General features: G+C 40.6%; 41 protein-coding genes and 1 pseudogene (2 of these 42 cut by a window edge). 11 read left to right on the plus strand and 31 right to left on the minus strand.

Annotation, left to right across the window (positions count from 1 at the left end; genetic code table 11):
• The 5 genes and pseudogenes from DW036_RS09580 to glmM all read left to right on the plus strand — a co-directional run.
• Window positions 1-660: pseudogene (locus tag DW036_RS09580) on the plus strand (peptidase domain-containing ABC transporter); it begins 1548 nt to the left of the window's first position.
• Between the two features lie 19 nt (window positions 661-679).
• Entirely contained in the window at window positions 680-1990 is a 1311-nt protein-coding gene (locus tag DW036_RS09585; RefSeq protein ID WP_118463593.1) for an HlyD family secretion protein, read from the plus strand.
• A 124-nt stretch (window positions 1991-2114) separates the two neighbouring features.
• Window positions 2115-3152 (plus strand): bifunctional oligoribonuclease/PAP phosphatase NrnA, encoded by a 1038-nt coding sequence (locus DW036_RS09590; RefSeq protein ID WP_022394171.1) that lies wholly within the window; start codon window positions 2115-2117, stop codon window positions 3150-3152.
• Between the two features lie 103 nt (window positions 3153-3255).
• Window positions 3256-3861 (plus strand): DUF4827 domain-containing protein, encoded by a 606-nt coding sequence (locus DW036_RS09595; protein ID WP_118463596.1) that lies wholly within the window; start codon window positions 3256-3258, stop codon window positions 3859-3861.
• Between the two features lie 39 nt (window positions 3862-3900).
• The gene (glmM, locus tag DW036_RS09600; RefSeq protein WP_118463599.1) at window positions 3901-5289 is read left to right on the plus strand and encodes a phosphoglucosamine mutase; all 1389 of its coding nucleotides are present in this window, start codon (window positions 3901-3903) and stop codon (window positions 5287-5289) included.
• Between the two features lie 412 nt (window positions 5290-5701).
• Here glmM and DW036_RS09605 read toward each other — a convergent pair whose 3' ends face one another.
• The 3 genes from DW036_RS09605 to DW036_RS09615 are packed head-to-tail and all read right to left on the minus strand — an operon-like array spanning window position 5702 to window position 8053.
• Window positions 5702-6208, minus strand: a complete 507-nt coding sequence (locus tag DW036_RS09605; protein ID WP_118463602.1) for an NUDIX domain-containing protein — start codon at window positions 6206-6208, stop codon at window positions 5702-5704.
• A complete protein-coding gene (locus DW036_RS09610) occupies window positions 6205-6786 on the minus strand; it encodes an ORF6N domain-containing protein (RefSeq protein WP_022394165.1) in 582 nt (193 codons plus the stop codon). Before DW036_RS09610 ends, DW036_RS09605 begins: the two co-directional genes overlap by 4 nt.
• A 37-nt stretch (window positions 6787-6823) precedes the next feature.
• A complete protein-coding gene (locus DW036_RS09615; RefSeq protein WP_118464276.1) occupies window positions 6824-8053 on the minus strand; it encodes an S-adenosylmethionine:tRNA ribosyltransferase-isomerase in 1230 nt (409 codons plus the stop codon).
• Window positions 8054-8201: 148 nt separating this feature from the next.
• Between DW036_RS09615 and DW036_RS09620 the strand changes: the two genes are divergently transcribed.
• Window positions 8202-9302: a DUF2027 domain-containing protein gene (locus DW036_RS09620; RefSeq protein ID WP_118464278.1), complete on the plus strand. Its 1101-nt coding sequence runs from the start codon at window positions 8202-8204 to the stop codon at window positions 9300-9302.
• A gap of 79 nt (window positions 9303-9381) precedes the next feature.
• Here DW036_RS09620 and DW036_RS09625 read toward each other — a convergent pair whose 3' ends face one another.
• From DW036_RS09625 to DW036_RS09695, 16 genes are all read right to left on the minus strand, one after another.
• The gene (locus tag DW036_RS09625; RefSeq protein WP_118463605.1) at window positions 9382-10689 is read right to left on the minus strand and encodes a DUF5723 family protein; all 1308 of its coding nucleotides are present in this window, start codon (window positions 10687-10689) and stop codon (window positions 9382-9384) included.
• 174 nt (window positions 10690-10863) lie between these two features.
• Complete coding sequence (locus DW036_RS09630; RefSeq protein ID WP_118463608.1) at window positions 10864-12738, minus strand: bifunctional (p)ppGpp synthetase/guanosine-3',5'-bis(diphosphate) 3'-pyrophosphohydrolase; 1875 nt, start codon at window positions 12736-12738, stop codon at window positions 10864-10866.
• 23 nt (window positions 12739-12761) lie between these two features.
• Entirely contained in the window at window positions 12762-13949 is a 1188-nt protein-coding gene (locus tag DW036_RS09635) for a WG repeat-containing protein (RefSeq protein WP_118463610.1), read from the minus strand.
• A 2-nt stretch (window positions 13950-13951) separates the two neighbouring features.
• Window positions 13952-14239, minus strand: a complete 288-nt coding sequence (locus DW036_RS09640) for a hypothetical protein (protein ID WP_147401458.1) — start codon at window positions 14237-14239, stop codon at window positions 13952-13954.
• Between the two features lie 47 nt (window positions 14240-14286).
• Window positions 14287-15363, minus strand: coding sequence for an ADP-ribosylglycohydrolase family protein (locus DW036_RS09645; protein WP_118463616.1), 1077 nt, complete (start codon window positions 15361-15363; stop codon window positions 14287-14289).
• Between the two features lie 41 nt (window positions 15364-15404).
• Entirely contained in the window at window positions 15405-15569 is a 165-nt protein-coding gene (locus tag DW036_RS25515) for a hypothetical protein (RefSeq protein ID WP_158585955.1), read from the minus strand.
• 15 nt (window positions 15570-15584) lie between these two features.
• On the minus strand, window positions 15585-15941 hold the full coding sequence (locus tag DW036_RS09650; protein ID WP_118463619.1) for a YkvA family protein: 357 nt from the start codon (window positions 15939-15941) through the stop codon (window positions 15585-15587).
• A gap of 175 nt (window positions 15942-16116) precedes the next feature.
• Window positions 16117-16770 carry a hypothetical protein gene (locus DW036_RS09655; RefSeq protein ID WP_118463621.1) on the minus strand — a complete coding sequence of 218 codons (654 nt, stop codon included), beginning with the start codon at window positions 16768-16770 and terminating at the stop codon, window positions 16117-16119.
• Window positions 16771-16774: 4 nt separating this feature from the next.
• Window positions 16775-18391, minus strand: a complete 1617-nt coding sequence (locus DW036_RS09660; protein ID WP_118463624.1) for a dynamin family protein — start codon at window positions 18389-18391, stop codon at window positions 16775-16777.
• Between the two features lie 138 nt (window positions 18392-18529).
• Entirely contained in the window at window positions 18530-19444 is a 915-nt protein-coding gene (locus tag DW036_RS09665) for a hypothetical protein (protein ID WP_147401460.1), read from the minus strand.
• Window positions 19441-20457 (minus strand): hypothetical protein, encoded by a 1017-nt coding sequence (locus DW036_RS09670; RefSeq protein ID WP_147401461.1) that lies wholly within the window; start codon window positions 20455-20457, stop codon window positions 19441-19443. The genes DW036_RS09665 and DW036_RS09670 overlap by 4 nt, the downstream gene beginning before the upstream one ends.
• Window positions 20458-20470: 13 nt before the next feature.
• Entirely contained in the window at window positions 20471-21415 is a 945-nt protein-coding gene (locus DW036_RS09675) for a hypothetical protein (RefSeq protein ID WP_118463634.1), read from the minus strand.
• 5 nt (window positions 21416-21420) lie between these two features.
• Window positions 21421-22701: an Hsp70 family protein gene (locus tag DW036_RS09680; RefSeq protein ID WP_118463637.1), complete on the minus strand. Its 1281-nt coding sequence runs from the start codon at window positions 22699-22701 to the stop codon at window positions 21421-21423.
• Between the two features lie 2 nt (window positions 22702-22703).
• Window positions 22704-24647: a dynamin family protein gene (locus DW036_RS09685; protein WP_118463640.1), complete on the minus strand. Its 1944-nt coding sequence runs from the start codon at window positions 24645-24647 to the stop codon at window positions 22704-22706.
• Between the two features lie 20 nt (window positions 24648-24667).
• Window positions 24668-25783, minus strand: a complete 1116-nt coding sequence (locus DW036_RS09690) for a hypothetical protein (RefSeq protein ID WP_147401462.1) — start codon at window positions 25781-25783, stop codon at window positions 24668-24670.
• 257 nt (window positions 25784-26040) lie between these two features.
• Window positions 26041-26631, minus strand: coding sequence for a sigma-70 family RNA polymerase sigma factor (locus tag DW036_RS09695; protein WP_118463646.1), 591 nt, complete (start codon window positions 26629-26631; stop codon window positions 26041-26043).
• A 685-nt stretch (window positions 26632-27316) separates the two neighbouring features.
• On the opposite strand from DW036_RS09695, the gene DW036_RS09700 reads away from it, so the two are divergent.
• A complete protein-coding gene (locus tag DW036_RS09700) occupies window positions 27317-29305 on the plus strand; it encodes a tetratricopeptide repeat protein (protein WP_369906253.1) in 1989 nt (662 codons plus the stop codon).
• A gap of 127 nt (window positions 29306-29432) precedes the next feature.
• The gene (locus tag DW036_RS09705) at window positions 29433-30185 is read left to right on the plus strand and encodes a LytTR family DNA-binding domain-containing protein (protein ID WP_118463652.1); all 753 of its coding nucleotides are present in this window, start codon (window positions 29433-29435) and stop codon (window positions 30183-30185) included.
• A 138-nt stretch (window positions 30186-30323) separates the two neighbouring features.
• Here the strand turns inward: DW036_RS09705 and DW036_RS09710 are convergent, their stop codons facing one another.
• The 7 genes from DW036_RS09710 to DW036_RS09740 form a co-directional block, all read right to left on the minus strand.
• Entirely contained in the window at window positions 30324-30677 is a 354-nt protein-coding gene (locus DW036_RS09710) for a hypothetical protein (protein ID WP_118463655.1), read from the minus strand.
• Window positions 30678-31002: 325 nt separating this feature from the next.
• The gene (locus DW036_RS09715; RefSeq protein WP_118463658.1) at window positions 31003-31482 is read right to left on the minus strand and encodes a hypothetical protein; all 480 of its coding nucleotides are present in this window, start codon (window positions 31480-31482) and stop codon (window positions 31003-31005) included.
• A gap of 9 nt (window positions 31483-31491) precedes the next feature.
• Window positions 31492-32586, minus strand: coding sequence for a DUF4249 domain-containing protein (locus tag DW036_RS09720; protein WP_187374589.1), 1095 nt, complete (start codon window positions 32584-32586; stop codon window positions 31492-31494).
• 39 nt (window positions 32587-32625) lie between these two features.
• A complete protein-coding gene (locus DW036_RS09725; protein WP_118463664.1) occupies window positions 32626-35355 on the minus strand; it encodes a TonB-dependent receptor in 2730 nt (909 codons plus the stop codon).
• A 1-nt stretch (window position 35356) separates the two neighbouring features.
• Window positions 35357-36238: a FecR family protein gene (locus tag DW036_RS09730; protein ID WP_187374591.1), complete on the minus strand. Its 882-nt coding sequence runs from the start codon at window positions 36236-36238 to the stop codon at window positions 35357-35359.
• Between the two features lie 124 nt (window positions 36239-36362).
• Window positions 36363-36782, minus strand: a complete 420-nt coding sequence (locus DW036_RS09735) for a hypothetical protein (RefSeq protein ID WP_118463669.1) — start codon at window positions 36780-36782, stop codon at window positions 36363-36365.
• Between the two features lie 276 nt (window positions 36783-37058).
• Window positions 37059-38552: a glycoside hydrolase family 28 protein gene (locus DW036_RS09740; RefSeq protein WP_118463672.1), complete on the minus strand. Its 1494-nt coding sequence runs from the start codon at window positions 38550-38552 to the stop codon at window positions 37059-37061.
• A 283-nt stretch (window positions 38553-38835) separates the two neighbouring features.
• On the opposite strand from DW036_RS09740, the gene DW036_RS09745 reads away from it, so the two are divergent.
• Entirely contained in the window at window positions 38836-43107 is a 4272-nt protein-coding gene (locus DW036_RS09745; RefSeq protein WP_118463675.1) for a two-component regulator propeller domain-containing protein, read from the plus strand.
• Between the two features lie 60 nt (window positions 43108-43167).
• On the opposite strand, the gene DW036_RS09750 is transcribed toward DW036_RS09745, so the two are convergent.
• Genes DW036_RS09750 through DW036_RS09765 form a run of 4 tightly spaced genes read right to left on the minus strand, consistent with a single transcriptional unit; the run spans window position 43168 to window position 52963 of the window.
• Window positions 43168-44880, minus strand: a complete 1713-nt coding sequence (locus DW036_RS09750; RefSeq protein ID WP_118464280.1) for a RagB/SusD family nutrient uptake outer membrane protein — start codon at window positions 44878-44880, stop codon at window positions 43168-43170.
• A gap of 29 nt (window positions 44881-44909) precedes the next feature.
• Window positions 44910-47759 carry a SusC/RagA family TonB-linked outer membrane protein gene (locus DW036_RS09755; protein ID WP_118463678.1) on the minus strand — a complete coding sequence of 950 codons (2850 nt, stop codon included), beginning with the start codon at window positions 47757-47759 and terminating at the stop codon, window positions 44910-44912.
• A gap of 38 nt (window positions 47760-47797) precedes the next feature.
• On the minus strand, window positions 47798-49762 hold the full coding sequence (locus DW036_RS09760; RefSeq protein WP_118463681.1) for a RagB/SusD family nutrient uptake outer membrane protein: 1965 nt from the start codon (window positions 49760-49762) through the stop codon (window positions 47798-47800).
• 18 nt (window positions 49763-49780) lie between these two features.
• Complete coding sequence (locus DW036_RS09765) at window positions 49781-52963, minus strand: TonB-dependent receptor (RefSeq protein WP_118463684.1); 3183 nt, start codon at window positions 52961-52963, stop codon at window positions 49781-49783.
• A 564-nt stretch (window positions 52964-53527) separates the two neighbouring features.
• On the opposite strand from DW036_RS09765, the gene DW036_RS09770 reads away from it, so the two are divergent.
• Complete coding sequence (locus DW036_RS09770) at window positions 53528-56410, plus strand: sugar-binding domain-containing protein (protein WP_118463687.1); 2883 nt, start codon at window positions 53528-53530, stop codon at window positions 56408-56410.
• An 85-nt stretch (window positions 56411-56495) separates the two neighbouring features.
• On the opposite strand, the gene DW036_RS09775 is transcribed toward DW036_RS09770, so the two are convergent.
• The gene (locus DW036_RS09775; protein ID WP_118463690.1) at window positions 56496-57038 is read right to left on the minus strand and encodes an RNA polymerase sigma-70 factor; all 543 of its coding nucleotides are present in this window, start codon (window positions 57036-57038) and stop codon (window positions 56496-56498) included.
• A 163-nt stretch (window positions 57039-57201) separates the two neighbouring features.
• Between DW036_RS09775 and DW036_RS09780 the strand changes: the two genes are divergently transcribed.
• Window positions 57202-57671 carry the 5' end (the start) of a TonB-dependent receptor gene (locus DW036_RS09780; RefSeq protein WP_118463693.1) on the plus strand. The gene runs 2794 nt beyond the window's last position, so 470 of the gene's 3264 nt are visible here — the first part of the coding sequence; it begins with the start codon at window positions 57202-57204; its stop codon lies off the right edge, out of view.

Consider the following 57671-nt stretch of genomic DNA (forward strand, 5'->3'; position numbering starts at 1 on the left):
AATATCCCTCAGCATAAAGTGACGGCGATTGTAGGGGCAAGTGGTAGTGGTAAAACAACTTTGATAAAATTGATGCTTGGCTTTTATACTCCTAATAAAGGAGCGATAAAGATACAGGATACTCCGTTAGAGAATATTAATCCACATTTATGGCGTGCCCGAACCGGGTCTGTGATGCAGGATGGTTTTATATTCTCCGAGACAATTGCACAGAATATTGCGGTAGGTGAGGAGCAGATTGATATTGAACGTTTGAGACATGCGGTGACCATTGCCAATATTCGTGATTTTATAGATTCCTGACCGTTGGGATACAATACTAAAATCGGTATGGAAGGAAATGGCATCAGCCAAGGGCAGAGACAGCGTATTTTGATAGCCCGTGCGGTGTATAAGAATCCGGATTACCTGTTTTTTGATGAAGCTACCAATGCACTTGATGCGAATAATGAACGCGAGATAATGGAGCATTTGCATGAATTTTATAAAGGGAAAACAGTTGTTATAGTGGCTCACCGACTTAGTACGGTGAGAGATGCAGATAATATCATAGTACTGGATAAAGGTAAAATAGCCGAAGAGGGAACCCACAAGGAATTGGCGGAACGGAAGGGTTTATATTACCAGTTGGTAAAGAATCAATTGGAACTGGGTAATTAGAAATTGGTAATTTGAGATAGTGGAAGAGGAGAAGAAATATAAAGAGATAGAGCTGCGCAGCGAGGAAGTGCAGGAAGTGATGAATCACATTTCACCCTGGGTGGTGAGATGGGGGATAACTGTGATGTTCATTATTCTGTTAGCTTTACTGGCAGGGTGCTGGATTTTTAAATATCCGGATGTTTTGCAGGCGGAAGTAACACTGACCACTGAGGAACCTCCAGCTTTTATATTGGCGCGTTCTATGGGTAAAATAGATACTTTATATGTACACAATGGCGATACGGTGAAGGCAGGCGAACATTTGGGAGTCATTCAGAATGCTTCTGTTACGGAAGATGTACTATGGCTGACAGACCGTATGAAAGACTGGGGAATAGCAGGTTATGAACCGGCGAAAGGGGCTGAATATTTTATAGGTAAGCGTTTGCAGTTAGGAGAATTGCAATCTGCATATGCCTCATTTATGATTGCTCTTTCAGATTACGTTCGCTTTATCGAGCAAGATTATTATGCAAAGAAGATGGATGCAGGAAAGAAACAATTGGCTGGGCAACGCTCTTATCTTAACTTGGTGGAGCGTGAACATACACTGACCGAAAAAGAAATGGAACTGGCGCAGAGTATGTACGACCGGGATTCCATTTTGTATGCGAGAAATGCAATGATTGTGGCAGAATTTGAAGAGTCGGGCAGCCGCTATTTGCAGAGTTTACGTACCAGAGAAACTTCCGGCATGAGTTTGCTGCAGGCTGAAATGCAGCTAAAACAACAGGAGGAGAACTTGCTGGACTTGGGTAAACAGGCTTATGATGAGGAACAGAACCGCAGGCTTGAATTGAAAAATGCAATTGAGCAGCTTCAGGCACAACTGAGTTCGTGGGCGCAGAACTATCTGTTTAGTAGTCCTATTTGCGGTAAGATAACTTTTATGACAGTTTGGAGCCGCAATCAGAATGTACAGTCGGGTGAGACTGTTTTTGTGGTTCAGCCTTCCGAAGAGTCGAAAGTGGTTGGTAAAGCCAAACTCCCTTTACAAGGTTCGGGAAAGGTGCAGGTAGGACAGAAAGTGCATATCCGTATGGATAATTACCCCGATCAAGAGTTTGGCTATGTGAGAGGAAAGGTGGAAAGTATCTCTCCGGCTCCGACGGAAGATGGACTTTATGTAGTGGAAATAGTATTGCTGGAAGGTTTGCATACGAATTATGGTAAAACCCTTCCGACTTTACGTGAATTGAAAGGCACGGCAGACATTATATTGGCAGACAGAAATGTATTGGAACGTTTATTAGCCCCGTTAAGGAAGATAGTAGAATACGAAGACTAAATAAAACCTTTGCTACTTTCCGCCAACTCCCGAACTTTTTCGTACTTTTGCCCATTCAATTAGTATGAACGATGGAAGTAACTTTAATCGTTCAATCGTAAATCGTCTAATCGTAAATAATCAAATGTTAACAAAAGTAATAGAACAAGCCAAAATAGATCGTTTTGCCAGATGGATGGGGCATGCGGAGAGAATTGTTATTGTAGCTCATGTAGCGCCGGATGGCGATGCCATAGGCTCTTCATTGGGATTGTGGCACTTCCTGAATTCACAAGATAAAACGGTAAATGTCATTGTGCCGAATGCTTTCCCCGACTTTCTGCGATGGATGCCGGGTAGCAAAGATGTATTACTCTATGACCGCTACAAAGAATTTGCCGATAAACTGATTGCTGAGGCTGAAATAATCTGTTGTCTGGATTTCAATGCTTTGAGTCGTATTGATGCAATGGCGGATGCAATAAAGGCAGCAAAAGGGAAGAAGATTCTGGTAGACCATCATCTGTATCCCGAAGATTTTTGTGATATCACAATCTCACATCCCAATATTTCTTCTACTTCGGAGCTTGTATTCCGCTTGATATGCCGCATGGGGTATTTTAATGAAATAACCAAAGAAGGAGCAGAGTGCATCTATACCGGTATGATGACCGATACAGGTGGATTTACTTATAACTCCAATAACCGGGAGATTTATTTTATCATCAGTGAATTACTTTCCAAGGGTATCGATAAGGATGATATTTACCGGAAAGTTTATAATACTTACTCTGAAAGTCGCTTGCGACTGATGGGTTATGTGCTTTCAAATATGCAGGTTTATCCCGATTATCATTCTGCCTTGATCTCATTGACAAAAAATGAGCAGGGACGTTTCAATTATATTCGGGGAGACAGCGAGGGGTTTGTAAATATTCCTTTGAGTATAAAAGACGTGGTTTTCTCTTGCTTCCTACGTGAAGACACGGAGAAGCCGATGATTAAGGTTTCATTGCGTTCTGTGGGTACATTTCCTTGCAATCAGTTAGCAGCTGAATTCTTCAATGGAGGAGGACATCTGAATGCTTCCGGTGGTGAATTTTATGGTACGCTGGAGGAAGCAAAGAAAGTCCTGGAACGTGCTTTAGAGAAATTCAAGCCTTTATTGAATGCGAAAGGATAAAAAAAGAGGGGCACAAAGGTTAAAAGATACGAACTTTCCTCGTAGAGCTTTCAACTTTCAACGAAATCGAATACTTTTGTACGGAATTACTAAATAACAGATAATGAAGAAACTTACATTATTCTTTTTGTCTTTGCTGGTATGTGGGCTGGCTTTTCAGGCTTGCGATAACACCAAGACTTATGCAGAAATGCTGGAAGAGGAAAAAGATGCCATCAAAGCATTTATAAAGGACAATAATATTAAGGTTATATCCCAAACAGAGTTTTATAGAAACGACTCGACTACGGATACGCTTAAGAATGAATATGTGCAACTTGCCAGTGGCGTATATATGCAAATACGGGATAAAGGCTCTAAAAATCCTGCCGATACAGTGAAGGCGAACGACCAAATATTGGTGCGTTTCATGGAATATGGCCTTATTCAAGGAGATACGACAATGTCTAACTTAGGATTTGCGGAAGTAGTAGATGAATTTAATTACCGGGTAACGAGTTCTTCCATTGCCGGTCAGTTTACGCAAGGATTGATGCTTACTTATTACCAAACGACTGCCGTTCCTGCTGGTTGGTTAGTACCACTGGCCTATGTACGTGACATGGCACACGTCAGACTGATCGTTCCTTCAAAGATGGGACACAGCACAGCTATGCAGTCCGTATACCCTTATTACTATGATATCCGTAAATACCAAATCTATAGGTAATTATAGTATATAACCAACAATCTTTAAATCATTAACCTAATGACTCTAATCAAATCTATCTCTGGAATCCGCGGAACTATTGGCGGAGGAGCCGGTGTGGGCTTGAATCCGCTTGACATCGTGAAATTCACATCAGCGTATGCCACACTTATTCGCAAAACGTGCACGGTAAAAAGCAACAAAATTGTAGTAGGACGCGACGCCCGTATTTCGGGTGAAATGGTAAAGAATGTAGTAGTAGGTACCCTGATGGGTATGGGATGGGATGTAGTGGACATCGATCTGGCTTCTACACCGACCACTGAATTGGCCGTAACTATGGAAGGCGCCAGTGGTGGTATTATCCTGACTGCTTCGCACAATCCGAAACAATGGAATGCCCTGAAATTGCTGAATGAACGCGGCGAATTTCTGAATGCTGCCGAAGGTAACGAAGTACTTCGCATTGCCGAGGCTGAAGAATTTGACTTTGCTGATGTAGATCATCTGGGATCATATCGCAAGGATCTGACTTACAATCAAAAACATATAGACAGTGTGTTGGCGCTTAGTCTGGTAGATGTAGAAGCTATCAGAAAGGCGAACTTCCGCGTGGCTATTGACTGTGTGAACTCTGTGGGTGGTATTATTCTGCCTGAGTTACTGGAGCAACTGGGTGTACAGCATGTAGAGAAGCTCTATTGCGAACCGACCGGTGATTTCCAACATAATCCCGAACCACTTGAAAAGAATCTGGGTGACATAATGAACCTGATGAAAGGTGGCAAGGCTGATGTGGCTTTCGTAGTTGACCCTGACGTAGACCGCTTGGCAATGATTTGCGAAGATGGAAAAATGTATGGCGAAGAATACACGCTGGTGAGTGTGGCCGATTATGTGTTGAAGCATACTCCGGGTAATACAGTTTCTAACCTGAGTTCTACACGTGCTTTGCGTGATGTAACCCGCAAGTATGACAAGGAATATTTTGCTTCTGCCGTAGGCGAAGTAAACGTTACTACCAAGATGAAAGAAGTGGGTGCCGTAATTGGTGGCGAAGGTAATGGCGGAGTCATTTATCCGGAAAGTCACTACGGACGTGATGCGCTGGTTGGTATTGCCTTGTTCCTGAGCCATCTGGCACATGAAGGCAAGAAGGTGAGCGAGCTTCGTGCAACTTATCCTGCTTATTTCATGGCAAAGAATCGCGTAGATCTGACTCCTGAAACAGATGTGGATGCTATTCTGGCTAAGGTGAAAGAAATTTATAAGGATGAAGAAATCAATGACATCGATGGTGTGAAAATAGACTTTGCCGATAAGTGGGTACACTTGCGTAAAAGTAACACCGAGCCGATTATCCGCGTGTATAGTGAAGCGTCTACAGCAGAAGCGGCAGAAGAAATCGGTCAGAAGATAATGAAGGTGATTGAAGATCTGGCTAAGTAAAAGTTGTCAAGAGCAGATTTATAAATATTTAGTAAATGGGAGGCCTCGGCTTCCCATTTCTGTTTTCGGAACAGACGGTCTGTTTACTTCAAACGCATGGTTTGTTTGCCCTGAACAGAGGGTCTGTTTGCCTCAGGTGGATCATCTGTTTCGCTGGGGTGAGTAACTGAAATGCCACATGTCTCCGAGGCAAATGCCAGCCATTTTACTTGTTGAAGTGTGGCGTCGAGGTTGCTGACCTGTGGCATTAGGGGAGTTGACCTGTGGCATTGGGGACGGAATGATGGGCAGGCAAATAAAAAAACGGAGAAACAATGCTTCTCCGTTTATGCTAATTTAAAATTGAAGTAGATTTAAAAACACAATACAAATATACAACATGCAGAAAGCGATGTCAAGTGTTTCGGTACTTTTATTTTAGCGAAAGTACTTTTTCAATCTCTCCTTCAAAGTTGGGGGTGAATATGCCTTTCCCCAGATTTTCTTTAATTTCTTCTATGGCCCAGAATCGTCCGCCGTCCAGTTCGTCACTGGGAGTGATCTCACCGTCGTATACGGTTTTGTGTACAAAGACGAGTTCCTTCTCACGTGCGGATTCAAAAACATAATGAGTGACGGTTTCAGGAGTAAAGTCAGTAATACCCAGTTCTTCGCGTACTTCGCGCTTCAGAGCCATTTCTACACTTTCACCCAGGTCTACATGTCCTCCTACGGAAGTATCCCACTTTCCCGGCTGGATATCTTTCCATTCGGGACGTTTCTGCATATACAGTTCGCCTTTGGAATTAAAAACGTGCAGGTGAATGACCGGATGCAAGAGTTTGCTGCCACTGTGGCATTCGCCACGTGTAGCGGCACCTGTGATATTTCCCTGTTCGTCGACGATAGGAAACATTTCTTGGCTATTATCGCTGTTCATTGTTGTGAATCATTTTTAAATCCTTTCACGGCAATGCGTCCGGGATTGGATTGGTTAAGTTGTAGTTTGAGAGATATTTCTGCTATGGCGTTGAAGAGACTTTCGTGATCTCTTTCATTACTTTCTAAATCTTCGGCTATTTCGGCAAGTTGTTGTTTTATTTGTTCCAATTCATCTTTTACGGAAAGATTATTTTCTTTGTATGCAAAAATAAGTTGATGCATTCGCGTAAATGCTCGCATTATGTTGATGTTGATTTGAATGGCAAGCGGGCTGCGCAGGACAGATGAAAGCATAGATACACCATTTTCTGTAAAGGCAAATACACTTGTAGCACCAATATTATATTCGGGGGGTATCACATTTTGTGATACCCCTATGTGTATCAGATTATTAGCTTCTTCTTTAGTCAGCGTAAACATAAAGTCTTCAGGAAATCGCTCAATATTTCGTCTTACAGCTTGCTTTAATGTTCTTGTTTCTATTCCATAAAGTTCCGCCAAGTCAAAATCCAGCATGACTTTAGTTCCACGTACTTCGTAAATCTTATTTTCAATTAATGTTAGTTCGTCGTTCATAATAGATATTTTTGGGCCTTATATGTACCAGCTATGATTACGGTATTAATAGTGAAGAATCTCCATAACTCAGAAAACGGAAGTCATGATCTAATGCGAAGTCATATATCTTTCGCCAGTTACCTTTTACAAAAGCCGAGACAAGCAATAGCAATGTACTTTGCGGTTGATGGAAATTAGTGACCATGGCACATACAATCTTGTAGTCGTATCCTGGTGCGATAATGATCTGCGTGCTGGTGTGCAGGGCTTCCACATCGTGATGGTTCAGATAGTCGAGTACGGCTTGCAGAGCTTTTACAGATGTGATATCCGCAGCTTCTTCAGCTGTTTCATAAGGTTGCCATTGGCGGACGTGAAGTTTTTCTTCTGTGGCATCCGGATTTTTCAGCAGAGTAACGCCTATATGGTAGAGGCTTTCCAGTGTTCTTACTGAAGTAGTACCTACTGCAATTGCTTTTCCATCGTGTGCTATCAGCTTTTCAATGGTTCCGCGTGACACGGAAATATATTCCGTATGCATTTCGTGCCCTTCAATCTCTTCACTTTTAACGGGTTTGAAAGTACCTGCACCTACGTGCAATGTCAGTTCTTCGAGATCAATACCTTTTTCTTTCAGAGCATCCAGCACACGGGGGGTAAAGTGTAGTCCGGCAGTAGGAGCAGCTACGGAGCCTTTTATTTTAGAATAAACAGTCTGATAGGTTTCCTTGTCACTTTCCTGAGTATCCCGGTTCAAGTATGGCGGAATGGGGAGTTCTCCGAAAACTTCAAGAATATCAGCAAAAGTAATCTCCGGATTATCCCAACGGAAATCAACCCAATGGCTGGTGCCATGACATTCACCACGAGTGGCAGTCAGAGTTATCGGTTGCCCTTTTACGGTCATCTCCCGTTTTAGCGTGCCTTCTTTCCATTTCTTCAGATTACCGATCATGCAGAGCCAGGCAGCGTGTTCGGTTTGCTGGAAATTGAGGACATAATCGTTTGGTTCAATGGGTTCCAGACAGAATACTTCAATCAAAGCGCCGGTATCCTTGCGGAAGTGCAGTCGTGCCTGTATCACTTTCGTATTATTGAATATCACCAGACTTCCTGTCGGCAGATGGGATGGAAGTGAAGTGAAGCGATCTTCGGAAACTTCGCCGTGACGGTAGACCAGGAGTTTGGACTGATCGCGCACCGGCAGAGGAAATTTGGCTATGCGCTCATCCGGTAATGGATAATTGAATTCGCTGATACGGATATGTTTTGGATCTTCTTTCATGATAAACTTCTTTACGGGCTGCAAAGGTACGGATATTTATCGTCTTTTTTCTATCTTTTTTTATTGAGTTACCGTATCTTTGTAGAACGATTGTTTGTTTAAGCAACTCCAATCATAAATTGTAAATAGCTAAATTGTAAATGATATGATGAAAATTGGTGATAAAGTACGTTTCCTCAATGAAATCGGCGGAGGAATCGTGAAAGGATTCAGGGGGAAAGATATTGTATTGGTGGAAGATGCCGATGGCTTTGATATTCCGATGCCCATGCGTGAGTGCGTAGTAATTGATACGGATGATTATAATATGACCCGGCCGGTGCCGAAGGCAGCTCCGAAGAAAGCGGAGGAAAAGCCGGTACGTTCTTCTATTTCTCACCCGGTTCAGGAAGATAGTGAAGTGCAGCGCTTGTTCAAGCCGCAGGTATCTGTTTACCGTCAGCCGGAAATGCGTGGGGGAGATATTCTAAATGTTTTTCTGGCTTTTGTACCGGAAGATATTAAGGCTGTCAGTACTACTCCTTTCGAATCTTATCTGGTGAATGATAGCAATTACTATCTGTATTACACTTACCTCTGTGCAGAAGGAAAAGCATGGAATGTTCGTTCCAATGGAATAGTAGAGCCGAATACGAAGTTGCTGCTGGAAGAATTTGAGAAGGTGGAACTGAATGACCGTGAACATGTTGCAGTACAGTTCATTGCTTTTAAAGAGGATCGTTCTTTTGCTTTGAAGCCGGCAGTCAGTGTGGAACTTCGCATAGATACGGTGAAGTTCTATAAATTGCACACATTCCAGGAATCAGAATTCTTTGAGACACCTGCCCTGATTTATGATATAGTGAAAGATGATGTTCCCACCAAACAGGTGTATGTATCAGCTGAAGATTTACAATCTGCTTTGCTGCAAAAGAAAACTGAAGATAAACCAAAGTCTCAGCCAATTGTGAAGCGCGGTGGACAAAATGGTATCATCGAGATTGATTTACATATCGGAGAATTGCTGGACGATACTAAAGGAATGAGTAACAGTGAAATATTGAATTACCAGTTGGACAAATTCCGAGAAGTTCTGGAGCAATATAAGAATAAACGTGAACAGCGCATTGTTTTTATTCACGGTAAGGGTGATGGCGTGTTGCGCAAAGCATTGCTGGAAGAACTGAAACGTAAATATCCGAATTTCCGGCATCAGGATGCTTCTTTCCAGGAATATGGTTTCGGAGCGACGATGGTGACGATAAAATAGTTACGGGTTACGAGCTACAAGTAGCTGCGCTTTCATTCCGAAAGGCACTCGTAACTTGTAGCTCGTAGCTTCGTAGCTCTTATATCTTCTTTTTTCCCAAAGGAATAGAAAGTCCGATGAAGGCATTTACATGTTTGGAGTTATTTCCGAAGAACATATAGTCAGTACCCAGCATCAAGGGACCTACCTTGAAAGCAAAGCCGAATGTTTCACCACCTTGAAGCATGGAGTAACTTAATGTAGCGTTGATTAAAGTGTTCGGGCGATAATTGGCGGATAAAGTCAATTCGGAATATGTCTTTAACTGACCGAAGCGGGTAGTTGATAATAATCCTACTCCCAGTTTATTATTCAGGAATCCGTATTCTCCTCCTAAAACCATAGTCGGGGATAAGGAAGTGGTGCGGGATTTATTTTCTTTCTTCTGCAAACCGTACAATTCAAAGTCCAGTACATCAGTAGATTCGCTGTAATTATCTTTATCAATAGCGATATCTTTGTTTGATTCGGCTATCTGGGTGTTTGATTTACCCCAAGAGATAAAACCTAAGTCGAGGATGGCAGCAGAGAACGTAAGGTTCTTCATAACCTGATAGCTTGCTCCCAGATCTAAGCCTGCTCCGTATCCACTGATACCGAAATTATTGTAGTCCAGATCCGTGATGTATCCATTTTCTTCTTCCAAGTCCAGACCTTTAGCAGAGGCTTCCAGATAGGCATCTGATTTTAGCTGGAATTCGGAGTCTAGGCCTGCTTCTTTGCCTGATATATAAAGTTGATTGATTTTTAAATTCAGGTTTCCGGCACCTAACAATAGTTTGGCTTTACCACCTATGGTCAGACGGTCGTTTATGGCACGTGAATAACCTGCTCCAACCTCTATATAAGAGTTCAGACGCAGTTTCTCATTCTGAATATTAAAGGTTCTGCTGCTTCCCCAAGTAAAATCTTCCGCATCTATGGCACGCAGATATTCGAACATGGTTTTAGGAATAGTTGCATCCACATCTACACGTGCTCCTACATTGAATGACCAGAATCCTTTGCCTTTATAGAATCCGAAAGAGATGACATCCGTATTGAGATTGATGTTCAGCTCATTCATTCCTTTCAGACGGTTGTAGAACTTATCATTATTGTAAAACTCTCCGTCGGAGTCAAAGACGTCAATAACATCCTGGATACCCAAAGAGTTGGAGGATACCTCGGCTGCTAATGAACCGATTACAGGTAAATTGACATAGCCACGCTTGGGTTGCATTGCCGGATTCAACTGCATGCGGGTACTGCTACCCTCCATAAAGTAAGATGAACGCATATACTGCGCTTGCATGGCTGTGGGGAGAAGAAAAGAGATGCAAATCCCCAGAAGTAAAAGCTTTCTCATTGTGCTTCGTAAATTGTGGGTTACTGTTAATGATTACTTATATCTGTTGTTGCAAAGTTAAAAGAACTATTCGTTATATCAAAATTATATAATAAATAAAAATAGGATAAGAGGCTGCTTTTATGGCTATATGGCTTCATAATTGGATTGAGTGGGAAGAATAAGATGATATATTCATTTTAGTTCTTCTCTTTGTACTTCATCCACTCCCTTTATGCGGTTGATGTGACTGATAATGATTTGTAACTCATTGAATGAGTGGACTGAAAAATTAATGAAGCAGTCCACTATTTCGTCTGTTGTGGTGGTGTGCAAACTTTCAATAGAAAGCTTTAGTTTATTGGTGATGCAGTCGATCAGGTCACTTAACAGATGATAGCGGTCTATTGCCCTGATATGGATTCGTACCGGATATAGAATATCATTGTCTTCTTTGAATTCGATGGATACAATGGAATCACCCTTCTGTGAAGCCAAGCGGATAGCTGTGGGGCAATCACGTTTATGAATGGTTACTGATTTGTCATTTTCTGTAAATCCGATGACTTCATCTCCCGGAAGTGGCTGACAGTAGGGGCAGCGTTGATATGGTATCTTTTTCATCCGATACAGATAAGTGCGTAAATAACGTTTAGCCTTATAAGTTAAGACGTGATTGATCCAATCCGGTTGTGGGTGTATTTGTTCGTTTGCCCCAACTTCTACACAATCCCCACGATGAAGTACGGTCTTGATAGAGCATAATTTCCCATTGATACGGGCATATTGGGCATGTTCTCCTAACCGGCTGTGTATTTCAAAGGCGAAGTCCAAAGCCGTGGCATGTTGTGGTAGAATAACTGCTTGCCCCTTGGGAGTAAAGACCATAATGTCATCATTATAAAAAGATGAAACGACGTTTTCGATGAACCAGCCATCTTGACTGTGATAAGCAATATCTTGTAAAACGAACTTGAACTTTTCGATCCACTTCTTTATATTGCTTTCTGAGCGACTGGCTACACAGCCAAACTGTGAATTATAAATCATCCGTTCGCTGCTGATATGTATTTCTTCCCAGACACCGTGTTCGGACAGTAATTTTACATGAAAACTTTGATAGCCGTTCTCTTTCGGAGAATCCACATAGTTGGCAATACTACCCGGTTTTTCTTTGAATATATCTGTCAATAGTGAGTAGATTTTCAGGCATATGTTCTTTTCCGATGCTTCTAAGTCATCGGGAAAAATGATCTGGATGAAATGCCTGTGATCCAGGTGCTTGAAGTCCTTATGGGATCGATTTATCTTACGCCAAAGACTATAGGGCATTCTGTATTGTACCTCTATCTTTGCTTGAATATTATGCTTCTGAAGAATACTTCCTATCTTATCAGTGAAAGATTTTAGATCGGTATGATTATCGCTTTTGTCTTGTTGAAGCAGTTCTATGAACTGTGCATATTCATGCGGACAACGGAAACGGAAACTGAGATTTTCCAGTTCTGTTTTTATCTCGTACAAGCCTAGGCGATTAGCTAAAGGGGCATAGAAATAATCTGTTTCACCTGCTATCTTCATTTGTTTATCAGGCTTCATGCTGTCGAGTGTACGCATATTATGCAAGCGGTCCGCTAGCTTTATCAGGATGGCACGTATGTCATAATGGACAGAATCGAGCATCTGTTTGAAATTATCCAGTTGTTTGGACATTTCGTAGTGTTCTTTCTTCTGTTTGGTCACCACACGTACTAAGAAAGCGACATCTTCACCGAATTGTTTCTCAATGTCTTCTACGGTATGTGGTGTGTCTTCTACCACATCGTGTAAGAAAGCAGCAATCACAGGATTTGCTCCCAGCATAAGTTCTTCTGCAACGATACGGGCTACTGCTATCGGATGAATGATATAGGGTTCTCCTGTTTTGCGCGTCTGCCCTTTGTGAGCTTCATGAGCCAGCTGATAAGCTGCTTTAATTTGCTCCATTTCTTTTGGGGTAACCCGTTGCTCCATTGTGTGGAAAAGATTTTCTACACGTTCTTTTATCAGTTTTTCGTAATCTTGTTCCATAGTCTTTATGAATAATAATATTGTTATTTTACCCGTTCTCCTTTGCCATTCAGTAGTACGCCGTAATCATTCTGAGATTCACAGAGATATAGATCTGCTCCTACAGCGGTGATGGTACTATATGAAGGAGGTGTAATGATTTGACCATCCGGCGACATCAGGCCATACCATCCCTGTTCTGCCTGATAACACATACATCTGGCGATTGCTTGCATATTGGTTGGTTCGTTATCTTCCGTTTCACTTATTATTTTGCCATTATCATCGTAATTCTTTGTGGTACCATAGCGCAATTCATTTGTAGGATAGGTGATTTTCTCTACATGGCTGATGTAGAAATCGTCTATGAGATTGCCTTGCAGATCATATTGACGCATCGTGTGATCCTGCATCGTGCTAAAGATAATACCGTCATAGATCCAGTAACTTGCTTTGGCGTAAGGGATGATAGTATTTAACTTAGTGTCCATTACTGTTTCTTCTATACCGTTATTTACTATCAATAACGTGCCATATTGTTGGATAGAGAAATATTGCGGTTCTAAAATCCACTTGCCGGTTAGGTCTATCAGTCCTACTTTGTCTCTACGCTCATTATGTACCACACAAAATCCATTATGGAACACATATCCTTCCATACCTGGAATATAGGGTTGATGGTTGTCAATAATCACTTTACCGGTCGGATCGATAAATTTTATCCAACCATTATCATCAACTGAAGCCAATCCATCAGAGAATATCCACGCGTGATCATATCGGGGTTTTATGGCTACTTTCCCAGTGAACATATTGAAGTATCCACGCTGTTTCCCATCGCTATAGCATATTAGTGAATCATCACCCAGAGGTTTAGCTATCCACTGAATATTTTTCAGTGTCTTGTTGTCATTGCGGTCGATGACATATCCCTTTTCGTAATAACTATCACGGCAGAAAGTTGCATTGCGTGAAAGATATTGCGTATAGACTTCTTTCGGGGTATCAGCAAATGTAATATCATAGCGGTTACATAGTGTTTCAAAGAAGCTACAAGTCGCAGCAACAGTGCATAAAATTACGAATAGGGTGAAGCAGCTGCCGACAATACGGCGCAGGAGTTTTCCATACTTCGAGTTATCTTTCATTCCTAAAACTACTGTAATCCAATTGGCAATACCGGTCAGAATGCCGGTTAGTCCATGCCAAAATAAAATGATTGCTCGTCTCATTTTTAATCCTCCATTTTATAATAATAGGAAATATTGTTCTCATCACAGAATTCTTTCAATCGGGTAATATCATTATCCGCATCGGGCAATCTGTCAAGTGCCCATTTCAAACCACTCTCATCCTTAATTCCAAAAGAGGTAAATAAAGTCTTTGCATCAATATCCTTAATGATATATGTTTGCTTTGAATCGTTACCAAAACATGAACCGTTACTGGCATCATAACAGAAAAAATATTTTCCATCAATGATACTGTAATCTGCCATGAAGGATTTTTTCTTGTGTCTCATACTTCTCTTACTGAATTGTTGGCTTTCATTATAGATGTTCATTGCTTTTATTTAGGTGTTGTTTTACCGTGATACAGGTCGTCAGCGATATGCAATATTACATCATGCAGTTCCAAGTCATCTTTATAGAATTGGGGTATCGCATCGTAACCAGTAGCTGCACCTAACAGATTGCCAGCTACAGCCCCTGTGGAATCGCTGTCACCTGCATGATTTACAGCTGCGATCATGGTTCTTTCAAAGTTCTCGAAATGGGTCAAAGCACAGTAGATGGCTATAGCAACAGTTTCTTCAGCGACCCAACCTCCCCCTAATTCGTCTTCGATGGTACGTACATCATCAGTTGAAATATCTGATAAAAGAATGGCTTTCTTTACTAAATACACCAATTTTTCAACTTCTTCGGCATAGTTGGTAAACATCCGTTGTATGGATTTCAGCCCTTCCTTTATGTACTCCTTGAATGTTTCCTTTTCCGGATTTTCATCGGTTGCCAGGCGATAAATGAGATGGGAAATAAGAGCTGCAGGAATAAAACCTAATGGATGCTGATGAGTAAGTTCTGCTGTATCTGCTGCAAGACGGTCAAGTGCATCTATATTAGATATTCTTCCTTGGGCTAGGCCATATAAAGGGATGGGAGCTATGCGCATAACTCCGCCACATCCTTTGCTGTTATTGTGAGGGCCTTTTCCCGCAATAATATCAGAAAGAGCAGTGAGGCAGGTATTGCCGGGTGCCCTGCGTTGGTTTAATTCTGGAATATCCCCAATCCAGCATTCATTGAAGCGCTTACTCCTCCTACCTAATTGAGTGTAATACCATTCTATATAAGCTTCACAAATGCTGGGTATAGGAGCACTCCCTTTTTCTTTTGCATTTAATATGCCACAGGCTGTAAACAAGGTCATCTGTGTATCATCAGAAATCCAAGCTTTCCTAGTAGAATTATCGTCATTCCTCCACCATTGTCTAACGTCAAGACGGGTAATTCCTGCATCTCCATATCTTCTTTGAATACCTGCATATGAATCTATAAATTCTACAGGATACCCTAAAGCGTCACCTATGGCTCCACCTATTAATGAACCACGTATTCTGTCTTTTTGTGTTTTCTCATCCATAATATTGTTCTTTTTAATTTGTTATGCTGTTATTAATTTGTTTACTGGAGATTTGCAATAACATATCTTCCTATGATGGAGTAGTTGATAACATCTTCCTCATCCTCACATTGATAATCTGCGCCAATGCTTTCTAAGAATTCTTGAAAGTGGATTCTTAAAGGTTTCAATGCCGTTGTTTCCATAATAATTTCTCTTTCTTCCATGATTATGATAAAGTTCTACGATATTAGTTCATATTTACATTCAGGAAACCATCGTTCCAGGATGTTATCTACTTCTGATTCTATTTCGGGGGTGATGTGTCTGCACACTTTTTGATATGCTGCAGTTAGACATATAATTTCGTCTATCCAGCCGATAATAGGCAGGCGTTTTGCCGAAATTAGATCAATGGGCAGTATGAGATAAGAGATCGCTGATGCAATAAGTAGCTTATCTGATTTTGGAGTATCAGAACTTTTCATTACATAATACAATAAGAGTAAAGGGCGAGTACTTACTCTTCCTGCTTTTTTGGCATAGTCGCCAAGTTTTTCCCATAGTAGGGAATAGTTGATGAGGCTTTGCTTTTTCATGATAATAATGTTTCTTTTCTATATAGAGTACACATTATCATAATAACTATCACTAGGTAGCCTCCATACAAGTAATTTTGGTAACTTTTTATAAATTTAGCTCTTGCATGACCAGGATGAGATGTAATCAGCAGAATAATTGTTGGGCATATCAGATAATTCTGCTGTATATAATTTAGATATTTACTTGAGCTTTGAGAACAACTTTCCCTGCATATATCAAGCCAATCCTCTCTATATTAGCTATCGGTGTACCATTGGGTACAATTTTGAAAGGAACAGGTATATGCCTTGTACTGTCAAAAATAGAATCTTTTTCCATGGATTCAACTCCATTGTTTGATAATATCTCTATTATTCGAGATTGGCAAAACTTGATTGTCTGGCGCGAATTCTCGTCCTCTGCTTTAGTGAGAACAATATCTAGTTCTTTAATTAGCTCAGTAAAAGATTGTATTAATGATTCTTCCTTAATTTTAGGGATAACAGGAACTGTTTCTTGTAGTTGGGTGGATTCTGTTATTGAAGTATCTTTGTGTTTTAGTTGATGGATTAAAGGAAGGGGGGTATCCTGTTCTTCTACATCCGGTTGTGATTCAACTAAAATTGATGCTTGTGTACTATCTTCTATATTGGACGTGTCGAAATAATCACTTTGTGTGTCCAATATAGGTTCGGATTCATCAAGGGTGACAATATTATCCATCGGAGGAATATATTGCGATCTTTCTTCAAACTCAATATCTTCTCTTAGAGTAGTATCCTGAGTACGTTCTTGTTCGGTATCACCGAATAAAAAACTTTTGATTATTGATATTAATTTCATCATATTTTTAATTGTTAGCAAGTTTATTATATTGGGTTTTGGCTACATCTGCCACAATTTGTCGAACGCTATTAGGGGCCGAGCAATTGTATACGGCAGACCAGTATTTCTGTCTTTGGGCAGGATTAAGATCTATTTCTTTGCCACTGAAAAGAATATTTAATTCTGAAATTTCAGAATTAAAGAATTGGTCTTTTGCTGAGATGACCTTTTGAAAGGCCAGATAACAATCATTGATAACAGCCAGTTCTTCATTTAAAGTGTCGATTTCATCCTTAAATGAAATAATTGTATTCTTTACTTCATAAATTTCTTCAATGGATGGTATATGTTTGTTTATTAATTTGTAAACAATCTCTTTTACACTATTGTCCAAATGGTTGCATTGAGCCAGACAATACCCTTTTATTTTAGCATCATGTTCTGCTTCCATGAAAAATTCATCATATTGAATTTCGGTCATTATGCGTTTTAATTCTAAAAGAATTTTATGGCATCGAAGTAAACGGTTCCTGCAAAAGAAATGATTGTTGATAATTTCTCGTAAAGCTGCCATTCCTGAAAAAGAGTTTAATTTAGATATAGCATTGTTCAAATCATCAGTATAGTATAACTCTTTTGCAACTAATGCGAATGTGCTCCAAGGTAAATCCTTTATTGCAAAGTCTTTTAGAATTTGTTTCCTTTCACTAACACTTAATAAGCAGTCGGGTAGCTTCTCGTGGAGGAAAGCTGTTTCTGATCCTATCGATAGCTTAAATCCTTTTTCCGAACTGAAGCCTGTATGTAGTATGTTTTTTAGTTTTTCTGCACTTTCAAGTGTGGGTAAGTACTTACTAATGGCAGCAGATGTCGGCATTATGGTAAATAATTCTTTCTCAAAATCTTTAGTAAATTTAGGCACGTTTTTTATTTGGTCTAATTCTTTATCGATTTTTGAAAGTACTCCAATTCCATTCAAGGCTGTTATCCCTTGTCCACCATCATACAAAGAAGCTAGAAATTCTTTGTCTGTTTCTGTTGGAACTGTATTGAATATATATATTATTGCATCGGCATTATTAGACAGATTAATGGTGTCCTGCTGGTGGCGTTTGCGAAGTTTAAAATAAGAGTCAGTCTGTATTTGGTGAGAGTCTCCATCATCACCTACATCGGCGCCAATGCCCGGAGTATCTACTAATGTGACTTCTTCAAGGATCGGATTATCGTCTATATAAAAGATAAGCTTATCAATTTTTGATGTTATTTTCAATGTTTCCTCGCTTGTTCCCTGTAAGGTGTCGAGAAAATCCTTTGACTTCCACTCCTTGCTTCCATCAATGTATTGACAAAGAACAGGTTTGTCTTTTGATAAAGGTTTGCCTTTTTTAAAGATGTTGATTGTTGCAGTCGTTTCGGTAGAACCTGTCATAGCTAAGTCTACACCTAGCAACGAATTGACTAAAAAGCTTTTTCCGGCTTTGACTTTTCCGGCAACAGCTAAAACACAAGGGGATGAGATTTCTTCTTGGAGAGACTTTAAACCGAAAAGGTATTTTTCTCTCCAAAAAGATTTATCAATATATGAAGATATTCTCTTCAGAAGTTGCTGGGTATTTGTTATGATTTCACCTTCTTTCATTTTCGTCGGTACTTTTAATTAGATGATGTAGTAATCTGATTGCTTCTTCTAAACCAACTTTATTTATTAAAGTATGAACCAATTTTATAACTTCTTTTACTTCTTGCCTTTTTCGTAATTTAAGTTCAGAGATGGGGCTTACTTCTGAACTTGACTCTTTTGGATACTGTCGCCTGAATTTGAATTCTGCAAGATCGGCGTCGTGGCTGTTTTTCCATTCATCAGTATTATGAAGACTATAATGGCTACTACTATCCCGATTGCTATTATCAACTTCAGGCGCAATTCTTTTTTTGGCTTATACGGATTTTCTTTATTGTCTTTAGGTTGATCATCCTCCGGATTTTTGGGGAGAATAACTCCTCCTTCTTTCTTATAAATGTGTTCTTCGTGAATATTAATTCCGATAACTATTGCATTCATATAATGATATTTGCTATCATAAGCATGTAATTTATCTTCTAAACCTGTAATTACGGATACATCATTCATTGTTGCCATGGCTTCTGCCATTAATTCGTTTTCTTTTACCGAATTATTTAAGATTGCAGATTTGTTACTATCGGTGTTCAATGAGAGATTGAAGCTGGTAGCCTTAATTGTATTAAATTGCTCAAATTCGATATCTACCCATGCGCCTTTCTTCTTAAATTCGTCTTTAGGAGCATACCATAAAGATATAATGTGTTTGGCATAGATTTCTTTAAAAAAATCTAAGTCAAAAGGAATGCACTCAATTGACGTATTATCTAAAAGAATACCAAAGAACCCTCGTACAGGTGTTCCTGTGTAGTCCGTATTACATTCTGCACTTAGGGCTGAATTCATGAGACCGACACCAAAAAGTGTCAAATTGCCTTGGCGTGAAAATAGCCACCTTGGAGTTTTAAGGTCGGATGGGTATATATCAATATTGATAGAACCTCGTGCCTGCATCAGAAAAAACTTGCGCCTTTCTGGCGAACAGAAATCATCACTCGGAGAGAATACTAGTTTATAGTCATTCTCTGAGTTTCGGGTGTAAATAAAGTATTGTGCTTTCATCCTTTTCATAGTTTAGTACCATTGATGTAGACATCAGCTCCGTTTAGGAGGAATGGCTTAATCTTGGACAAAGTATTATTTAATTCTATTAGTGCTTCCTTTTCTTTTCCTATAATATTGTTAGAAGAATTGATACGATTACGAATCTTGTTTTCATTGTTATTAAAGAATTTTTCGAATGCACTTTTTGACATTTCATTATTTAATTCATTTTGTGCATTTTTGTAGTCATCTTGCGCTGATGATAATTTTCCTATAGCTTCTTCTATTTTATTAGAAATAACACAGAATAATGAGTAAATGATAGGTATATGGATGTTACCCGCTGTAGGTCCAATAATTAGGTCACCTTCCAATTCACCATTTTCGTTACTCAGGTTTTTACCTAAAGTGACAGTTGTTATGGCAGCAGTGATATTTGTACCGTGGCCAAACATCGATTGTAACTTATTTTTAGTAAACTCTTTGGCTTTGAGTAATTCTTGCGGTGAGAGCATATCTGATTTTGATATAACAATCATGACAGGTGTTCTGGCATCATTCGTCCTATCGAGAAAGTTTTCATACAAAGTACTTAAAAAGTTTAGCTTAATGTTACTTTCTACATCTTTTTCCATAGCTTTAATGACGGTGTCCGCCCCAACAAAAAACAATAACACGGCTGAATCCTCAAAGGAACTGAATAATTCATCTTGCTCATCTATTTCATCTTCATCACATGTGTCCAAAAGACCACCGCGGTAATCTTTTAAATTAAATGACATGAGTTTCTCTAAGCGTAGTCTCGCGTTGAAATTATAATCAACGCTCTCGGTGTTACCTGCCGGCCACCGTCCATCAGTCATTTGCTGATAAGATTTATACAATTTGGCCATTTGCATTGGAATCGGTGATTTGACCGTAAGAATCTCTCCGTCCGGGAAACATAATCCTTGAGAAAGTGCTTGTGCCATGGCAAAGATATAACAAGACTTTCCGGAACGGCTTAATCCGTAAAATGATATTTTCCTATTTTTTTCCATATTAGTATTGATATTAAAAGAATGTAACAATATTATCAGTTGCCCACTGGTCTAACTTTTCCTTCAACTCTTCTGAAATGATTTGTAATTTTTCTAATTGCTTTTGCTCTTTTTCATAATCCCAATTGGCTGCTTCTGCCTTATCCAACGTTGTTTCCCACCCGCAATCAATAATACTTGCAGCTCCACTGAGCAATTGTTCTGTTCCAGCTGCCAACCAACCAATTAAAGTTTCCGGACGATGTTGTTTTGCGCGGCTTGCTGCATTTTCCATAGCTTTCAACCTTTTTTGAACATAGATAGGTGTACCGCCATAAATGCAATAAGCCAATGCCAAAAATGGAGTGAAATAAAATTCTGAATTGATGATGCACTGCACTAGCATGGCACCTACTTTCTTGCTATTGGAAATTTGATTGAAGAGCGTTTGGAATCGATTCAATCCATAAAATTTGCTTCCATCGGGGAGTAGATCACATTTTGTAATGACGAAGCAAATAGGAAACCAGGATTGGTGATTAATATCCAGTGAACTTTCAATACAGGATAGCAAGATGTCATATTCCATAGTCCAACGGCCAGATTTATCCGAGAGCTTTTCTCCGTCAAGAAATACAACTAAAGCGTCGGCCGTCTGAATCGCCTCCAGAAACTTACCCATATCTTCATCATCAGGATCATCACTAAGAAGAATTCCACCGCGATAGTCCATCCAATTAAAGGGTATAATATCTTCGCCTAAACAGGTCAATTCAAAATTATACATTTGTTGCACATCTGTTCCAGCCGGATATTTTCCATGGGAAAGCTGATTTGCCATCTTTTGCAGGTGTTGTTTTTGCGTAGCATTTTTAGCTCGAATGCCATAACCGGATGTATCATCACCTAAGTTTTTGTACATACCGGCCATGAATGAAGTTTTACCAGACCGGCTATGGCCAACCATTAAGATGTTCATATACTTTAATTTTGAAAAGTTACAGTTATATTTTTACCTTCCCAGCCACAATCTAAGCAGTGATAGCCAGAACGTTCAACGAGTTTATAACATTTTTCTGATCTGCATTTTTTACAAATCATACTTTTGTTCATATTAAGAGGTTCTGCAAAAGGAGGATTCTCCGGTCCTTTTTTATCTTTTTCAGGAGTGTAAATATTACCTAAAGCGACTGCGATATCTTTCTCTCCACAAGTATCTATTTCACTCTCTGGTAACAATTCTGTAAGCATCTCTCTCACTAAGGTAAGTTGGGAACTACCACCTATCAGGAGAACTTTACCCACCTTTATCTTTTTGGAGTTCACATCTGCCAAAACTTGTTTTGCTACACTGATAGCATCTGAAACTTTGGAATAAATGATATTATTGAAGGTATCTCTGCTTAAACGATATTTGTAGGTTGTAATTCTACCGTCTATCACTAATGCAATATTGGTTTCGTAAACGTCATTGGGACCACTGAAATACTCTTTTAGACGTCTACAAGAATTTAACATAGCGTAATCAATCATGTTTTTATCTGAAATGTCAAAAGAATATTTAGCCTGAATCTTTTTTCTTAAATCTTCATATAGCAAGTAATCAATGTCCTGTCCTCCACAATTACTATTTCCTTTTGGTTCTGTCGCCAACTTTAATTCTCCATACTTCTTTTGAACACAAGCTACATCGATAGTTCCTCCACCGAAGTCAAAAACTAGGATTCCTTCTTCATCGGAAATCCTGTGGTCTATACTGTACCCGATTACCGCGGCTTCTGGTTCGTAAAGAGTATTTTCTACTGCGATATGTAAGTTTGTAAACGCATTATGTATGAGTTGTATTTTAGATTTTTCAAACTCAACAGGATGAGAGAAAACGACTGAATCAATGTATGTATGACTTCCACAATGAGCTGCTGTCTGTTCTATGACGTATTTGAAAAAGATAGTCAAGAGCTGTTCGTGGCTGTATTTGTTACCATATAATAATTCTGTAGCCTTTGTACTCAGTTTCTTCTTGATGCAAGGTACGAAGTTGGACATTATCTCGATTCTCTGTTCAAAGGGTAATTGAAATACCTCATCAAGATAACTAGATGCTTGAAAACCAATGACGAATCCTGTTTCGGTTGCCAGAAGCACAGAAGGTAGTTTAACGGAGCCGTCACCATTAAATTTAACGGTTTCCGGCTTCTCGTTAAGTGGATTAATCCATGCTACTGTTGTGTAAGAAGATCCAAAGTCTATGCCGATCTTTGCCATACTCAGTCTACTTTAATAGATTCTAATAAGGAGTGTATTTCTTGCATGTCTGCTTTGTTTTCCTGCCATTTCTGGATAAGGAAATCAATAGCTGTAGCTACTTGGGGATCCTGTTTAGAGTCGGTAATTGCTTTTTTCATAGCATCGAGTTCTTTTTTATATTTGTCATATGTAGAGGTGACACTTTCTAATGCTTGTTGTCTGACTGCTAGGATGAATCCTTGATACAGGGATTGATATTTGTTATCGGCCAATGATGTCTCCACAAGTTGCTTTCGACAATTTAGTATGGTATCTTGAACATATTTTTTGAGTTGGGTTTTGTTCTTTTTCAGCTTTTCCTGAGTGGCTTTTTGGCTTCCGCTTATTGCACCCCAAAGGATGACACCGACCCCTAGAACTACTAGGACAGGTGCGACAACAGGTAATGTTGGAGCTACTAAAGCGGGCCAAAAGAAATTGGCAGAGCCAACTATCGTTCCTATGGCACCAGTCAAGGCAGTACCCATCAGCATTTCGGAACGAACACTTGCCACTTTCTCACGCATGGAAACATTCTGAATGTTTGGGTCTGCTACTTTATCGTCCGAGATTGAAATAGCGATACCCTCGGGTATTGCCATTTGGCATTCTTTGTTATATTTGCAGAGAACTGTCCCCATTTTTTGTTGGGCTATATCTGTCAAATCATTCCATTCCTGTTGAATTTCAGATAGTAACTTGTCTCCGAGTTTATTACTATAAAGGGTTATTTCTTCAGAAGATAGATTGTCAATTTCGTTTTCATAGTTCTCCGCAAATTTTCCTTTTAAAGAGAATATCTGGTTGAAATCTGATTCCATTGTTTTGAGAATAAGCTCCACTTCATTAAGGACTTCTTTGCGCTTACTTTCACCCATTTTTTCAGCAAAAACTTTACGGGCATTTTCATATTTCTTGACCATAGCATCGTATTGGGTGATAGCTTTTGCTATACCACTTTTCCTGTTTTGAAGAGTTTTTAAAACAGTTTGATAATATGAAACTGCAGCATTATATGCCATGCCTGCCCGGTAATAGCCTAATGTCAAAAAAACGAGGTTGATCATCTCATGCTTTACTTCATCGAAACCGGAGATTTCATAATTGAAATCTGCAGCGTCATTATCTTTTGCTTGTGCAGCTTCGAGAAGCAGTTTACTCGACATCTTTTGCATATTAACTCCAAAATAAAGTTCATTGCCTATTTCTTTATTTATGAGTTTAACATTGCGTGAGATAGCTTCATCTACACTTTCATTGCCATTTTCGTCAATTTTGGTGGTGACAAACATAATACCCGGTGTTATCTGGACAATTTCTTTGAGAAATTTAATTTCTATATTTTCCAGTGGAGACGGGTTGGCGACAAAGAGTGCAGCATCTGCCATTTTGATATATTGTTTTGTAATGGCAGTATGTTGAGGGTAAGTTGAGCCAATACCCGGAGTATCGATAATAGAAACTCCTTTGGGCAAGAAATCAAGCTTGGTATTAACTTGGATAAAAGCTATAGTCTTATCCGTTTCAATTTGGCCCTTCGTATCAATAACAGTTTGACTTCCAAACGCAGCCAATTGTTCTTCTTTAATTTGTTGTTTATCGCCATTGGCATAAACAACAAAAAAACTATCTTCTTCAGCATTTGAAATCTTAAACACTCTTGAGGTGGCTACATCAGTGCTTACCGGGAGTAATTCTCGTCCAATGAGAGCGTTAATCAGAGAACTTTTGCCATTCTTGACTTTTCCGCACACTGCAAGGTTAAATTCACCTTTTGCCATTAAATCTTTCGCGATAATGAATTCATTAGATGAATTAGGCAGTTCTACTTTGGGATATTGTTTGACAAAGGAAAGCATCTTTGTCATCACATCAAGTGTCTTTTTCTTGAGTGTTTCGGACGTACTTTGTATGTTATTGCTCATAATTATTATTTTGTAATAAACTATAGACTTAGATTATCATCATCTTCTTCTTCATCTTCATCAGGATCATCTGGTTCTTCATCCTGACCATAAATATCTCCAGTCGGATCATTTAGGGGACTATCTGGCCCATCTGGGTCGTGAAGAATATTCGGATCGGGTTCCGGGTCGTGATGACTGCCGAATCCGAAAAGACTCTTCATGGCTGAAACGAAAGATTCCCTGTCAAAATGATCCTGACCGAGAGTTTGGGTATTTCCTAATACTTGTTTATACTTAGCGCTGTAAGCTTCATAACTAATTTCGTTTCCGTTATCATCGTGTCCGATAGAGTTAAGATGTCCTTCGCTATAGTGGGCTGCAGCTGCCATTGGCATTGGGTATATTTCATCCGGTTGCAGAGGAAGGCTGTTTGCATCGACATATTGTTCAAATGCAAAGTTGGAAGGAATCATTCTTCCATTGATTTCGTCATATTGTAAAGGAGCCGGCGTCGTTGTTGTTACCATGAAACAGTTAGAGTCTTCCCAGGCGTCCATAAATTCATTGAGAGAATATTCGATACGTAAATCGCCTGCTCCAGGATCTGTGAGAATGATTGTAACATCCTCCGGATCATTGGGGTTTACATCTACACCGGCAACTACCAGCGCATGATTAGGAGTGTCGCCCTCGAAAATATCTCTGAAAAATTCTTTTGTCTGTTTAAAAATACTGCCTTCACGATCTGCCCATAATTCATTGGCATCCACACCAACAATAATACGATGTCCCTGAGCAAGTTCATTTACCAAATCGTATACTGTACAATCGATATCTTGGCGAACACCAATTCCACAGGCCTCCAAGAGGCATCCGATATATTGCATAGGAGTACCACCACCATCACTGGGATCATACCATCCTTGTTCTGTTGCGAAATGTTTAAGTTCATCCTGTGACACATCAATGCCATAGTCGCGTAAGATAATTTGCTGACTGCGTATTGCACAGGTTCCTTCGTTGCCTTGAAAAATTAGTGGATCGAAAGTAGTTTCGGAACCATTTCCTCTGTCTCCAAAAATTTTATGGGCTGCACTTGCTCCTAAGTTGCTGTGGCTGACCCCGTCATTGCCATTGTTAAGTAAGTCTTCCATGTTAAATATCTGTTTAAATGTTTCTATTTCTTCAATTTCTGATTCTGATAAATCATTCGCTAATAAATCCTCAATCGTTTCAGAAGAATAGTCTGGTGTGGTGTTTACTTCATCAGCCAATGCTGCTAAATCGGAATTATTGGCCAATATCTGTTCCACTTGCAATTCCTCTTCTATTGACAGGTTACCTTCAAGGTAGGCACCCAGCATTTCTTCTGAACTACCAAAACTATCGAAGATTAAAGATGTGTTGTCTATCATAACAATCCCTCCTTTCTGAGCACGTTTATTAGCTGCTTTTTAGCCAACTTATGCTTGTTGTAATAATTTGCCATTGTCATTTCTAGAATTTCTGCAGTCTCTTCGTTAGTCTTTCCTTCCAAGTAACGCAGACGGATGAGTTGACTATAACGTCGATGATGCATTTGCGACAGTACGGTCTCGACGTCCATTGCGTTGATTGAAGTTAAATCTATATCCAAAGAGTCACTACCAGACAATAATCTATCATCTATCCCGAAATTTTCTTCACCAGATGTTTCTATCCTCTTCTTATAAAGGTGTCTACAATGGTTTTCGGCTACAAGTTTCAGCCACATTGTAAGTGTACAACGTAGTCCGAAATCAGAAAGTGGACTACGGTTATTCTCTTTCTTGGGTGTTATAATGAGAACGTAGATTTCGTTGATAAATTCTATACATTCATTGCAATCGGTATAATACTTATTGAATATGGCCTTGAAAAGGGGATAACAATCTTTATAGAGATAATTGAAAGTGATTTCCTTATCTCTGTTAAGAATAGCTTGTACTATTTCTTGGTCGCTATATGGAGCATATCTTACCATTATTATTTTATCCTTTCCTATCGTTTAAGACTGATTTCTTTATAATATAATGTCTATTAATGATTTTATCATGTCACAATCTTGAGGCTTGAATGAGATGAATAATGTGAATAATAATCATATTATTTTTATGTTCAAAAGTACCTAATAATAACTCAAATACAAATCATGATTTAAATACAAAATGGTTTAAATCGCGATATTGTGGAGTATTAGGTCTAAAAAGAGGATTATCCTGATATTTTTAATTTGGTGTTAAAAAGAGTACTATGTAATTGAGTGAGCTATTATTGAGAGATAACAAGTAATGGCATTCTTTTTGTATTAGTAATAATATTGCATATGCATAACTTTTATGTGCTACGTTTGGATATTTGATTATCAGTTTCTTATAAAATATTAATTCCTTGTCGACAAGAAATTAATTTCCTGTTGACAAAAAGTTAACATCTTGTCGACAAACTCTTAACTTCTTATATGTAAGATGTTTGCTGTTTTTATATTGTTTTACAAATTGTATTAGATATTCTTTGTTTTCCAGATACGTCTATAAAAATTCTATTTAATATTCTTTTGTCTCATAAAAAAAACTTATGTTTGCAAAGGTCTTGACAATAACGTATCTATTAATTATGTATTTATGCAAAAGAGGGGGAAGAGGCAAGTAAGAGTCATCCTGTTTTTGATGGGAATACTAATAATATGGAATGCATGCACACCTCAGGAGCAAAAAGAGGTAAATCCTGAAATGCAAGCATTCGAAGCATTCTTCACAGCAAATGGAGATTCCGTATCTATTGCCCCTCGGAAAGTACGTACACAAGCATTGCAAAAAATGCGAGAAATTAAAGACAGTCTGGTACGTTATAACTATCTGATTGTGGCTTCTAAGACTTGTATGATGTCTTCTGATATGGATTCTGCCCGGCTCTTAATACAACAAATCGAAGATTTCACAGAAAGACAGCCGTTCTCTCTGCAGTTGGCAGATTTACAGTCTGATTGTTTTAATATGAAGGGGAATGTCTATGCGCGTACAGGGCATATGGATTCTGCAGAAGTTTATTTCCGAAAAGCTTATGAACTACGGATGCATGGCACTAAAATAGAAGTTGTACCTGATATTCTGATGAATCTGGCTGATGCTACTAACCGTTTAGGTAAATTGGACGTGGGAGCGGCATGGTACAGGAGAGCACTGTTATTGTGCGATTCACTAAATATCACTTCTACAAAGAAACCGCCGATTTATTATGGATTAGCACAGATATATGTGGCTTTGCGTGATTTTGAGCAATGTGATTATTATTATAATCTTGCGGCCAGAAGCTATGAGGACATGTTGCCTTTTGAGAAGCATTTCTATCTGAACAACCGCGGGACTTCTTATTATTATCGGGGAGATTATGAAACGGCTATCGATTATTTCCGAAAAGTTACTGATCTTGTTGAAGGTTATCCCGATATGGTTTTCGAGTTGAACTTGGGTTGGTTGAATCTGGGAGATTGCTTTTTGCAAGTGGATGAGCCCGATTCTGCAGCTAAATATATCAACAAGTGCCAACCTTTTTTTGAGAAAACAGGAATAACAACTGCACTTTATTATATTGATACACAGAAAATAAAATTGGCACTTATTCAGAAAGACTTGCCTAAAGCTTGGCGTATTTTATCAGAAAGCATAACTTCACCGGATGTTGATCCAGATATGGTGAACATACGCAATAAGTATCTGCAGCAATATTATGAAGAAACGGGAGATTATCGGAAGGCATATTTTTATTTGAAAGAAAATAATCGGATGGATGATTCTATCCGTAATGAGCGTGTAGAGATGCGTACGGCTGATCTGGCCTTGCGTTACCAGCAGGATTCTACCGTGATGGCGCAAAAAGTTTTTATCCGGGAAAAGGAGAATGAAGTTCTTGAACTTCGGCAGATGGAGACCTTATGGATTGCCCTTACCACTATTACCTTACTGGTGGTTGTTTTTGTCTATCTGTACAGTAAGAAGAAGCGTGCGTTATTGTTAGCTCAAAACCGTCGTACAGTTTCTTCACTCCGTTTGGAAAATATCCGTAACCGCTTATCTCCTCATTTCATCTTTAACGTACTTAATCAGGAAATGGCAGGAAGGAAAGCGGAAGAGAAGCAGGAACTATCTTCCTTGGTCAAACTGATGCGGCGTAATTTGGAACTGGCTGAGCAATTATGTGTCACTTTAGCGGAAGAACTGGATTTTGTGAAAACCTATATCGATTTGGAGCGTCGCTCATTAGGGATAACTTTCCATCCGATGATAGAGATTGGTGAAGGTGTGAATCCTGAGCAAGTTCAGCTGCCTTCTATGTTGATACAGATTCCTGTAGAAAATGCGGTGAAGCATGCTCTGAAAGAGAAGGAAGGAGAAAGAAATTTGTGGATTATTATTGCTCGCCAAGCCAATGGAATTTCTATTCAAATCAGGGATAATGGTGGAGGTTATCGTCCAAATAGCCGGAACAGGGGAACTGGTACAGGTATGAAAGTTATTATGCAAACAATTCAGATATTGAATATGAAAAATAAGGAAACAATAGATGTAGCTATACATAATGTTTCTTTATCCAATGGTGAAATTGGATGTGAAGTCACTTTCCTACTGCCGGATAAGTATGATTATAGGATTAAATAATAATGTTTAATCTCGTTTTTAGCAAGGATAGGACGAATAATCACCGGATAATCTATAAAATCACTTTGAGGGTTTTGCCTGAAAACAATATAATCTCTACATTCGTCAAAAGATACATGAAATAGACATGGATAGATATAAAGTTATAATAGTTGACGATGATGATGTGGCACTCGAGAATTTGACTTTCGAGTTAAGTAAAGATGTGCGTTTTTCTTTGGAAAAGACAGCCCGGAATGGTAAGCAAGCCAAAAAAGTGATTGCTAAGATACAACCTGATTTGCTTTTTCTGGATGTGGAAATGCCGGATATGACGGGTATGGAACTGCTGGAGGATATTCGGGATGATGTTTCGTGGAATATGCGGGTTGTTTTTTATACAGCTTACGACAAATATATGATACAGGCCATTCGTGAATCTGCGTTTGACTATTTATTAAAACCTTTCGAAGAGCAAGAATTGAAAGATATATTGGCACGTTTTGTGAAACAGGCTGAGGCGAGACAAAAAGCGGCATTACCTATGAGAATGCCACTGCATAGTGGACAAACGTTCATTGTATTTACTCCGACAAATGATATGCGTGCATTGCGTTCTGCTGAAATTGGTTTTTTCCGGTATTGTTCCGATCGCAGGCAGTGGGAAGTGGTGCTTAATAATCAGCCGCCGTTGGTCTTGCGCCGTGGAATGACTGCTGAACAGATAATTCAGTACTCGCCTTGTTTTGTCCAGATACATCAGTCCTATATTATTAATATTGATTATCTGATGATTATTAAAGATAACAAATGTATATTGTATCCTCCTTTTGATAAGATAACGGAACTTTTAGTCTCAAGAAAGCATAAGAAGGAACTACAAGACAGATATTGTTTGTAAATGAAATATATATTGGTTAGGGAGTCGGCACTTAAATAGTGTTGACAAAGGAAAGAGGGCGCTAAACGTAATATTCAGCGCCCTCTTTTACAATTTATTTATTAATCAAAAAGGATATTCCTAATTATCGACATGAAATTATTTCATTTCGATACCCTTGTTCTGCAAAGTGACATTCAATACTCTTGCATATTCAGCATATTGTTTGTCAGTCAGTGCTTTTTTCATCAACTTCAAGTTTCCATAAACTGCATTGTGAAGTTTCTTTTTCTGATCCTTCTTGGCAGTTGTAGCGCGTTCCATCTGTGTAGAGAAGTAATTGCAAATGTTTGCTACTTCTTCATGCTGGTCAGCGGATAAATTCAAATATTTACTCAACTTGGTTACGTTGATGTTACCATCCCATTTTGCAGTTGTAGGTTGATTTCCTGCTGCAAATGTCGTAGCAGTCAGGCAGACTACTGCCATTAATGTTAATCCTAAACGTTTCATAATACCTACTTTTAATTTGTTATACCTAAAAACAATTCTAACTCTAAAAATCTAATACCTATTGAAAACAGCTCTAAGCGCTTAGCTTTTTCTTTTTACCTGTGCAAATATAGGAATATGTTTTATAACACAAAAACGAAAAAGAAAGAAAGTGCTGTTTAGATGACTATTTCTTGATGTAGATCAATTATATGGTGTTATTTTGATTGTTTGAGGCGTTTTTTGTAATATGAATGTAATATGGTTATCGTACACGGTCGATCAGAATGATAGTGGATGCTTTGCGTGGAATGTATAATGGGCTATCGGGCGGACATGAGTATATTCAGCTTCTGGCTGATTTCTTCAACAATTTCACGGGTGGCAAGTGACAGACATTCTGCCTGACTTTTACCTCCAGGCGATATACAGAGTCAGCGGGAACTTGATTGTCTTTGTTATCTATTAATTGGAAGCAGGTACTACTATTACATTCGGTTAATAATGCATCCGTGAGGAATTCACGATAAAGTTGGCTGAGAGAATGCTCACCCAGCCGTGTGCGGAAGCGATCCTGTTGCCTATTAAAGATAATCAGTGGAATGAAGAAACCACCTTTCCGCTTGATAGTGCTGTAATAATCAGTGTTGGAGTAATCTATAAAATCCAGATAGATGCTGTCTTTGACTTTGCCGGTATATTCTTGCGAAATAAGCTCATAGAAAAGATTGCTACGCATGCCATTCAATTCTTTCTGCATGCTGCGCGAACTTCGGCAGGAACAGAAAGACACGGCTATTAACAAGAGAAGAATATAATGCTTCATGGTATAATCTTATTGAGTATATGGTGGTAAGTTTTCATTGTCAATAATCTCATCAGGCAGCTGCATTGTCATTCTTGTTTCCGAACTGATTCCTACAAATCCGAGCCCACCTTTTACATTGCTTGGTATGATAATAGGTTCCATGAGTGCTTCCTCATAATTCCCCGATTCCAGAGTGTTTAGGGCTTTTAAATAGCGGAATTCAGCTTCACTGATACTGAGCAGGCGAATGGTGATATTTATAGAGCGGCGGGTGACGTTATAAAGCCACGAGTTGTAATTATGATAAAGTTGAGTATAAACCTTCAAAGTACAGGTAGCACCAGAAAAGCGGTCATCGGTGAAGACATTATATTTATTTTCAATGTAACTACCGAATAAATCATCTTCATCATCTTCACTATTGCTGGGATTTCCATCTGTTAGTATCACATCTTCTCGATTGATGATATTTGTTTCCCTGGCATAGAGAACGGTATCTATGAGGCTTTCGTATTGTCCGTGAACAGTAATGTCATGCCATATGTCCAAGCGGTAGTAATTTTTCTCATCAGGGCGGTCTTGTAGAGTTACTTTAAACTGGCGATGGGTTTCCCATCCGCTGTACACTCTGATGGGGATGAGACATGTATCTATTTGGATGGAGTTTACCGGATGAGGAACGGTAACTTCGGCTGTTGTATGATATTTGCCTTTTTCAGCTATGGCCTCCAGACAAATATGTTCACCGGCTTTCAAAGGGGTAGTAATTCGGAATTTCTTGCGTTTTGCTATTTCAGGGAGATTATTGAGGGGGGCATTAGGATCGTAGACCATATCCAGGCTGCCAATAGGCTTGAGTGGGGGAAGTTCTTCCGCCTTTTCTACAAGCTTCCCGTTGACATATAGGTTTACAGTAGCTTCTTCTACGTGTGAGAGGCCATGTGTACCACTTAGGTTGAGATATACGTAGTTTTCCGGTTCTCCTGCATCAAGGAGGGCGTTCATAATGAGTTGTGGCTCACTGTGAGCTGGAGTATAGGGGATTTCATTCTCACAGGAGATTGAGAAGAGGATGATACCTATATATATAAGAAGGTGTAAAAAGCAAATTCTTGTTTTCATTTTTTTGTTTCCGGTTCTATGGTTATTTGTTGTCATATCTTAGAACTTGTATGTATAGGTGACAGACGGAATGATCGGTAGCAAAGTTATTTTTTTTATGAATAGCTTTGATGTATTATAACCACCTGTGTATTTACCGTGTTCATCTTTATAGGCGAGGTAATCATAATCGCGCCGTTTGCCATAAACGAGTGTTGGGTTCATTGAATTATAAGCATTGTAGAGACTGATGTTCCAGGTTCGAATGCCATGTTTGGTTTTCTTGTTAAAGTTCACTCCAATGTTCAATCTATGGCTGGCAGGTAGACGGTAGTTATTACGTTTGGAGATGTAGTCAGTTTGCTCTATGCTGCCATCAGGTTTGAGAATGACCGTTTGCTGTTCCGGTAAGGTAACTGTTCCGCCACTATTGTATATCCAGGAAGCACCAATGTCAATGCGTTCACTGAATTTATGGTTTAGGCAGAGGCTAATACTGTGCCGGCGGTCGTATTTATAAGGAAAACGCTCACCATCGTTGATACTGCCGTTTTTGAATTGGCGATCTGCTTTAGCCAGAGTATATGCCAACCAGCCGGTGGTTTTACCTATGGTCTTTTGCGCCATGAATTCTATACCCATTGAACGCCCTTGGCCCATTTCCACCTTTTTTTCCCAATTGGTTGAACTACCAAAGAAAGAAACCCCATTCTGGTATTCCAGTACGTTTCGCATCTGTTTATAATATCCTTCAATGGAGAACTCCCAACCCCGGATTCCGGTATAATATCCGCCTAAAGAGTATTGATTGGCACGCATAGGACGTATGTTTTTGGTAATAGGTACCCATAAATCTGTAGGCATGGCGAGTGGAGTGGAGGAGAGTTGGTGCACATATTGAGCCATCTGAGAGAAAGATGCCTTTACTGAGAAATCATGATCGAATCGATAATGAACGGAAAGTCGCGGTTGTATAGAGAAATAATTCTTCCCCTGTGTATTGAACAGAGAAATGTGTACTCCTGCATTCAAGCTGGTGCGGCTACCTATATCAAAATTATCTTCTGCATAAACGGAAGCCTCATGTCCATGCAGGTAACTGTTCGAAATACTATTATACAAGGTATCTTGTTCAGTTACACCATTCTCCTCTTCTTTCATTTTCGAAGTATTGGTTTCAGGACGGAAAGTATGGTATAGGTATTCTACACCAAACTTAATGTGGTGTGAAGGAATAGGTGTATAGTCGAAGTCAGTCCGGAAACTCCAATCGCGGATTCCTGAACGATACTCAGAATCGTATTGATAGAAGTAGGACCGTGATGAAGAGTAGATATTTTCTTCTTTTGCTCTGCCTTTTAAGATCATACGATAACTGTTGAAGGCTACGGTTGTATTGCTAAACAGTTTGTTGGTAAATACGTAATTCCAGCGTCCTGCAACGATTGTATTTCCCCAGTTCAGTCCATTTTTGCTTTCATAATAATCGCTAGTACCGTAACTCTCTTTGAAATTGAAGTGATAGTGATCCTTCCCATGATAAAAACTCAGGAAAAGCCGACTGCGATCGTTAAACTTATGATTTACTTTGGCATTGAGGTCATAGAAGTAATAATTGAATTCATCACCGTCACTGCTGAAAGCTTTTCCCATAAAAGCTGTGTGCGTGGTACGTCCACTAATCGAAAAAGAAGTGCGATCTTTGATAATAGGTCCTTCCAAATGTATTTTATCAGTGAGTGTACCTATGCTCAGTGCACCATGATAACGTTTCATATCCCCGTCGTTGGTACGCACATCTACAATAGACGAAAGACGTCCGCCATAGCGTGCCGGAAAAGAACTCTTGAACAGTGTAACCTTTTTCACAGCTTCGGGTGTGAAGATAGAGAAGACACCCAATAGGTGGTCAGCATTATATATAGGAATACCGTCCAGCAATATCAAGTTCTGATCCGGTCCTCCACCACGTACATATAAACCGGAGAAGCCTTCGGTTCCTGCCTGTACACCTGGCATTAGCTGGATGGTTTTCAATATATCAGCCTCCCCCAGTACAGCGGGTGTATGTTGTATTTGTGCCATGGGAATCTCATGTGCACCCATGGCGGTGGCTTGGATACCAGCTTCCTTTTTATCCGAAAGTATGATCACTTCCGCCAGTTCGTTATTAGTGTTCAGGCGAATATTGAGCACGGTGTCTTGGTTTAGCGGGAACGAACTGTGCTGTGTTTCGTACCCTAAATACGAAAAACTTAATTCTGCATCTCCCTCAGGTAAGGTGAGGGTATAGAAACCGAAAGGATTGGTGGCAGTGCCCACACGCTGACGACTATCGAGAACATTGGCACCAATCAGCGTCTCGGAAGACGCTCCGTCCGTCACGTATCCGCTGATCGTGAACCGTCGGCTTACGGTTTTCTGCGGCATGGGCCGCTTATGTAGCAAAATATGTTTTCCTGATATTTCGAAGCCTATAGGCTGCATTTCAAAAGCCTTCCGCAGGATTTCATTGATAGTGAGATCGCGGACAGCCAATGTGATACGGCTATTCAAGCGTACTTCTTCTCCATAGATGAAGCTGTAACCGGTTTTTTGTTCCATTTGTTTCACAAACTCTTCCAACGTAGCATTTTGTAGTTTAATACTAAAACGCGTTTGTGAAGGGTTGGCCTGTAAAACACAAGTGGCAAGTACGAGTGTACTTTGTAGAGTACAGGTCGAGAGGAGAACCGCTCCCACCAGGAATAATTTCCTGATGGTGCGGGGTGAGCAGATAGAGGATTTCATTCTAGTTTAATTTTTGTGTGATCGTTATAGTGTCATTCGTTTTTGTGTATCCAAACTTTTGGTTGCGACAAAGCAAAGAAAGGATTTCTTCCAATGTTTCACCATCGGAAAAAGTAGCCGTCATGTGGTAGTTCTGCAAATCAGCATCTTCTATACGAATGTCCGTATGAAAAGCATTGGAAAGTTGCCGGACAATTTCTTGCAGAGGAATACTTTTAAAAAGCAGTGTTCCGTTTCTCCAGACGATCTCTTCCGATGCATCCTTTTCGGAATGTAAAGTTAAGCTCTTTTTATCCTTATTGTAAATGGCACTTTCGTTAGGTGAGAGCACCAGGCGTTCTTCTTCTTTACCGATGAGGCTGACAGCAACAGAACCTTCCAGTAACGTTGTTTTAACTTGCGCATCTTCGGGATAGGCTTCGATATTGAAATGAGTACCCAAAACTTGTACTATAACCGCTTCGGCTTCCACCTTGAAAGGGTGTGCCGCATCCTTACTGACTTCGAAGTAAGCTTCACCCTGCAACTGTACTTTCCGGTCTTTTCCTCTGAACCGTTCGGGGTAAGTCAGAGTAGAGTAGCGGTTCAGTACAATTTCTGTTTGGTCGGGTAGCGTTATACTACGTGTTTCTGCCAGTGTGGATACGGTTTGCAATGGTACCGGGGCGAACATATAGTATGCCCACCATCCCAGTACGCAAAGCACGGCAACGGCTGCTGCACTCGCCATAGTGCGCAATGAAAGAATGCGGCGTTGCAGACGTGGTAACCGTTTTTCAAGAAGTATCCAACTGTTAGCTTTGGAAAATTTTCCTCTCGGCGAACGGGTGGAGGCTACGAGTTTATTGAGTATTTTTTCAAAATCTTGTTCCATGTTCTTCATCTTTCTTTTCTATAAAGACAGGTGAAATGAAAAAACTCCCTACGCTAAATCCTTTTTAAATTGAGAAATTGCATCTTTTGCTGATTCATTCTCGTTATTTATTATAGTGAAAGTCAGGTTCAGGTTATTGGGGTTCCAGGTAGACCGTGATTTGTGTTCTTTTTGCTTCCTTGTCCTGCGGGATACAGACTATACGAAACTCTGCCTTATTTTTTATTTTCTTCGGATAGATCTTCACACGCAGATTGGCAGATTTCTTTTTTGCAGGAATAATAACCTTTTTATCCTCGATGCTGAATACGACAGTTTGTCCTGGCATACTTACTCCGTTGATAAGTACTTCCCGGTCTTCTTTTTTCTTCTCTGCGGCGATAATTTTAATGTCGAATTCTTCAACATCTTTACTTCTGTCAAATGAATAATTCTTGGTAGTCTTGTCAAAGCCTACATACTCTTCGGGATAATTGGAATTGTTCTCACTGCATGCAGCAAGGATGAAGAGAATAGCTGCAGCTCCCGCCATTTTTTTACAAAGTTGTTTCATACTGTTTTAATTTAGTTTAGTTTATAGTTCATAATTAAAGACAGGGGCGGAAAAAGAACTCCCTATAGGAATAAAACTAAAATGTGTTAATGTGTGGAAGAGGGGGGATATATGATTATGGCTCTTGTTGGATATGTGTATTCTTCGCATTAAGGATTAAGATAGTAACTTTTCTTTTAGTAAATACTAATTCGTCCCCCTATGGAGAACCTTTCGTCCCCTTATAAGGGGACGAATTAATATTTGCAGCTACGTTATTAAATAGTAGTACTTAACTTAACTATTGTTTTGCTGTACATACTCTATCTTAATATTGTCTTGCGCATTTTCCTCTAACAACATAGAATGGGGAGTCGGAACTTCAAGTTTCACTCCTGTTGCGTTGAAATTTTGTGTAAAACGTATTGTGCCGGCCTTTTGAACTTGTGCTTCAATGGCATGCAAATAGAAATTCTCCAGGCGCAAAGAATCATTTATACCGGAGGCAGAGATGAACTCTTGAACATTGGTTGCTTTAACCTGAGATAAATATATGTTCCGGAAGTGAGGGAAGCCTTTCTCGGGAGGAGTTACGGGTGTAAGCATAACCTTCCAATGCTCAGGAATCTCTTTGTTTTTATAAATTTCAGGCAGTGTGCTATAACTGTATTTTGGATTCCAATTAGGATCGGCACCGAAAATCCGGCGGACATTCTCGGCTTCTACTTGTGTTACATAGATATTTTCTATAGTTCCACCGCGCGTCATAGCACTTTTGAGCAATAGTACTACTGAGGTGCCGATAGCCTTGAGATCATAAGCCAGTACATTTCGTATGCCGCCGGAAGTTTCGCTCCCACAGGTTATAAGCCCTGCTCCTCTATGAGCTGTACAATTACGTATTAGTACATTTTCCGTAGGGCGGTTTATACGCAGTCCATCGGCATCTCTGCCTGCTTTAAGGCAGATAATGTCATCGTTGCAGTCTATTATGCAGTTCTCTATCAGAATATTGGTGGAGGAATCAATATCGATGCCGTCTGTGCTAGGACCATGTCCACCGATATTATTGTTAATATTTAAACCATTTACGGTGCAATGATCGGAATAAAGAATCTGGCATCCCCAGAAACCGGTACGCATGAGTGTGAAATTACTTAATGTAATGTCCGAACTGCGTTCAACAAGAATCCCCCGAACACGTTTGCAGTCATAATCCACAATCCAACGTAATCCTTTGGCTTCATATTCTTTCCGCATAGTCCAATATTTATCCCAGAATACTTTTCCCCGGCAATCCACCGTTCCATCTCCACTAACAGAGGCATTCTTTTCTCCGATAATATTTATCACGGCTGCTGGCCAATCCATTTCAATCCCTGCAATGCGCGAACGGAATTCTGGATAAGATAGCATGTTGGTGTCGGCAATCAGTGTCACTCCTTTATCCAGTTGCAGGTTTACCCTGCTTTTTATAAATAGTGCCCCTGTCTGATAATATCCTGGCTGAAAAGTGACAGTTCCTCCGCCGGAGAGAGCGCAACTGTCTATTGCCTTTTGAATGGCATCCGTGCTAAGGACCGTGCTGTCAGCTATTGCACCAAAGGTATTGGCAGATACAATAATCGTACTATCCGGTAATTGTCGGCTACCTATATTCTCAGTCCACGAGAAATCGGGTTTGTGGGCTATTTCTCCCCACTCAAATTTATTTTTATTCTGTCGTGATTGTGCACACGAAAGAAAGAATACTCCTGTCAGAAGTAGTACGAAGGCATGTTTTCTTCTCATAATTAGAATATTGATGTTTTAATTTTCATATTGGTTTCTCTATTCTGATAAATTCCGTTGCTAAAGTAGGGCGATTTTTTGATTGCTAAATAGATATGTGTACAAAGGCATGTAATATTGTCTTTATAATAAGTGATTATAGGTGGATTTAATGGAGAATGTACATATTTACATGAATGTACTAATAAGTCCAGCCTGTTTTACTTTGATTTTTCTATATTTGCATACGGATATACAATTAATCTTATGGCTAAAATATTGTGACAAATATAAAATTATTTCTATGAAACACAAGATATTATTACTTTCTGTTCTATTGGTAACTTTGCTATCAGATGTTTATGGTAACATAGAACTTCATGCCAAGCACATGAGGACAAGTGACGGGCTTCCCAGTAATTCCATCCGCTATATGTATCAAGATAGTAAGGGGTTTCTATGGTTGGGAACTCTGAATGGACTAAGTCGCTACGATGGTAATTCTTTCCTTACTTTTCAGCCGGAGACCAATAGTCATGGGAAAATATCATTGGCAGATAATCATATCAATTGGTTGCAGGAAGATAAGAATGGTTTTTTGTGGATAGGAACAATGCCGGAAATGTTTAGCTGTTATGATTTACAGCAAGCACGTTTTGTTGACTTTACAGGCGGTAAAGGATTGGAACGGAACTATTCGATTATATTGACTGCTTCCAACGGGGATGTCTGGTTGGGACATAAGAAGAACGGTGTTTTGCAAGTGATACCACAAGGCGACCGGACGATGCACTCTGTGGAATATAAAGCTGAGAATGGAAATTCACCGGATAACCGAATTCGATTTATCAATGAAGATGCATCCGGCAGAATCTGGATTGGCACTGCGCGTGGGCTTGTTTCGGTTCATAATGGTAAATTCAAGATTGAAGATAGAGAGAACAATTTTAAGTATTCTATGGCGTATGGGCAAGACATGTACTTTATGACTATAGGAGGAGATATTTACCGTTATGAGAGTGCTTCCGGAAAGTTGGTGCTGTTAGTGAAATTCTCAAAAGAAGTTGGTAAAACATCGCCAAGCGGACATTTTCTGCTTAAGAATAAATGGGTTATTCTCACGAGTATAGGAGTCTACGATTACGATTTTGTCACTCAAAAGCTAAGTGCTAATCCTGATTTGGATATCAAGCGCGGAGATGTGACTTGTGATAATCGTGGAAATTATTGGGTATATAATCATACCGGAAAGGTTCATTACATTTGTGCTGAAACCGGAAAAGTTAAAGAATTCCAATTGATTCCTGAAGATAAGTTGAATTATATTGATTATGAACGTTACCATATTGTTCATGATTCTCAAGGGATTATCTGGATATCTACCTATGGTAACGGACTTTTTGCCTATGATGTATCGGAAGATAAATTGGAACACTTTGTGTCCAATGTTGGGGATACAAGCCCTATCGGTTCGGATTTCTTGCTCTACATAATGGAGGACAGGGCAGGAGGGATCTGGGTGAGTTCCGAGTATTCCGGTTTGTCTCGTATCTCTATTTCGAATCAAGGAATTACACATATTTATCCGGAATCACGTACACTTTTTGACCGATCGAATACCGTGAGGATGGTGGAACAAATGCAGAACGGAGAGATATGGGTGGGTACCCGAAAAGGCGGATTGTATAAATATGATACTAATGTGAAGCCTAAAGGGGATAATCAGTATTTTCAAACAAGTGTTTATACAGCTACAGAGGATAGTGAGGGGCGTATATGGATGGGTACCCGAGGTGATGGCATAAAGGTAGGGGACATGTGGTATAGGCGTAACCCGTCTGATCCTTCCACGCTGGCTTCTAATCACATTTTTACTATTTACCGGGATAAAAAGGACCGTATGTGGGTGGGGACGTTTGGTGGTGGACTGGATTTGGCAGAGCCTACTGATGATGGAAAGTACAAATTTCATCATTTTTTTCAGCAAACGTATGGCATGCTAAGGGTAAGAGATATGATAGAAGACGAAAACGGTATGATGTGGATGGGTACCAGTGATGGAATCTGTATCTTTCATCCGGATTCGTTGATTGCTGACCCTGAAAACTTTCATTGGTTTAATTATACGAACGGGAAGTTCTGCAGCAATGAAATCAGGTGTTTGCATCGTGATAACGAGGGGCGTATGTGGGTAGGGACATCAGGTGCAGGTTTGAGTCTCTGTGAAGCTGTAGATGGCTATACTACCCTGAAATACGAGCACTATGGAGTTGCGGAAGGATTAGTGAATGATGTAGTTCAGAACATACTGGAAGACAGTAACGGAATGTTGTGGATTGCTACGGAATATGGCGTGACAAAATTTAATCCCTCTAATCATTCGTTTGAGAATTACTTCTTTTCTTCTTATACATTAGGGAATGTTTACAACGAGAACAGTGCCTGCGTATGTGAGGATGGAAGATTATTGTTCGGTACAAATTATGGATTAACACTCATTGACCCTAAGAAGATACCGAGCAATGAAACTTTTTCTCCTGTTATTTTTACGAATTTATATATCAACGGAACTCAAATGAGTCCTGAAATGATAGATTCTCCTTTAAAGCAATCTCTTGCTTATTCGGACGAAATTACTTTGGAGTATTTCCAGAACTCATTCTTGCTTGACTTTTCTACGTTAGATTATTCGGATAGCGGACAAACCAAATATATGTATTGGTTGGAAAACTATGATAAAGAGTGGAGTACTCCTTCTCCTTTGAGTTTTATGTCTTATAAGTATCTTTCTCCGGGTACCTATAAACTTCATGTGAAATCTTGTAACGGAGCAGGGGTCTGGAATAATGACGAAACCATTTTAAAAATAGTAATTGTTCCTCCATTTTGGAAGAGTAGCTGGGCTATGTTAGGATATGTCATTCTAATCATAGTGGTTTTGTTTTTTGCCTATCGCGTGGCTAATAATTTTAATAGTTTACGTAACCGCATCCATGTAGAGGAGCAATTGACAGAGTATAAATTAGTTTTCTTTACCAATATTTCCCATGAATTTCGTACTCCACTTACTTTGATTCAGGGGGCTTTGGAGAAAATACAAGGTTTCAGTGCTGTTCCTCGCGAGCTGGTACACCCATTGAATACGATGGAAAAAAGTACCCAGCGTATGTTGAGGCTTATCAATCAGTTGCTGGAATTCAGAAAGATGCAGAATAACAAGTTAGCACTTTCTTTAGAAGAAACGGATGTTATCGCTTTTCTTTATGAGATATTTCTTAGTTTTGGTGATGTAGCAGAACAAAAGAATATGCAATTCCTTTTCAAACCATCCGTACCATCTTATAAGATGTTCATTGATAAAGGTAATTTGGATAAGGTGGTCTACAATCTTTTGTCTAATGCCTTCAAATATACTCCTTCGGGTGGAACAATTCTTCTTATTATAAATGTAGATAAAGTAAAAAAGATTTTGCAGATTCAGGTTGCGGATACAGGAGTAGGTATTCCGCCGGAAAAACAGAATGAATTATTTAAACGCTTTATGCAAAGTAGTTTCTCCGGTGACAGTATTGGGGTTGGTTTGCATCTGAGCCATGAATTGGTGCAAGTACATAAAGGTACGATTGAATATAAAGAAAATGAAGGCGGAGGTTCTGTTTTTACAGTCTGTATTCCGACTGATGAGGCAGTTTATGATGAGAAAGACTTTTTGATTCCTGGAAATGTATTGCTGAGGGAAGCTGACAAGGCTTATCATCTGCAGGATCTTTCCGAAAATTTGCCGTTGCCGGAAAGAACTCTTACACCTTTGAATAAACGAAGAGTACTTATTATTGAAGATGACGATGATATCCGCAAATTTTTGAAAGAAGAAATTGGTGCTTATTTTGAGGTTGAAGTAGCTATTGATGGTACATCCGGTTTTGAGAAAGCACAGACCTATGATGCGGATTTGATTATTTGCGATGTCCTGATGCCTGGAATGAGTGGCTTTGAAGTAACCAAAAAACTGAAGGCGGACTTTTCAACCAGTCATATTCCTGTTATCTTGTTAACTGCTTTAAGTTCACAAGATAATCATCTGCATGGAATAGAGTCGGGTGCAGATGCTTACATTGCAAAACCTTTCAGTATTAGGTTGTTGCTTGCCAGGATTTTTCAGTTGATAGAACAACGAGAGAAGTTGCGTGAGAAATTTTCCGGTGAGCCTGGGATTATACGTGCCGCCATGTGCTCTACAGATCGGGAAAAGGAATTTGCAGAACGACTGACGATTGTATTAGAGCAAAATATATCTCGTCCGGATTTCGCAGTAGATGAATTTGCGCAGTTGATGAAAATGGGACGGACGGTGTTCTACAGAAAGTTACGCGGTGTCACCGGTTATACTCCCAATGAATATCTGCGGATCATTCGGATGAAAAAGGCAGCGGAATTATTATTATCACAGGAAAATTATACAGTAGCAGAGGTGGCTTACAAAGTAGGTATCAATGATCCGTTCTATTTTAGTAAGTGCTTTAAGAACCAGTTCGGAGTGGCACCGTCGGTTTATCAAAAAGGAGGGGGAACTTAAAGTTCTTACTTAAGAAATGAGAGGAAGAAAGGTGCCTTACTTCCTCTCATTTTATTAATACTATTCCCAACCCGTATTCTGCATCAGATTCGGATTCTTCATCCTTTCCGACTGAGGAATGGGGAAGAGATACATTTTATCCTCCCAAGTGCGGTTTATTGTCTTACGTTCATACTTGATGGAGCCGTCTTCATTCTTGGTGAGCTTCATTTCTGTAATATTTTTCATCTTATCACCCTCTTTCCATCTTCTCAAGTCGTAGAAACGATGTCCTTCGAAGGCGAGTTCCACCATGCGTTCATTCTGGTATTTAGTCCAGAAAGCATCGGAAGACATTCCCGTAGGCAATGCCGGCATCTTCACGTCTGTACGATTACGAATAACATTCACTGCTTCACGTGCTGTCATTCCAAATTCGCTCGCATCGTCTGCCGAACCAGTGTATTTATAGACAGCTTCTGCATAGTTCAGATAAAATTCGCCCAAACGATAAGTAACCCATGAATGGCGGCTGGTTTTGGTGGTACTGCTGGCACTCAGGTCGATGGCTGAATCCAGATATTTCTTCAGATAATATCCCGTAGGAGTAGCTCCCGAGATAGGTTCTGCATTCAAGCCACCGTAGAAAGTCTCGATAGGTTTGCTATTCTTCGACGGCCATTTGGTATCACCATTTTTCACAACGGTCATGCCGAAGCGTGGGTCGCGTCCTGCGTACGGATTGGCAGCATCATAACCGCTCCCTTCTTCATTCCACAACTTGCCGGTGGACTGCATCTCGTAAGCATCCACCAGATTCTGTGTGGGACAGTTACCTGATTTGCCGCCGGGAACGCCCATCGGGAAGTTATACTCTTCCAGAATACTGGAGTTTACACCCTTGCTGGTGTTATAGCGGCGTGCGAATATCATCTCGCTGTTAGACCAGTTATTGGGACCCCATAGTTCAGAGTATTTACCCAGTTTGAAACCGGCCTCGGTACAGGCATCAATAACAGCTTTATTAGCTTTGGCTGCTCTTTGCCACAAAGCTTTGTCGTTGTTCGGATTAAATAATGGGCTGGCAGCATACAGGGCAGCACGTGCCTTCAGTGCCATGGCCGCATAACAAGTGACACGTCCACTTTCGGCTGGCGAGATGCCTTCCATACCCAGTTTGGTATAGTCGGCAGGGAGTTCTAAAGCCAGCAAATCACATTCGGCTATGATGGCATCGAAGATTTCCTGTGCCGGGGTGCGTGTCAGGGTATTCACCCTGTCCGTCGTCATCATTTCGGTGAAGTAGGGAACATCACCATAGGCACGCACCAAGTTAAAGTAGAAATAGGCACGCAGGAAACGAGCTTCCTTAAAACTGTTGTTATAGCGGAACATCTGTGCACGATAATCGTCGTTCAACTTCAGTTCATCAAACGTCAGTCCCTGGAATTCTGCTAGATATTGGTTGCAAGTCTGAATGGCTTTATAGCTGCTTGTCCACGTATTCGACATCGGATTTGATGGACTCCAAGAGCCATTCGTGAAGTTACAGATGTCATTATTGGTATATGCATATTCGGCCTCATCGCATGCCGAAGCCAGCATGCCGCCTGAATATACTTGACCGAAATCATAATCTAACATGGAATATACGTTCGTAATCATACCGATTACGTTTTCGTATGTTTCGTCCATATATTCCTTCCCATAATTGGAATATTCGTGATAGTCCATATCACATGCCGACAAAGCTACTATACACGCTATTCCGTTCACTATTTTTCTGATCTTCATAATCATGTTTTTTTATTAAGGTTCAACAATTAAAAACCGATGGTCAATCCTGCCACAACGCTGCGCGTCAACGGATAGGTGGATCCATAAGATTCGGGATCGGCAACCTTGATTTTATCGAAGCATAACAGGTCGATGCCTCTCACGTAGATCTTGGCATTGCTCAAAATCTTGCTCTTCTTCAATAATGTTGTCGGGAACTTGTAGTACAGTTCTACCGAGCGCAATTTTAGGAACGAGCGGTCTGCCAGCCACAGGCTGTTGGTTTGGTAGTTGTTCTCGTTGCTTTGCGAGCTCAGGCGCGGATACTTGGCATTCTGGTTCTCGGACGTCCAGCGATTGTCGTAGTACTCTTGCGAGATGGTTGTATTATTGATCAGCGGCCAATACAAGCTCTTCGTATTCAGCACGGCTGAATATCTGCCTGTGCCTTGGAACATGGCGTCGAAGCCAAAGCCTTTCCACTCGGCACCGAGGTTGAACGAGTAATAGATTTCGGGGGCCGTAGTGCTGTATCCGATGGCTATTTTATCGTTTGCATCGATAATATTGTCACCGTTGATATCTTGATATTTGATATCGCCCGGCTTTACATTGCCAAAGGCCTGCGTGGGGCTGTTGTCGATATCTGCCTGATTCTTGAAGTAACCGATTGCTTTCAGACCATAGGTTTGTTTCAGCGGATTGCCGGTAGTCTTCAGGTTGTCGTACAGGCGGGGTTCTTCCATCTGCTCTATGATTTCATTCTTGGCAAGTGCAAAGTTGGCACCGATATTTAGGCTGACTTCGCCGATCTTTTTGTTATAGCTGGCACCGATTTCAAAACCCTTGCTGTCCACTATACCGCCATTCTCATAAGGAGCGGTGAAGCCCAGCACGCTGGAATAGTGACCGCTTGAAGATACCCAGATATCTTGGCGTCTTTCATAATAAGCATCGAAAGACAGGTCAAGACCGTTGAACAGGCTGGCATCCAAACCGAAGTTGTATTTATATGCTTTCTCATGTGTAGAGTTCAATGAGGCCAGGCGACCTAATGACCAACTTTGCGTACCTACCGAGTAGTTGGTGTCGAAAGGATAGTAACTGCCGCCGCCGTAGGTTTGCTCCCAATAATTGGTAACGTCCTTATCATCATCTAAGGGCAAACGGTCCGTATTGATCACACCAAACGAGGCACGAAGTTTCAAGAAGTCAATCCACGAAATATCACGGATGAAATCTTCTTTAGACATCACCCAAGCCAAACCGACCGTAGGAGATACAGACCATTTGTGTCCCGGTGCCAGCTTGTTGGATGCGGAGCCTACAACGGTTACATCTGCATAGTATCTGTCTTTATAGCCATAGTGGGTGTAGAAAGATGCATTTTGGCGGTGCCAGGTCTGATCGGTGCCCTTAGTATTACGGTATTCGTAATCCCACTTCAACTGACTGTAAATATTGCTACTCGCATTGATCTGCTTGGTGTAGAACAAGGTTGCAGCAAAGTTGAATACACGTGTAAAAGCGATACACTTGGATACATTGCCCATAGCGCTTTCCTTGCCGTCAGTATAATAGGAGGTATTGACCGGCACACCATTTTCCCAAGAGGTCACAGAGTTGCTGCCATAGACGAATGTTTTGGAATGATCTTCCCAATACTGCGCATAGTTGTCATAGGATAATAGGGCACTGGCTCCCAAACCCGGAGTGATGGACGCCAAATCTTGCTCCAAAGTCATGTCGGCAAACAACGTGCGTTCGTGGAATTTTGTATACGCGGCAGCTTGCGATACGGCTACCGGGTTTTGTGTTCCGACCCAGGTTGCGCTACCGCCCCATGTGCCATTTTCCAGACGAGCCGGAAAAGCGGCTGAAGGGAGTGTGTAAATCATATTCCAGATATCTGCTCCGGCTTCATCTTTGGCACCCGGTGTCCTTGATTCGGACAAGATGCCCAGCACGTTCAGTTTCAACTTGGTATTCTCACTCAGGTCGATATCGAGGTTCGTACGCAGATTAGCTCTGGAATATTCGTCTTGTGTAGAATATCCTTCGTTAGTGTAAGGACTGGCAATGAATCCTTTATTAGTTGTCAAGTTGGCCATGGCATAATAGCGGAATTTGCTTGCACCACCACGGAAACTGATATTATAGATGTTCGTGGCATCCATATTGCGGAAAGTTTCTCCTAGCCAGTCTACATTGGGATAGAGGTAGGGGTACTGTCCTGAACGGAAAGCATTCAGCTCATCCTGCGTGTAGCGGGGCGACATTCCGTCGTTGGTTAGGGCTTCGTTCATGGCACTGGCATACGTGGGGCTGTCTACAAACTTAGGTTTGCGTGCCTGCCAGCCGAAGCCGTGATCGTAGGTGAACTTGATTTCCCGGGTGTTGTAGGCACCGCGCTTGGTAGTGATGTTTACCACGCCATTGATGCCTTTGTATCCGTAGAGAGCAACGGCAGCAGCATCTTTCAGGATGGCAACCGATTCTACTTCTTCAGGTGTTAAATCGCTGATGTCACGTTCGATACCGTCTACCAACACCAGAGGATTATTGGTTGACAAGCTTTGCAATCCGCGGATAAAGAATGTAGGCTGGGCATCGGCATAGCGTCCGCTTCCTTGCAGGGTAGTTAGTCCTATGCCATATCCATAGAGTGAATTAGCTATATTCTTGGCACTGCGTTTATTGAAATCCTCGTTATACACAGTGGAGACCGATGAAGTAGATTCCTCCAGCCGCTGTGCTTTCTGGTAGCCGATCTGTATCACTTTGTGGGAAGATATAGCCGGTTTGCCATTGACCAAGCTATCATTAACTTCTTGTGCACGACCCTGCAGGCATAGGCAAGCAAGGAGTGCCGGAATGATTATTCTATTTTTCTTCATAATAATTTGTCAATTTGTAATTGAAACATTCATTTTCATTACCATCCCGGGTTCTGAACAAGTCCATAGCCCTTATTCACCTCTGTTGCCGGGAAAGGAGACAAGTACCATTTGGGATCGAAACCGGCGGTCCACCAATAGCGGGTAGGTTTGTCTATCGGATCTTTCACATATTTAAAGCGAGTGGGATAGGGCTTTTTACCTTGGTCATTGCCATACCAGGGCGATTCTATCGGTTGCCCGTTTTCATCCAGACGGTAGATAAAAAGACCATGAAGTTGCTTTTCAAAGACATCAGCACGCCTGTAGCGAATCAAGTCGAAGAAGCGGGCATCTTCCATACCCAGTTCGCAAGCACGCTCACGAAGAATTTCCTCCAACAAAGCTTTTTTGTCCGACTTCAGGTTCTTATCCGGATTGCATACAGCCAGTCCATTCATGCCAACGCGTGCACGCACAATATCTACCTGGGCAATGGCTTCTTCCATACTTCCCTGAGAACTCTGACACAATGCTTCGGCATAAATCAGATGAAGCTCTGCCAAACGGATGCAGGGCCAGTGTACATATCTGCGGAGCATGTCATCTCCCATCAGAAACTTAATCGGCGCATATCCGGTTGCAAAAGAACCAGTCTCATTTTTCGGGTCATTACCGGCATCCTTTCCACCTATCCATGATTCGAAACTACGGCCTGACATATTACCGGTGGTCCAGTCTAAAGAAATACACTGCCCATTGACAATTATCTCTTCGTACAGACGCGGGTCGCGGGTCAGCTGAATACTTTCATCTTCAACAGTTCCTATCTGAAACATTTCATCCAGCTTTCCTTCTGCCTCCGTCTTGTCCCAATCGAAAGGCCTACCATCTTTCCAAGGGAACATTTCCATATACTCTTGGGTAGGAGAATAACCACGATGAATTTTCATTAGCGGATCACCCCACTGGTGCCAGTTATAGTTACCGGATTTAAAAGCATCTGTATCTATTACACGTGTATTAATTAATACTTCCGGGCTATCCAGATTGGCATATCCGGCACGGTAAGCCAAGCGATAGTCTTCAGGGCGATTACCATTGGCTTGCTGCAAGCGATATCCACCTTTGGATGCTAATTCAGTAAAGAAAGCCTTACATGCATCCAGACAACGATTCCACAGTTCGGGTTTATAAGCACCATACCAGATGGCGGGATTATCCGTCACCCCGGGATAATAAGGGTCAGCGGAATTAAACAAAGGAGAAGCGGCGAATTGCAGAATGCGACATTTGTAGGCCATGGCTGCCGCTTTGGTCCAACGTCCGAAGTCGGATGCAGGTGTTTCGAGCGCCCAAGGCAATACTGCTGCAGCTTCATCCAAAAGTTGCACCATAAAGTCTACACACTCTTCCACACTGTTACGCGGCATGCTATAGCTGGCGTCTGTTCCACTGAAGGATGCACGGATAATGGGGACACCTCCATAATGGCGAAACACATCAAAATAGCGGGATGCAAGGATACACTTTGCTTGTGCCACCATGGATGCCTTTTCTTCTGTGCTCAAACCGGGCACATTGTCAATGTTCTCAATGAGCAGCCATACTCCACGTACGGCTTCCCAGATGTTATTCTTCAAATAAGAGAACTTATCCTGTCGGATGCCATAACTGGCACTGTGCGTACCTTTATAATAAGGACCTGTGATGCCTGCACTACCATAAGTGAACACATAGAGATCGGTCAATGCGGATGGCTTACCGACAAAGTTGTTGGAAGATTCCTGGTTGGCAACGTTTTTATAAGGAAGTCCGTAATACTGCAATCCATAGAGATTGTTAAGGAATTGACGGGTATATTCGGCATTATTGAATACGGTATCTTTGGTTACCGTACCACCGGGTGCCTTTTCGAGGAAAGCATTACCGAACGTCATATCATCTACACAAGCTGTAGCGACAAGTGACATCAGTGTCAGTCCTGAAACGACTTTCAAAAACCATTTATTATAATATTTCATACTGTTACGATAATAAGATTAAAAACCAAGTTTCAAACTCAATGAATAAGTCTTCGTCAGTGGATATGACGGAGAGTTGCTGGCTCTGGATTCCGGATCCCCCCAAATGTACGGGGTAAAGGTCAGCAGATTGTAGCCGCTGAAAGCAAGCTGCATCATATTCAGCTTCAGTTTCTTCATAAACGGAAGATTGAAATTATAAGCAAGCTGCAAGTTTTTCAATCGGATATACTTGGCATCTTGTTCCCAAAGTGTAGAACCGGCATAGTTGTTTGTCTTGTTATCAATTGTTGCACGGGGATATTTTGCATTGGGGTTCGGATTATCATTTGTCCAAGTATTGTCCAGCATGTACACCAGTAAACCTCCCTGATCAGTATCAGTACGGTCGGTAAAGGGTTGGCGGAACACACTGGAAATGCTGCGGCTCACATTCCAAGCAGCAGTCCATTGCATCGAGAAGTCGAAGCCTTTCCAGCTGAATCCCAGATTGAGACCTGCCATATATTCCGGATCATCTGTAAAGCCATAATCGCGAGATGCATCGTTGGCATCTATTTTTCCGTCACCACTTAAATCTACATATACGCAGTCACCGTTTTTCAGTTTATCGGTCAGTTGCTTCGGCATGTCTACTCCATATACTTCTTGGTAGCGGATGGGAGTAGTGTCTTCATTATAATATTCAAAGAATAAGTATTGGCTGCGCGAACCAAGACGGCGGCCCTTCTGGTACATGTATTCTTCGTTCATCGGTGCTTCTTTTCTATCCACTACCCGGTTCTGGTTGTACATCAGGTTCAGACCTACATTATATCTGAAGTCCTTTCCTATCATGTCATTCCACTTGAGGGTAATTTCCCAGCCCCAGCTTCTCATCTTTCCGAGGTTGGCCATAGGAACTGCAAAACCTAATACAGAAGGTGCCGTACCGTCGCTCAATAAGATGTCTTTACGATCTTCGTGATAATAGTCGAAAGAAGTACGCAAGCGGTCGTCAAGGAAATTGACATCCACACCATAATTGGTCTTCAAGGCTTTTTCCCAAGTCACATCTGCATTGTTTTTGGAACTTTCGTAAGCACCGGGACTTGCAGTGGAGTTATTTATACCAAATATAAAGCCATGACCGTCGCGATTGATCAGCGATGAATTATTCACGTCATAAGGGTCGGACATATACATGAAGCGGGAACCACCGATTTTATCATTACCTACCAGACCGATGGTATAGCGGAATTTGAGGAAGTTGACTACGCTCTTTATAGGTTCCCAGAATTTCTCTTCACTTACAATCCAGCCAAAGGAGCCGGCGGGGAATGTTCCGAATCGCTTGCCCGGAGCAAAATTTTCGGAACCATTGTAGCCAACGTTAATTTCGGCCAGATAACGGTTCTTCCAATCATAGGTAGCACGTCCCACGATTCCGACGTATCCCTGCGGAATATCAGAAAAAGTAGAAGGATAGTATGTCTTGGATTGATTGTAAAGTACTAGTCCCGTAACGTGATGATTACCGAAATTGCGGGCATAGTTGAGTGCAGCTTCCATATACCAGTTGCGCGATTTTCCGGGATCTCTATCTTCATACTTAAGCTGGCTGTTCTGTCCGGCCTTCTTGTAAGCTATCGAGCCGTCTTCCTGGAGCACAGGAGTATATGTAGCTACACTGGCACTGGCCTGTGTATAAGAAGTGAAGCCACTGTTATAGGAACCTTTAATATGGAAAGAAAGTCCTTTGGTAATGAAGTCTAACTTCTGCTTCAACTGAAGGTCGGCATTCAAGGTGTTATTGCTGGTCTTCATGAAACCACCCCCGTAGTAACTCATGCCGCTTCCACCTGTAAACGGCAGACGAAGGTCGTTATAATCTTTAGTAGTGTTTACCAGTTTGCCATCCACAAAGCCGGGGCTGGAGAATGGAGTGGAATAATACATATTAATAAGCATACCTGCACTACCCTGTCCGGTATAGGGCTTAGAAGAGTTGTTCACATTTCCTGCCACGTTCATGGTCAAGGTCGTGGTTTTAGTTACGTCAATATCCAGATTAGAGCGGTAGTTGAAACGGTTGTACTGGTATGTCAAGTCGTAAGGAAGACCAAAGTCCTTGAACAAACCGCCCTGCGTATAGGCACCTGCCGAGATAAAGTAGCGCACGCGTTCGGTACCACCGGAGATATTGACATTGTGCTGCGTCTGCAGGGTCATATCTTTCAGACAGTAATCTATCCAGTCTACACTGGGAAAGCGAATGGGATCGGACTTATCTTGGAATCTCTGAACAATCTCGTCCGAGAACATTGGAGCTTTGCCATCATTAGCTAACATCTGATTGTAGAAAGTGGCATATTGGTAAGAATTGGCCATCTTGATGCTTTCAGTTGGAGCAATGATGCTGGCCGATGTGCTGATAGAAATCTTGGCTTTGCCCTCTTTACCGCGTTTGGTAGTAATCAGCACAACACCGTTGGCACCACGCACACCGAACACGGCAGTAGCCGATGCATCTTTCAAGATGGAAATACTTTCAATTTCGTTTGGGTCTATTTCATTGAAGTCGCGTTCCACACCATCTACTTGAATAAGAGGAGATGAATTGTTGAATGTGGCCTGTCCGCGCACGAAGATACTGGCGGCATCGCTACCCGGTTCACCGGAATACTGTACTGTAGTTAAACCGGCCATCTGTCCGGACAACATGTTTGATACAGATCCTGTAGGTGTTTTGGTTAGCTCGGATCCATTCACACTGGAGATGGCTCCTGTTACAGATACCTTTTTCTGTACACCGTAGGCTACAACCTCTACCTCACCCAGCATTTGCGAGTCTTCTTCCAATGTAATTTTCAGAATGCTTCCTTTTACATTGATTGTCTGTGTGTTATATCCAATAAATGATATAACCAATTTTGCATTTTCAGGTACATTGCTCAGTCTAAAATTACCATCAAGATCAGTAATTGTACCTATTTCCGCATTGTCTTTAACGACAACATTGGCCCCGATAACAGCTTCCCCATTGCTATCGACTACGGTACCAGTTATCGTTTTCTTCTGTTGTTGCACCGTATTCACAGCGGCAGATGCCTGTTGCACTCCTATGGGAGAAAACAAAGGTACAATCAACAAAATAAAGAGAAACAACCATCGTGATTTGTTTCGATGGTCAAACAGATTGATTCTTTTTCTGTTTTTCATACTTTAATTAGTTAAGTTAAACAAAAGTTGATATTCTAATTTTCAGCAAAGACTTTAGTAAAATCTATTATTTGTGAAAAAGTGTTGCAAATGTAATGGCATGTAGAGAGATGGAGAATAAAGAATTGTACATAAACATGTATAAAATTGACTTTGACACAATATTCCATGTTACATTGGCTTTTTAAAATGGAAGAGAGGTTGAAAAAATGCTTTGTTACCTTATTATATTAAGAAAAATCTTGGTATTTCTTATGTGTATTTCTCTTAGTATTTATTATAATTTTCTCATCAGACATTAAAGATATGATCTAAATATTGTGGATGTATAAAATAGCATCTATCTGAACGATACTCTATTTGTATAGATATTATGTTCTGTAACTTTGCATGCAGAAAATGTTTTGATGGGGTGGCGAAAATTGATTTACGCTGAGAATATGTTTGCTCTAGGACAATATTCCATGCTTCTGCACATCTTTCTATTTAGGACATCTTTGAAAAGCCCTACTTTAGCGGTGAATTTAAAAAAGAGGATAATAAACTTATAAGAAAGGTTGTACTATGAAGCATTTTTTATTGAGTATTTTATTGGTTGTAACTTTTGTTTTGGACGTATCAGGACAAAATCGATTCGTGAATCTGTCCGGTGAATGGAAGTTTCAGATAGATCGGAAAGATGTGGGCGTCAAAGAGCAATGGTTCAGGAAATCATTTGATGATGGTATTAATCTACCCGGTTCTATGCCTGAAAAACTGAAAGGGGACGATGTCACTATACGTACTCAATGGACTGGAAGCCTTTATGATAGTTCTTATTACTTTAATCCTTATATGGAGAAATACCGTATAGACGGGAAAGTTAAACTTCCATTTTTTCTCACTCCCGATAAACATTATGTTGGTGTGGCCTGGTATCAGAAGGAGGTGATAATTCCTTCCGGGTGGAAAGGGGAGAGAATTAGCCTTTTTCTGGAGCGTCCGCATATAGAAACAACTGTTTGGATTAACCAAAAGGAGATAGGAATGCAAAATAGCCTTTGTGTACCACATGTGTATGATTTGACTTCTGTTGTGAGTCCCGGGAAAAAATGCCAGATTAGTATACGTGTTGACAACCGGATTAAAGAAATTAATGTAGGTCCAGATTCACACAGTATTACTGATCAGACTCAAGGTAATTGGAATGGTATTGTAGGTCGTGTGGAATTACAGGCAGTGCCTAAAATACATTTCGAAGATATCCAGATATATCCAGATTTGGCTAGTCAAAAAGCTTTGGTACACATGAATGTATATTCAGCTTCTTCTGCCAAAGGAGAAATCATTCTTTCTGCTGAAAGTTTCAATACGAATATTCGTCACAATGTGCCCCCTGTACGGCAGTCCTTTTCTATCCGTCCGGGAAATACTTCTATAGAAATGGAGTTACCGATGGGAAAAGATTTTCTGACTTGGGATGAATTTAATCCTGCACTTTATCAATTGACTGCTGTTTTGAATAATGGCACGCAGACAAATACGAAAAAGGTACAGTTTGGTATGCGTGAATTCAAGATAGAAGGTAAATGGTTTTATGTGAACGGTCGTAAAACGATGTTACGCGGAACAGTAGAGAACTGCGATTTCCCTTTAACAGGTTATGCACCTATGGAGGTGGAAAGTTGGGAAAGGGTTTTTCGTATTTGTCGTAGTTATGGATTGAATCATATGCGGTTTCATTCTTTCTGTCCTCCTGAAGCAGCTTTCATAGCTGCCGACCTTGTGGGATTCTATTTACAACCTGAAGGCCCGAGCTGGCCTAATCATGGTCCGAAACTGGGATTAGGCCAACCAATTGATAAATATTTAATGGATGAAACCATAGCACTGACCAAAGCTTATGGTAATTATGCTTCTTATTGTATGTTGGCATGTGGAAACGAGCCGAGCGGACGTTGGGTGGATTGGGTTACCAAGTTCGTGGATTATTGGGAGAATATGGATCCGCGCAGAGTATATACAGGAGCATCTGTTGGTGGAGGGTGGCAGTGGCAACCCCGTAACCAATATCATGTGAAGGCTGGTGCCCGTGGACTTAACTGGAGGCAAAAGCGTCCGCAAACCAATGATGACTACCACATGCAGAGCCGGATTGATACTGTGAGTCAGCCATATGTATCACATGAGACAGGGCAGTGGTGTGTATTCCCTAACTTTAATGAGATACGGAAATATACCGGAGTGAACAAAGCCAGGAATTTTGAAATATTCCGTGATATTCTGAACGATAACCAGATGGGAGAACAGGCGCATTGTTTTATGATGGCATCGGGTAAATTGCAAGCGTTATGTTATAAGTATGAGATAGAAAAGACACTGCGTACTCCCGATTATGCAGGATTCCAATTGCTGGCCTTGAATGATTATTCAGGACAGGGGACGGCACTTGTAGGAGTACTTGATGTTTTCTTTGAAGAGAAAGGATATATTAATGCACAAGAATGGAGGCGTTTCTGCTCACCTACTGTACCATTGATGCGTACGGACAAATTTGTATATACGAATGATGAGGCATTCGTTGCTGATATTGAAATTGCTCATTTCGGTGAGAAAGCCTTAAAACATGTTCCAGTGACGTATACCATAAAGGATGTGTACGGTAAAGTCTATACTCGCAATACGTTAGGGAATAAGGATATTCCTATTGGTAATCTTCACGTTTTGGGACATATCGAATTTCCTCTTGGGGAGATAAAGAAGCCGACGGAATTAAATCTGGAAGTTTGTATTGAGGGGACTGAAGCTGTAAATGATTGGAATTTCTGGGTATATCCCAAAGAGGTGGAACTGGTACAGAAAGATGTTTATACTACGGATACGTTAGATACTAAGGCTTTAGATATCTTACAAAATGGTGGAAAAGTCTTAATTCTTGCTGCTGGTAAAGTTAGTTATGGAAAAGAGGTGTCACAGATGTTCACACCCGTTTTCTGGAATACATCTTGGTTTAAAATGCGTCCTCCACATACTACGGGTATTCTGGTAAATCCCAAGCACCCTTTGTTCCGTGAGTTTCCGACGGAATATCATAGTAATTTGCAGTGGTGGGAGTTGCTGAATCGTGCCCAAGTGATACAGTTTACCGACTTTCCTGCTGATTTCCAGCCTACAATCCAGAGTATAGATACCTGGTTCCTGAGCCGGAAGATTGGTATGCTATTTGAGGCTAAAGTGCTCAATGGCAAACTGATGATGACTACCATGGACCTTACTACAAATACTGACGAACGTATTGTTGCCAGACAGATGCATAAAGCTATTCTGGATTATATGAATTCTGATAATTTCCGTCCGATGTATACAATAGAGCCGGAACGGATCAGTGACTTATTTAAAAAAGTAGCAGGTGATGTGAAATCATATACAAAAGGATCTCCGGATGAATTGAAGCCGAAAATAAACTAATGAAAATGGTCTCGTGATATAAAAATATTCATTTCACGAGACCGTTCTTTTTTTAATATACAGAAGTAATATCCTGTATAATGAACTATTTCAATAACATCTCTTTTAGCCTGCTCGTTGCTTTTTGTAATTGTGCATCCACCGTTTTTGTACTGATGTCGAGCTTTTCTGCCACCTGTGCGTATGTCTGTTTTTCTTCGCGAATTAGGATAAAAACTTCCCGGCAACGCTCCGGTAATCGGTCGAGGGCTTTTACATAACGGGCAAACAGCTCTTCGCTGATAAGAGTATCTTCGGGAGATACATCCTGGTCTGCAGGTTCCTGTAAAACTTCAGCTGATAGGGTAGGGCGGCGTTCCTCTTTTTCTATATAGTTAAGAGAAGCATTTTTCACGAGTATGAAACAGTAATCTTCGATATTAGTTACATCTAATAGCTGTTTACGATGTTCCCAAAGTTTCATGAAAACATCGAGTACGATCTCTTGTGACCATTCTTCGTGATGGGTATAGTAGTAAGCAATGCGGAACAGGCGATCGTACGTTATATCATAGAATTCTCGGAAAGCAGACTGGGAGTCCTGCTCGCTCATTTTCCGTAGATATCTTCTGACTTCCTGTTCTGTCATATTGTCTTTTCATGTAATTAGTGGACAAAGGTAAGAGTTTCAATCCAAATATCCATCATTTCTCTGACATCCTAACTTCACTTTCTTGTAGCGTAGTTGAAATCTGTAGCCCCCATCTTTGCACCCCGAAAGGATTCTTGATTTATTTTATCAATTGAACAGTATGAAAGTGAAAAGATGTTTTTTAGAATGGAGTTTGGTAAGCAGGCGTTTTGCCGTTGCCCTCACCTTTGCTTTAGGGGGAGGGATGTTGCTTGCTGCTAATCTTGTTCCACTGAAAGGTGTGGTAAAAGATGCCTCAGGAGAACCGCTGGCCGGCGTTACGGTGAGAATCAAAGACGGAAAGTCGGGAACAATCACTGATGTGAACGGACATTTTGTTTTGGATGTAGAGAAAGGGAAAAAACTGTTACTGAGTTATATCGGATACTCAGAGACAGAGGTACTGGTAAAAGATGACCAGCAAATGCAAATTGTGCTTCAGGAAGATGCGCAACAGTTGCAGGAAGTGGTGGTCGTAGGTTACGGTACGGCAAAGAAAGTAAATCTGGTGGGTGCTGTGGACCAGATTGATAGCAAGCAGATTGCAGAGCGCAGCAACAGTAATATTTCCCGTTCGTTGCAAGGCATGGT

Source organism: Bacteroides sp. AF39-11AC, from assembly GCF_003474285.1.
GTDB lineage: Bacteria > Bacteroidota > Bacteroidia > Bacteroidales > Bacteroidaceae > Bacteroides.

What these genes read in the sequence shown, in the direction of transcription:
- glmM (WP_118463599.1), top strand. Translation starts at nt 3,901, where the DNA reads ATGACTCTAATCAAATCTATCTCTGGAATCCGCGGAACTATTGGCGGA.
- DW036_RS09725 (WP_118463664.1), bottom strand. Translation starts at nt 35,355, where the DNA reads ATGAAATCCTCTATCTGCTCACCCCGCACCATCAGGAAATTATTCCTG.
- DW036_RS09590 (WP_022394171.1), top strand. Translation starts at nt 2,115, where the DNA reads ATGTTAACAAAAGTAATAGAACAAGCCAAAATAGATCGTTTTGCCAGA.
- DW036_RS09740 (WP_118463672.1), bottom strand. Translation starts at nt 38,552, where the DNA reads ATGAGAAGAAAACATGCCTTCGTACTACTTCTGACAGGAGTATTCTTT.
- DW036_RS09680 (WP_118463637.1), bottom strand. Translation starts at nt 22,701, where the DNA reads ATGGCAAAGATCGGCATAGACTTTGGATCTTCTTACACAACAGTAGCA.
- DW036_RS09695 (WP_118463646.1), bottom strand. Translation starts at nt 26,631, where the DNA reads ATGGTAAGATATGCTCCATATAGCGACCAAGAAATAGTACAAGCTATT.
- DW036_RS09770 (WP_118463687.1), top strand. Translation starts at nt 53,528, where the DNA reads ATGAAGCATTTTTTATTGAGTATTTTATTGGTTGTAACTTTTGTTTTG.
- DW036_RS09705 (WP_118463652.1), top strand. Translation starts at nt 29,433, where the DNA reads ATGGATAGATATAAAGTTATAATAGTTGACGATGATGATGTGGCACTC.
- DW036_RS09745 (WP_118463675.1), top strand. Translation starts at nt 38,836, where the DNA reads ATGAAACACAAGATATTATTACTTTCTGTTCTATTGGTAACTTTGCTA.
- DW036_RS09710 (WP_118463655.1), bottom strand. Translation starts at nt 30,677, where the DNA reads ATGAAACGTTTAGGATTAACATTAATGGCAGTAGTCTGCCTGACTGCT.
- DW036_RS09645 (WP_118463616.1), bottom strand. Translation starts at nt 15,363, where the DNA reads ATGGATGAGAAAACACAAAAAGACAGAATACGTGGTTCATTAATAGGT.
- DW036_RS09730 (WP_187374591.1), bottom strand. Translation starts at nt 36,238, where the DNA reads ATGAAGAACATGGAACAAGATTTTGAAAAAATACTCAATAAACTCGTA.
- DW036_RS09750 (WP_118464280.1), bottom strand. Translation starts at nt 44,880, where the DNA reads ATGAAGATCAGAAAAATAGTGAACGGAATAGCGTGTATAGTAGCTTTG.
- DW036_RS09610 (WP_022394165.1), bottom strand. Translation starts at nt 6,786, where the DNA reads ATGAACGACGAACTAACATTAATTGAAAATAAGATTTACGAAGTACGT.
- DW036_RS09690 (WP_147401462.1), bottom strand. Translation starts at nt 25,783, where the DNA reads ATGGAAGACTTACTTAACAATGGCAATGACGGGGTCAGCCACAGCAAC.
- DW036_RS09625 (WP_118463605.1), bottom strand. Translation starts at nt 10,689, where the DNA reads ATGAGAAAGCTTTTACTTCTGGGGATTTGCATCTCTTTTCTTCTCCCC.
- DW036_RS09720 (WP_187374589.1), bottom strand. Translation starts at nt 32,586, where the DNA reads ATGAAAACAAGAATTTGCTTTTTACACCTTCTTATATATATAGGTATC.
- DW036_RS09655 (WP_118463621.1), bottom strand. Translation starts at nt 16,770, where the DNA reads ATGATGAAATTAATATCAATAATCAAAAGTTTTTTATTCGGTGATACC.
- DW036_RS09650 (WP_118463619.1), bottom strand. Translation starts at nt 15,941, where the DNA reads ATGAAAAAGCAAAGCCTCATCAACTATTCCCTACTATGGGAAAAACTT.
- DW036_RS25515 (WP_158585955.1), bottom strand. Translation starts at nt 15,569, where the DNA reads ATGGAAGAAAGAGAAATTATTATGGAAACAACGGCATTGAAACCTTTA.
- DW036_RS09685 (WP_118463640.1), bottom strand. Translation starts at nt 24,647, where the DNA reads ATGAGCAATAACATACAAAGTACGTCCGAAACACTCAAGAAAAAGACA.
- DW036_RS09675 (WP_118463634.1), bottom strand. Translation starts at nt 21,415, where the DNA reads ATGAACATCTTAATGGTTGGCCATAGCCGGTCTGGTAAAACTTCATTC.
- DW036_RS09595 (WP_118463596.1), top strand. Translation starts at nt 3,256, where the DNA reads ATGAAGAAACTTACATTATTCTTTTTGTCTTTGCTGGTATGTGGGCTG.
- DW036_RS09660 (WP_118463624.1), bottom strand. Translation starts at nt 18,391, where the DNA reads ATGAAAGAAGGTGAAATCATAACAAATACCCAGCAACTTCTGAAGAGA.
- DW036_RS09765 (WP_118463684.1), bottom strand. Translation starts at nt 52,963, where the DNA reads ATGAAAAACAGAAAAAGAATCAATCTGTTTGACCATCGAAACAAATCA.
- DW036_RS09760 (WP_118463681.1), bottom strand. Translation starts at nt 49,762, where the DNA reads ATGAAATATTATAATAAATGGTTTTTGAAAGTCGTTTCAGGACTGACA.
- DW036_RS09670 (WP_147401461.1), bottom strand. Translation starts at nt 20,457, where the DNA reads ATGGAAAAAAATAGGAAAATATCATTTTACGGATTAAGCCGTTCCGGA.
- DW036_RS09735 (WP_118463669.1), bottom strand. Translation starts at nt 36,782, where the DNA reads ATGAAACAACTTTGTAAAAAAATGGCGGGAGCTGCAGCTATTCTCTTC.
- DW036_RS09615 (WP_118464276.1), bottom strand. Translation starts at nt 8,053, where the DNA reads ATGAAAGAAGATCCAAAACATATCCGTATCAGCGAATTCAATTATCCA.
- DW036_RS09715 (WP_118463658.1), bottom strand. Translation starts at nt 31,482, where the DNA reads ATGAAGCATTATATTCTTCTCTTGTTAATAGCCGTGTCTTTCTGTTCC.
- DW036_RS09665 (WP_147401460.1), bottom strand. Translation starts at nt 19,444, where the DNA reads ATGAAAAGGATGAAAGCACAATACTTTATTTACACCCGAAACTCAGAG.
- DW036_RS09605 (WP_118463602.1), bottom strand. Translation starts at nt 6,208, where the DNA reads ATGAACAGCGATAATAGCCAAGAAATGTTTCCTATCGTCGACGAACAG.
- DW036_RS09620 (WP_118464278.1), top strand. Translation starts at nt 8,202, where the DNA reads ATGAAAATTGGTGATAAAGTACGTTTCCTCAATGAAATCGGCGGAGGA.
- DW036_RS09755 (WP_118463678.1), bottom strand. Translation starts at nt 47,759, where the DNA reads ATGAAGAAAAATAGAATAATCATTCCGGCACTCCTTGCTTGCCTATGC.
- DW036_RS09775 (WP_118463690.1), bottom strand. Translation starts at nt 57,038, where the DNA reads ATGACAGAACAGGAAGTCAGAAGATATCTACGGAAAATGAGCGAGCAG.
- DW036_RS09700 (WP_369906253.1), top strand. Translation starts at nt 27,317, where the DNA reads ATGGGAATACTAATAATATGGAATGCATGCACACCTCAGGAGCAAAAA.
- DW036_RS09630 (WP_118463608.1), bottom strand. Translation starts at nt 12,738, where the DNA reads ATGGAACAAGATTACGAAAAACTGATAAAAGAACGTGTAGAAAATCTT.
- DW036_RS09635 (WP_118463610.1), bottom strand. Translation starts at nt 13,949, where the DNA reads ATGAGACGAGCAATCATTTTATTTTGGCATGGACTAACCGGCATTCTG.
- DW036_RS09640 (WP_147401458.1), bottom strand. Translation starts at nt 14,239, where the DNA reads ATGAGACACAAGAAAAAATCCTTCATGGCAGATTACAGTATCATTGAT.